52 protein-coding genes, 1 other RNA gene and 2 pseudogenes (1 of these 55 cut by a window edge) are annotated in these 53,776 nt (G+C 73.8%); 23 read left to right on the top strand and 32 right to left on the bottom strand.

Annotated elements, in window-relative coordinates; genetic code table 11:
- Positions 1-190: 190 nt before the first annotated feature.
- From ACIRPP_RS28545 to ACIRPP_RS28535, 3 genes are all read right to left on the bottom strand, one after another.
- Positions 191-1,246 carry an endonuclease/exonuclease/phosphatase family protein gene (locus ACIRPP_RS28545; protein WP_403648565.1) on the bottom strand — a complete coding sequence of 352 codons (1,056 nt, stop codon included), beginning with the start codon at positions 1,244-1,246 and terminating at the stop codon, positions 191-193.
- Between the two features lie 248 nt (positions 1,247-1,494).
- A complete protein-coding gene (locus ACIRPP_RS28540; protein WP_403648562.1) occupies positions 1,495-2,142 on the bottom strand; it encodes a TetR/AcrR family transcriptional regulator in 648 nt (215 codons plus the stop codon).
- A gap of 322 nt (positions 2,143-2,464) precedes the next feature.
- Entirely contained in the window at positions 2,465-4,057 is a 1,593-nt protein-coding gene (locus ACIRPP_RS28535; protein ID WP_403648559.1) for an MFS transporter, read from the bottom strand.
- A 304-nt stretch (positions 4,058-4,361) separates the two neighbouring features.
- Here ACIRPP_RS28535 and panB point away from each other — a divergent pair, with 304 nt between their 5' ends.
- The 3 genes from panB to ACIRPP_RS28520 all read left to right on the top strand — a co-directional run bounded on the left by panB (position 4,362) and on the right by ACIRPP_RS28520 (position 7,398).
- The gene (gene panB, locus ACIRPP_RS28530; protein WP_403648556.1) at positions 4,362-5,237 is read left to right on the top strand and encodes a 3-methyl-2-oxobutanoate hydroxymethyltransferase; all 876 of its coding nucleotides are present in this window, start codon (positions 4,362-4,364) and stop codon (positions 5,235-5,237) included.
- 311 nt (positions 5,238-5,548) lie between these two features.
- Positions 5,549-6,577 (top strand): ATP-binding cassette domain-containing protein, encoded by a 1,029-nt coding sequence (locus tag ACIRPP_RS28525; protein WP_403648553.1) that lies wholly within the window; start codon positions 5,549-5,551, stop codon positions 6,575-6,577.
- On the top strand, positions 6,574-7,398 hold the full coding sequence (locus ACIRPP_RS28520; protein WP_403648549.1) for an ABC transporter permease: 825 nt from the start codon (positions 6,574-6,576) through the stop codon (positions 7,396-7,398). The genes ACIRPP_RS28525 and ACIRPP_RS28520 overlap by 4 nt, the downstream gene beginning before the upstream one ends.
- A 77-nt stretch (positions 7,399-7,475) precedes the next feature.
- Here the strand turns inward: ACIRPP_RS28520 and ACIRPP_RS28515 are convergent, their stop codons facing one another.
- Positions 7,476-10,838 (bottom strand): AfsR/SARP family transcriptional regulator, encoded by a 3,363-nt coding sequence (locus ACIRPP_RS28515; RefSeq protein WP_403648546.1) that lies wholly within the window; start codon positions 10,836-10,838, stop codon positions 7,476-7,478.
- 517 nt (positions 10,839-11,355) lie between these two features.
- Between ACIRPP_RS28515 and ACIRPP_RS28510 the strand changes: the two genes are divergently transcribed.
- Positions 11,356-12,156 carry a site-2 protease family protein gene (locus ACIRPP_RS28510; RefSeq protein WP_403648544.1) on the top strand — a complete coding sequence of 267 codons (801 nt, stop codon included), beginning with the start codon at positions 11,356-11,358 and terminating at the stop codon, positions 12,154-12,156.
- Here the strand turns inward: ACIRPP_RS28510 and ACIRPP_RS28505 are convergent.
- Both ACIRPP_RS28505 and npdG read right to left on the bottom strand, forming a co-directional pair.
- A complete protein-coding gene (locus ACIRPP_RS28505; protein ID WP_164334390.1) occupies positions 12,146-12,337 on the bottom strand; it encodes a hypothetical protein in 192 nt (63 codons plus the stop codon). The two genes, ACIRPP_RS28510 and ACIRPP_RS28505, sit on opposite strands and share 11 nt — an antisense overlap.
- A 76-nt stretch (positions 12,338-12,413) precedes the next feature.
- Entirely contained in the window at positions 12,414-13,139 is a 726-nt protein-coding gene (npdG, locus tag ACIRPP_RS28500; RefSeq protein WP_403648537.1) for an NADPH-dependent F420 reductase, read from the bottom strand.
- Positions 13,140-13,292: 153 nt separating this feature from the next.
- Between npdG and ACIRPP_RS28495 the strand changes: the two genes are divergently transcribed.
- The gene (locus tag ACIRPP_RS28495; RefSeq protein ID WP_164438814.1) at positions 13,293-13,895 is read left to right on the top strand and encodes a hypothetical protein; all 603 of its coding nucleotides are present in this window, start codon (positions 13,293-13,295) and stop codon (positions 13,893-13,895) included.
- 156 nt (positions 13,896-14,051) lie between these two features.
- Here ACIRPP_RS28495 and ACIRPP_RS28490 read toward each other — a convergent pair whose 3' ends face one another.
- Positions 14,052-14,282, bottom strand: a complete 231-nt coding sequence (locus tag ACIRPP_RS28490) for a hypothetical protein (RefSeq protein ID WP_164349776.1) — start codon at positions 14,280-14,282, stop codon at positions 14,052-14,054.
- Positions 14,283-14,342: 60 nt separating this feature from the next.
- On the opposite strand from ACIRPP_RS28490, the gene map reads away from it, so the two are divergent.
- Positions 14,343-15,200, top strand: a complete 858-nt coding sequence (gene map / locus ACIRPP_RS28485; RefSeq protein ID WP_164349778.1) for a type I methionyl aminopeptidase — start codon at positions 14,343-14,345, stop codon at positions 15,198-15,200.
- A 156-nt stretch (positions 15,201-15,356) separates the two neighbouring features.
- Positions 15,357-16,004, top strand: a complete 648-nt coding sequence (locus tag ACIRPP_RS28480; protein WP_403648534.1) for a heme oxygenase (biliverdin-producing) — start codon at positions 15,357-15,359, stop codon at positions 16,002-16,004.
- A gap of 82 nt (positions 16,005-16,086) precedes the next feature.
- On the opposite strand, the gene ACIRPP_RS28475 is transcribed toward ACIRPP_RS28480, so the two are convergent.
- The 4 genes from ACIRPP_RS28475 to ACIRPP_RS28460 all read right to left on the bottom strand — a co-directional run bounded on the left by ACIRPP_RS28475 (position 16,087) and on the right by ACIRPP_RS28460 (position 20,304).
- A complete protein-coding gene (locus ACIRPP_RS28475) occupies positions 16,087-16,275 on the bottom strand; it encodes a hypothetical protein (RefSeq protein ID WP_403648531.1) in 189 nt (62 codons plus the stop codon).
- A gap of 122 nt (positions 16,276-16,397) precedes the next feature.
- Complete coding sequence (locus tag ACIRPP_RS28470) at positions 16,398-17,093, bottom strand: PhzF family phenazine biosynthesis protein (protein WP_403648528.1); 696 nt, start codon at positions 17,091-17,093, stop codon at positions 16,398-16,400.
- A gap of 227 nt (positions 17,094-17,320) precedes the next feature.
- Positions 17,321-18,865, bottom strand: coding sequence for an HtaA domain-containing protein (locus ACIRPP_RS28465; RefSeq protein WP_403648525.1), 1,545 nt, complete (start codon positions 18,863-18,865; stop codon positions 17,321-17,323).
- Positions 18,866-18,897: 32 nt separating this feature from the next.
- Complete coding sequence (locus ACIRPP_RS28460) at positions 18,898-20,304, bottom strand: HtaA domain-containing protein (protein ID WP_403648523.1); 1,407 nt, start codon at positions 20,302-20,304, stop codon at positions 18,898-18,900.
- Positions 20,305-20,415: 111 nt separating this feature from the next.
- Between ACIRPP_RS28460 and ACIRPP_RS28455 the strand changes: the two genes are divergently transcribed.
- The 5 genes and pseudogenes from ACIRPP_RS28455 (at position 20,416) to ACIRPP_RS28435 (ending at position 24,614) form a co-directional block, all read left to right on the top strand.
- Positions 20,416-21,426 carry a hemin ABC transporter substrate-binding protein gene (locus ACIRPP_RS28455; RefSeq protein ID WP_403648520.1) on the top strand — a complete coding sequence of 337 codons (1,011 nt, stop codon included), beginning with the start codon at positions 20,416-20,418 and terminating at the stop codon, positions 21,424-21,426.
- 5 nt (positions 21,427-21,431) lie between these two features.
- On the top strand, positions 21,432-22,520 hold the full coding sequence (locus ACIRPP_RS28450) for a FecCD family ABC transporter permease (RefSeq protein ID WP_403648591.1): 1,089 nt from the start codon (positions 21,432-21,434) through the stop codon (positions 22,518-22,520).
- Positions 22,517-23,338 carry a heme ABC transporter ATP-binding protein gene (locus ACIRPP_RS28445; RefSeq protein ID WP_403648518.1) on the top strand — a complete coding sequence of 274 codons (822 nt, stop codon included), beginning with the start codon at positions 22,517-22,519 and terminating at the stop codon, positions 23,336-23,338. The genes ACIRPP_RS28450 and ACIRPP_RS28445 overlap by 4 nt, the downstream gene beginning before the upstream one ends.
- Before the next feature lie 180 nt (positions 23,339-23,518).
- A pseudogene (locus ACIRPP_RS28440) lies at positions 23,519-23,650 on the top strand (iron transporter); the annotation flags it as partial.
- Positions 23,613-24,614, top strand: a complete 1,002-nt coding sequence (locus tag ACIRPP_RS28435; protein WP_403648515.1) for a hypothetical protein — start codon at positions 23,613-23,615, stop codon at positions 24,612-24,614. The pseudogene ACIRPP_RS28440 and the gene ACIRPP_RS28435, both read left to right, overlap by 38 nt.
- 196 nt (positions 24,615-24,810) lie before the next feature.
- On the opposite strand, the gene ACIRPP_RS28430 is transcribed toward ACIRPP_RS28435, so the two are convergent.
- On the bottom strand, positions 24,811-25,545 hold the full coding sequence (locus ACIRPP_RS28430; RefSeq protein WP_192235640.1) for a bifunctional DNA primase/polymerase: 735 nt from the start codon (positions 25,543-25,545) through the stop codon (positions 24,811-24,813).
- A 259-nt stretch (positions 25,546-25,804) separates the two neighbouring features.
- Positions 25,805-26,437, bottom strand: a complete 633-nt coding sequence (locus tag ACIRPP_RS28425) for a TetR/AcrR family transcriptional regulator (protein ID WP_403648512.1) — start codon at positions 26,435-26,437, stop codon at positions 25,805-25,807.
- A gap of 99 nt (positions 26,438-26,536) precedes the next feature.
- Here ACIRPP_RS28425 and ACIRPP_RS28420 point away from each other — a divergent pair, with 99 nt between their 5' ends.
- Positions 26,537-26,821, top strand: a complete 285-nt coding sequence (locus tag ACIRPP_RS28420) for a DUF6243 family protein (RefSeq protein WP_403648509.1) — start codon at positions 26,537-26,539, stop codon at positions 26,819-26,821.
- A gap of 136 nt (positions 26,822-26,957) precedes the next feature.
- Here the strand turns inward: ACIRPP_RS28420 and ACIRPP_RS28415 are convergent, their stop codons facing one another.
- The 3 genes from ACIRPP_RS28415 to ACIRPP_RS28405 all read right to left on the bottom strand — a co-directional run bounded on the left by ACIRPP_RS28415 (position 26,958) and on the right by ACIRPP_RS28405 (position 30,608).
- Positions 26,958-27,956 (bottom strand): small ribosomal subunit Rsm22 family protein, encoded by a 999-nt coding sequence (locus tag ACIRPP_RS28415; RefSeq protein ID WP_403648507.1) that lies wholly within the window; start codon positions 27,954-27,956, stop codon positions 26,958-26,960.
- A gap of 223 nt (positions 27,957-28,179) precedes the next feature.
- A complete protein-coding gene (locus ACIRPP_RS28410; RefSeq protein ID WP_403648588.1) occupies positions 28,180-29,313 on the bottom strand; it encodes a serine hydrolase domain-containing protein in 1,134 nt (377 codons plus the stop codon).
- Entirely contained in the window at positions 29,310-30,608 is a 1,299-nt protein-coding gene (locus ACIRPP_RS28405; RefSeq protein ID WP_403648586.1) for a multidrug effflux MFS transporter, read from the bottom strand. Before ACIRPP_RS28405 ends, ACIRPP_RS28410 begins: the two co-directional genes overlap by 4 nt.
- Before the next feature lie 508 nt (positions 30,609-31,116).
- On the opposite strand from ACIRPP_RS28405, the gene ACIRPP_RS28400 reads away from it, so the two are divergent.
- On the top strand, positions 31,117-32,118 hold the full coding sequence (locus ACIRPP_RS28400; protein ID WP_403648504.1) for a Gfo/Idh/MocA family protein: 1,002 nt from the start codon (positions 31,117-31,119) through the stop codon (positions 32,116-32,118).
- A 510-nt stretch (positions 32,119-32,628) separates the two neighbouring features.
- On the opposite strand, the gene ACIRPP_RS28395 is transcribed toward ACIRPP_RS28400, so the two are convergent.
- Entirely contained in the window at positions 32,629-32,955 is a 327-nt protein-coding gene (locus tag ACIRPP_RS28395) for a nuclear transport factor 2 family protein (RefSeq protein WP_164335527.1), read from the bottom strand.
- A gap of 138 nt (positions 32,956-33,093) precedes the next feature.
- Here ACIRPP_RS28395 and ACIRPP_RS28390 point away from each other — a divergent pair, with 138 nt between their 5' ends.
- On the top strand, positions 33,094-33,639 hold the full coding sequence (locus ACIRPP_RS28390) for a DoxX family protein (protein WP_403648501.1): 546 nt from the start codon (positions 33,094-33,096) through the stop codon (positions 33,637-33,639).
- A gap of 65 nt (positions 33,640-33,704) precedes the next feature.
- Entirely contained in the window at positions 33,705-34,076 is a 372-nt protein-coding gene (locus ACIRPP_RS28385) for a MazG-like family protein (RefSeq protein WP_403648499.1), read from the top strand.
- Positions 34,077-34,131: 55 nt separating this feature from the next.
- Here ACIRPP_RS28385 and ACIRPP_RS28380 read toward each other — a convergent pair whose 3' ends face one another.
- The 5 genes from ACIRPP_RS28380 to ACIRPP_RS28360 all read right to left on the bottom strand — a co-directional run bounded on the left by ACIRPP_RS28380 (position 34,132) and on the right by ACIRPP_RS28360 (position 38,928).
- A complete protein-coding gene (locus ACIRPP_RS28380; protein WP_403648496.1) occupies positions 34,132-34,977 on the bottom strand; it encodes an ABC transporter ATP-binding protein in 846 nt (281 codons plus the stop codon).
- A 53-nt stretch (positions 34,978-35,030) separates the two neighbouring features.
- Entirely contained in the window at positions 35,031-35,819 is a 789-nt protein-coding gene (locus ACIRPP_RS28375; RefSeq protein WP_403648583.1) for an ABC transporter permease, read from the bottom strand.
- A gap of 47 nt (positions 35,820-35,866) precedes the next feature.
- Complete coding sequence (locus ACIRPP_RS28370) at positions 35,867-36,676, bottom strand: ABC transporter permease (protein WP_403648493.1); 810 nt, start codon at positions 36,674-36,676, stop codon at positions 35,867-35,869.
- Positions 36,673-37,662 carry an ABC transporter substrate-binding protein gene (locus ACIRPP_RS28365; RefSeq protein WP_403648491.1) on the bottom strand — a complete coding sequence of 330 codons (990 nt, stop codon included), beginning with the start codon at positions 37,660-37,662 and terminating at the stop codon, positions 36,673-36,675. Before ACIRPP_RS28365 ends, ACIRPP_RS28370 begins: the two co-directional genes overlap by 4 nt.
- Before the next feature lie 534 nt (positions 37,663-38,196).
- Positions 38,197-38,928, bottom strand: coding sequence for a hypothetical protein (locus ACIRPP_RS28360; RefSeq protein ID WP_403648488.1), 732 nt, complete (start codon positions 38,926-38,928; stop codon positions 38,197-38,199).
- A 148-nt stretch (positions 38,929-39,076) separates the two neighbouring features.
- Here ACIRPP_RS28360 and ACIRPP_RS28355 point away from each other — a divergent pair, with 148 nt between their 5' ends.
- Both ACIRPP_RS28355 and ACIRPP_RS28350 read left to right on the top strand, forming a co-directional pair.
- The gene (locus tag ACIRPP_RS28355) at positions 39,077-39,475 is read left to right on the top strand and encodes a hypothetical protein (protein ID WP_403648486.1); all 399 of its coding nucleotides are present in this window, start codon (positions 39,077-39,079) and stop codon (positions 39,473-39,475) included.
- Between the two features lie 68 nt (positions 39,476-39,543).
- Positions 39,544-40,104 carry a sensor histidine kinase gene (locus ACIRPP_RS28350; RefSeq protein WP_403648484.1) on the top strand — a complete coding sequence of 187 codons (561 nt, stop codon included), beginning with the start codon at positions 39,544-39,546 and terminating at the stop codon, positions 40,102-40,104.
- 4 nt (positions 40,105-40,108) lie between these two features.
- Here the strand turns inward: ACIRPP_RS28350 and rnpB are convergent.
- The 4 genes and pseudogenes from rnpB to ACIRPP_RS28330 form a co-directional block, all read right to left on the bottom strand.
- An RNA gene (gene rnpB, locus ACIRPP_RS28345) (RNase P RNA component class A) lies at positions 40,109-40,516 on the bottom strand.
- Between the two features lie 175 nt (positions 40,517-40,691).
- Positions 40,692-41,549, bottom strand: a pseudogene (locus ACIRPP_RS28340) (DMT family transporter); the annotation flags it as partial.
- Between the two features lie 19 nt (positions 41,550-41,568).
- The gene (locus ACIRPP_RS28335; RefSeq protein ID WP_403648481.1) at positions 41,569-42,471 is read right to left on the bottom strand and encodes an AraC family transcriptional regulator; all 903 of its coding nucleotides are present in this window, start codon (positions 42,469-42,471) and stop codon (positions 41,569-41,571) included.
- 22 nt (positions 42,472-42,493) lie between these two features.
- Entirely contained in the window at positions 42,494-43,063 is a 570-nt protein-coding gene (locus ACIRPP_RS28330) for a Uma2 family endonuclease (protein ID WP_403648580.1), read from the bottom strand.
- 172 nt (positions 43,064-43,235) lie between these two features.
- On the opposite strand from ACIRPP_RS28330, the gene ACIRPP_RS28325 reads away from it, so the two are divergent.
- From ACIRPP_RS28325 to eda, 3 genes are all read left to right on the top strand, one after another.
- The gene (locus ACIRPP_RS28325; RefSeq protein WP_403648478.1) at positions 43,236-43,997 is read left to right on the top strand and encodes a MerR family transcriptional regulator; all 762 of its coding nucleotides are present in this window, start codon (positions 43,236-43,238) and stop codon (positions 43,995-43,997) included.
- 160 nt (positions 43,998-44,157) lie between these two features.
- Complete coding sequence (yaaA, locus tag ACIRPP_RS28320; protein ID WP_403648475.1) at positions 44,158-44,940, top strand: peroxide stress protein YaaA; 783 nt, start codon at positions 44,158-44,160, stop codon at positions 44,938-44,940.
- A gap of 86 nt (positions 44,941-45,026) precedes the next feature.
- Positions 45,027-45,695, top strand: a complete 669-nt coding sequence (gene eda / locus ACIRPP_RS28315; protein WP_403648472.1) for a bifunctional 4-hydroxy-2-oxoglutarate aldolase/2-dehydro-3-deoxy-phosphogluconate aldolase — start codon at positions 45,027-45,029, stop codon at positions 45,693-45,695.
- Here eda and ACIRPP_RS28310 read toward each other — a convergent pair.
- The 3 genes from ACIRPP_RS28310 to ACIRPP_RS28300 are packed head-to-tail and all read right to left on the bottom strand — an operon-like array spanning position 45,670 to position 48,821.
- Positions 45,670-47,160 carry a bifunctional RNase H/acid phosphatase gene (locus tag ACIRPP_RS28310; protein WP_403648469.1) on the bottom strand — a complete coding sequence of 497 codons (1,491 nt, stop codon included), beginning with the start codon at positions 47,158-47,160 and terminating at the stop codon, positions 45,670-45,672. The genes eda and ACIRPP_RS28310 overlap by 26 nt on opposite strands.
- A 12-nt stretch (positions 47,161-47,172) precedes the next feature.
- Positions 47,173-47,916: a zinc ribbon domain-containing protein gene (locus ACIRPP_RS28305; RefSeq protein ID WP_164345358.1), complete on the bottom strand. Its 744-nt coding sequence runs from the start codon at positions 47,914-47,916 to the stop codon at positions 47,173-47,175.
- Positions 47,913-48,821, bottom strand: a complete 909-nt coding sequence (locus ACIRPP_RS28300; protein ID WP_403648466.1) for a Nif3-like dinuclear metal center hexameric protein — start codon at positions 48,819-48,821, stop codon at positions 47,913-47,915. Before ACIRPP_RS28300 ends, ACIRPP_RS28305 begins: the two co-directional genes overlap by 4 nt.
- 457 nt (positions 48,822-49,278) lie before the next feature.
- On the opposite strand from ACIRPP_RS28300, the gene ACIRPP_RS28295 reads away from it, so the two are divergent.
- A complete protein-coding gene (locus tag ACIRPP_RS28295; RefSeq protein ID WP_403648463.1) occupies positions 49,279-50,541 on the top strand; it encodes a hypothetical protein in 1,263 nt (420 codons plus the stop codon).
- 97 nt (positions 50,542-50,638) lie between these two features.
- On the top strand, positions 50,639-50,806 hold the full coding sequence (locus tag ACIRPP_RS28290; protein WP_192235022.1) for a hypothetical protein: 168 nt from the start codon (positions 50,639-50,641) through the stop codon (positions 50,804-50,806).
- A gap of 69 nt (positions 50,807-50,875) precedes the next feature.
- On the opposite strand, the gene ACIRPP_RS28285 is transcribed toward ACIRPP_RS28290, so the two are convergent.
- The 3 genes from ACIRPP_RS28285 to ACIRPP_RS28275 form a co-directional block, all read right to left on the bottom strand.
- Positions 50,876-51,862, bottom strand: a complete 987-nt coding sequence (locus ACIRPP_RS28285; RefSeq protein ID WP_403648460.1) for a 3-oxoacyl-ACP reductase — start codon at positions 51,860-51,862, stop codon at positions 50,876-50,878.
- Positions 51,863-52,004: 142 nt separating this feature from the next.
- Entirely contained in the window at positions 52,005-53,081 is a 1,077-nt protein-coding gene (locus ACIRPP_RS28280) for a Zn-dependent alcohol dehydrogenase (protein ID WP_403648458.1), read from the bottom strand.
- 92 nt (positions 53,082-53,173) lie between these two features.
- Positions 53,174-53,776: the 3' portion of a MaoC/PaaZ C-terminal domain-containing protein gene (locus tag ACIRPP_RS28275; protein WP_403648455.1), read on the bottom strand. The gene runs 282 nt beyond the window's last position; the window shows 603 of its 885 coding nt (coding positions 283-885); the start codon falls outside the window, past its right edge — the gene reads right to left on this strand; the stop codon is at positions 53,174-53,176.

Raw genomic sequence — 53,776 nt, 5'->3', positions numbered from 1 at the left:
CATCGCCCGGGCCCGGGCCGCCTACGACTCCGCGGCCGTGGCCGGGCAGGCCGGTCCGCCCGACGCCCGGCCGTAGGTACTCGAGAGGCCCTGGGGTCTTTCGTTCGGATCAGGGCGGATCAGGGACCCCGCGAGCCCGGCATGATCCGAACGAGAGGCCCTGGGCCGGGCGGAGCTTCGACGGAGCTGCTCAGCCGCCGGAGGCGGGGGCCAGCTTCACCCGGGCGGCGATGGGCAGGTGGTCGCTGGCCGTCCGGGGGAGGGTCCAGGAGGTGGTGGGCTCGGCGCCCTTGACCATGATCTGGTCGATGCGGGCCATCGGGAAGGACGCCGGCCAGCTGAAGCCGAACCCGCTGCCCACGGCGCCCTGGGTGGAACGCATCTGCGAGGTCACGGCGTTGAGGGCGCGGTCGTTCATGGTGCCGTTCAGGTCGCCGAGCAGGACGACGTTCTCCAGCGGCTCGCGGGAGATGGCCTCGCCCAGCGCGTCGGCGCTCCGGTCGCGCTGGTGGGCGGTGAAGCCGGCCTCCATCTTCACCCGCACGGACGGCAGATGGGCGACGTAGACGGCGACGGGCCCGTCGGGCGTGGCCACCGTCGCCCGCATCGCGCGCTTCCAGCCCAGCCGGATGTCGACGGCCCGCACATCGGTGAGCGGGTACTTGCTCCACAGCCCGACGGTGCCGACGACCGCGTGGTGTTCGTACGCCGACGCCAGCGCCTTCTCGTAGGCCGGGACCGCGGACGCCTTCAGCTCCTCCAGCGCCAGGACGTCCGCGCCCGCGGCGGCCACGTCCCGGGCGGTGCCGCCGGGGTCCGGGTTCTCCGCGTTGACGTTGTGGGTGGCGACCGTGAACTCGCCGCCCGAGGTGGTCTTGTCGGTGATCAGGCCGCCGAAGAGGTTCAGCCACACCACCGACGGCACGAGTACCGCGATCAGTGCCGTCGCCGACCTGCGGACCAGGGCCAGCACGAGCAGTACCGGGATGAGCAGGCCCACCCAGGGCAGGAAGGTCTCCACCAGGCTGCCGAGGTTGCCGATCCGGTTCGGGATGTGGGCGTGGGCGACCATGACGAGGGCCAGCAGTCCGGCACAGGCGGCGAGGACGATGCCGCGGCGCCAGATGCGGGGGTCGCCCCGCCAGCCTCTGGTCAGCCGGGCGAACAGGCGCTGAAGCCGGGTTGTCCGGCGCTCGGGTCCCGAGCCGCCGTGGTCCGTCTCCGTCATGTACGCCTGCTGCGCCATACCGTCGCCTCACAACCTGCTGTGCACACCGACTCCCCCGCGTCCGTACGAACCCTAGGGGATGATCGGTTCCTTTCCCGCCGTCCTGCGACGGCCGTACGGGGGCGAGGACGTGTGGGACCGCTCCGGGAGTTCCATGAAGGTCACAAAGGGCATGCTCTGTGACCGAATGCGCACATCGGCCCCCGGACGCCGGTGCGGCCGCCGACCGCGGTTGCCCGCGGCCGGCGGGTGCCCGCAGCGGGCCGTCAGCCGGGCCGGTGCACGGGGCGCAGCCCTTCCAGCAGGGTGTCGACGACCTGTTCGGCGAGACCGTCCGGGAGGTCCGCGTCGGGGTGCAGCACGGTGCGGACCAGCAGCGGGCCGACGACGATGTCGCTGAGCAGGTCGAGGTCGACGTCGGCGCGGAGTTCGCCGTTGGCCTGGCCGCGGCGCAGCACCTCCAGGCCGAGCCGGCGGCGCGGCGCGACGACGGTGGCGTGGTAGGCGTCCCACAGGCGGGGGCTGCTCTTCATCTGGGCGCGCACGTGGTGCAGGATCGCCGACGTCCGGCCGGCCAGTCCGCGCAGCCGCAGGGCCTCCAGGAGGACGACGAGGTCGTCGCGGACGGAGACGCCGGGCAGTTCGGGGTCCGGTGGTTCGGCGGCCCGCATCACGTCGACGAACAGCTGCTCCTTGCCGCTCCAGCGGCGGTAGATGGTGGCCTTGCCGACACCCGCGGTGCGGGCGATGCGCTCGATGGACAGCTCGGCGAGGGGCACGCCGTCCTCGATGAGCTTCATCACGCCCTCGATGACGGCGCGTTCGACCGCCTCGCTGCGGGGACGTCCGCGGGCCGGGACCTCCTGGCCGAGGGCGGGGCCCTCCTGGTGGGGGCCGGTGTCGGCGAGGCTCACGTCGCTGCGTCCTTTCCGTGGGCTGGGGCGGGGGGGCCGGGGCCGGCGGCTCCGGCCATCGTCCTCGGCCGTCCGCCGGTCCGCCGGCCGGTCGGCCGGTCGGTCGGTCGGCCGGTCGGTCGGCCGGTCGGCCGGTCGGCCGGGGCGCGGGACCGCGGTCGGCGATCCGACCGCCCAGGGTCGCCGGTCCGCGGCGGACGATCAAGCGGCCCGCCGGCCGTGCGCCACCGGGCGACCAGCGGACCTCCCTGGCCGTGGCCGGTCGGCGCGGGGAGGCGACGGCCGGTCGGCGCGGGGCGTCGGCCGGTCCGACCGCCGCGGGTCATTTGTCCGTCGTGGACACCAGCTCCTCGTCGTGGGCGTCACCCCGGGCGGCGGGGGTGCGGCCGGGCAGGAACAGGGCAGTGACGACGGCACCGAGGACGGCCACGCCCGCACCGCACAGCGCGGTGACGTGCATGGCGTGCAGGAACGCGTCGCCCGCCGGGCCGACCAGGGCGTCGCCGCGCGGGCCGATCCGGGCGGCGGCGGCGAGGGTGGCCTCGATGGACTCGCCGGCGGCGTGCCGGGCGGCGGGCGGCAGGAGGTGGAGCCGGTCGTCGATGCCCGTGCGGTACGCCGCGGACAGCACCGAGCCCAGGACGGCGATGCCCAGGGCGCCGCCGACCTGGCGGAAGGTGTTGCTGAGCGCGGACGCCGAGCCCGCCTTCTCGCGCGGCAGGGTCTGCATGATGACGACGCTGACCGGCGTCATGACGTGGGCCATGCCCGTGCCCATGAGGAAGAACAGGCCCTCCAGGAGCCAGAGGGGGGTGTCGCGGTCCAGCACGGCGAAGCCGCCCAGCATGGCCGCGAGCAGCAGCAGGCCGCCGGTGGTGGTGGCCCGGACGCCGAAGCGGTCCACGAGCAGCCGGGCCCGTGGCGCGAAGATCATCTGTGCGGCGGCCAGCGGCAGCAGCAGCAGTCCGGTCTGCAGGGGCGAGTAGCCGCGCACGCTCTGGAGGTAGAAGACCGCGAAGAAGGTGACGCCCATCAGGGCGAAGAACACCAGCGCGATGGCGACGATCGACGCGGAGAACACCTTGTTGCGGAAGTACGCCATGTCGATGGAGGGGTGGTCGCTGCGCTTCTCGTACACGACGAAGGCGGCGAGGACGGCGAGCCCCGCGCCGGCGGTCGCCAGCACCGTGGCGTCCGTGAAGTCGGCGAGCCGGCCGCCCCGGATGATGCCGTAGACCAGCAGGACCAGCCCGACCACGGACAGCAGGACGCCGACGGGGTCGATGCGGCCCGGGCGCGGGTCACGGGAGTCGGGGACCAGCCACAGCATCAGGCCGAGGGCGAGGAGCACGATCGGCACGTTGACCAGGAAGACGGAGCCCCACCAGAAGTGGTCCAGGAGCACCCCGCCGGTGATCGGGCCGATGGCGATGGCCAGGCCCACGCCGCCCGCCCAGATGCCGATGGCCTTGGGCTGCTCGTCCCGCTCGAACACGTTCATCAGGACGGCCAGCGTGGCCGGCATGACGAACGCGGCGCCCAGTCCCATGACCGCCCGGAAGCCGATGAGCTCCCCGGGTGAGCCGGAGAAGGCGGCCAGCGCCGAACCGATGCCGAACACGGCGAGCCCGCCGAGCAGCACCTTCTTGCGGCCGAGCCGGTCGCCCAGCAGTCCGGCGCTGAACAGCAGGCCGGCGAAGACGAGCGTGTAGGCGTTGATCGCCCACTCCAGCTCGCTCTGCGTGGCGCCGAGGCCGGTGGGCGCGGGGGTGGAGATCGTCTTGATGGCGACGTTCAGGATCGAGTTGTCCAGGACGACGATCAGCAGGCTGAGCATCAGGACGCCGAGGATCGCCCAGCGCCGCCGGTGCACGGCGTCGGGGATGCGGCCGTCGGGGGCGGCGGGAGAGCTCATGCGGGCCAGCCTAACGATTTCCGATACGAGACCGTCTCGTATCGGAAACCTTTTGCCGGGTCATTGCCGGGTCATTGCGTCACCCGCCCGCCGGTGCGGCCCGAACCGCCGGTCCGGGCGTCCCGCTCCGCCGGACGCGCCGCCGCTCCGTACCGGCGCCGGGGAACGCCTCGTACCGGCGCCGGGGAATCGACGGAAAGCCGCCGTGCCGCCTCCCCTGGTGCCGGTCCCTTCGAAGTGCCACCATGGAAACGATCCGGGGACGCCGTAAGGGTGCCTCGAGATGACTGTTGGGAGACATGCCATGACGCAGCTTTCTGCTGCCCAGCCCCCGAAGCCGGGTGCCTCCGACGGGAGCAAGGCGCTGTACGGGGGCAAGAGCACCCGTCGTGTCACCGTCCGGGACATCGCCGCCGCCAAGGAGCGCGGCGAGAAGTGGCCCATGCTCACCGCCTACGACGCGATGACCGCCTCCGTCTTCGACGAGGCCGGCATCCCGGTCATGCTGGTCGGCGACTCGGCGGGCAACTGCCACCTCGGCTACGACACCACGGTGCCGGTCACCCTCGACCAGATGACCATGCTGTCCGCCGCCGTGGTGCGCGGCACCAGCCGCGCCCTGATCGTGGCCGACCTGCCCTTCGGCTCGTACCAGGAGGGCCCGGTGCAGGCCCTGCGGTCGGCCACCCGGCTGGTGAAGGAGGCCGGGGCGGGCGCCGTGAAGCTGGAGGGCGGCGAGCGCTCGCACCGGCAGATCGAGCTGCTGGTCGAGTCCGGCATCCCGGTCATGGCGCACATCGGCCTGACCCCGCAGTCCGTGAACGCGATGGGCTACCGCGTCCAGGGGCGGGGCGAGGAGGCGGCGCAGCAGCTGCTGCGGGACGCCAAGGCCGTGCAGGACGCCGGTGCCTTCGCGGTGGTGCTGGAGCTGGTCCCGGCCGAACTGGCCGCCGAGGTGACGCGCACGCTGCACATCCCCACCGTCGGGATCGGCGCAGGCCCTCAGACGGACGCGCAGGTCCTGGTGTGGACGGACATGCTGGGGCTGACCGGCGGCCGGGTGCCGAAGTTCGTGAAGCAGTACGCCGACCTGCGCGCGGTCATGAGCGGCGCGGCGAAGGCGTTCGCGGAGGACGTCGTCGGCGGAACGTTCCCGCAGGAGCAGCACTCCGTCCACTGACCCCTCACTCCCCCGGCCCGCCGGTCCGCCCGGCACCGGGGATCCCCGACCATCCCGGCACCACCGCGGCAGCCCGCCGATCTTCCCCCGTCGGCGGGCTGCCGCCTTTCCGTGCGGTGTGCGGTATGCGGTCCGTACGGCGCCGGCGCGCGCGTGTGTGCGGCCCGTACGGCGCCGGTGCGTGCGGTCCGGCGCGTGCGACCCCGTGCGGGAGGCCCCGCCGGCGTGGCGTGTCGGCGTTCTGTCGGTGGCGGCCCGGGCTGTCGGCCGCCTGTCGGCGGTCTGTCGGCGGCGGGTGACAGCTTCGGGGCATGAAGCGAATCGACAACGACCCGGGGGGCGCGTCCGGCGCCGTCACCGTACGGGGGCTGGTCAAGCACTACGGCGCCACGAAGGCGCTGGACGGCGTCGATCTGGACGTGCGCGAGGGCACCGTGATGGGCGTGCTCGGGCCGAACGGCGCGGGCAAGACCACGCTCGTGCGGATCCTCTCCACCCTGCTCGCCCCGACCTCCGGCCGGGCCACCGTCGCCGGGTACGACGTGGTCCGCCAGCCCCGGCAGCTGCGCCGGGTGATCGGGCTGACCGGCCAGTACGCCTCCGTGGACGAGAAGCTGTCCGGCCGGGAGAACCTGTACCTGATCGGCCGGCTGCTCGACCTGCCCCGCAAGGAGGCACGCGGCCGCGCCGACGCCCTGCTGGAGCGGTTCTCCCTGACGGAGGCGGCCCGCAGGCCGGCGAGCACCTACTCCGGCGGCATGCGGCGGCGCCTGGACCTGGCCGCCTCGATGATCGGCCGGCCGGCGGTGCTGTTCCTGGACGAGCCGACCACCGGACTGGACCCGCGCACCCGCAACGAGGTGTGGGACGAGGTGAAGCGGCTGGTCACGGACGGGGTGACGGTGCTGCTCACCACCCAGTACATGGAGGAGGCCGAGCAGCTCGCCGGTGAGCTGACCGTGGTGGACCGCGGCAAGGTCATCGCGAGCGGCGGCATCGAGCAGCTCAAGGCCAGGGTGGGCGGCCGGACGCTGCGGATCCGCCCGGCCGACCCGCGCGGGCTGCGCCCGCTGGCCACCGCCCTGGACGAGCTGGGCATCACCGGCCTGGCCGGGACGTCCGTGGACCCCGAGAGCGGCGCCGTCCTCGTCCCCGTACTCAGTGACGAGCAGCTGACCGCCGTGGTCGGCGCGGTCACCGCGCGCGGCATCACGCTCAGCTCCCTGACCACCGAACTGCCCAGCCTGGACGAGGTGTTCCTGTCCCTCACCGGCCACCGGGCCGGTGCGCCGCGGGACACCGCGCCCGCCGAGACCCCCGAGGAGGCCGTCGCCGTATGAGTGCCGCCGCCCTTGCCCCGGCCGCCGCGACCGGCGGCGACGCGCGCATCCCCCTGCGGGCCCATCTCCGGCACACCGGGGCCCTCGTGCGCCGCAACCTGCTGTGGATCCGGCAGGACCCGGAGTCGATGTTCGACGCCGTGCTGTTCCCGATCGTCTTCACCCTGCTGTTCGTGTACGTCTTCGGCGGCTCGATCGGGCAGGCGCTGGGCGGCGGGCAGGACGCCTACGTGCAGTACATCGTGCCCGGACTGATGGCCATGATGGGCATGAACATGGCCCAGGGGGTGGGCACCGGGTTCAACCAGGACTTCAACACCGGGGTCATGGACCGGTTCCGGTCCCTGCCGATCGGCCGCGGGTCCGTGCTGTTCGCCAAGATCGCGGTCGAGCTGGTGCGGATGCTGATCGCGACCTCGATCCTCCTGGTCGTCGGGGTGCTCGTCGGGTTCGACATCACCCGCTGGGCGGGGCTGTTCGCCGCCGTGGGGCTGTCCGTGGTGTTCGGCTCGGCCCTGATGTGGATCTTCCTCACGCTGGGCGTGGTGATGAAGAACGCCCAGTCGGTGCAGGCCATGGGCTTCCTGGTGCTGATGCCGCTCCAGTTCGGTTCGTCGATCTTCGCGCCCACCGGGTCGATGCCGGGCTGGCTGCAGAACTTCACCGCCTACAATCCGCTGTCCTCCCTGGCGGACGCGGCGCGCGGCCTGATGGTGGGCGGCCCGGTCGCGCACGACCTGTGGCTGACGCTGGCCTGGTCGGTGGGCATCACGGTGGTGATGGCGCCGGTCGCGATCCACAAGTTCCGCACGAAGACCTGATCACCGGGCCTGACCACCGGGCCTGACCACCGGGGCTCACCACCGGGCCTCACCACCGGGCCCGATCCCCCGCCTGGTCATCCGGCCTCGATCAGGGCGACGGCCTCCTCGGGAGTGAGGCCGTCGCCCTGCGCGTACGCCTCCTCGTAGGCCGCGTCGCCGAGCGCCGACCGGAGCCGGGACTCGGCACACCGGCGCGCCTCGCGCTCCCCGCGCACGGCGACGTGGCCGGGCGGCAGCAGGGCGTCGGCGGCGGACAGGCAGCGGGCCGCGTCACGCGCCCGGGCGCCGCCGTGCAGCCGGGCGAGGGCCGCCGCGCCCAGGGTGAGGTTCGCCGACCGCATGTGCGGTGCCATGGCGACGGCGAGCGGGTCGCCGGCCTGCCGCAACGCCCGTCTGATGGTGTCCAGGGCCCGCTCGTCGTGGCCGTCGACGATGTCCAGCCAGCCCTCGGCGCCGAGGATGAACGCGTCGAAGACGACGTAGTGCGCGATGCGGAACTCCTCGCGCAGCAGGCGCAGTTCCTCCCGCGCCTCGGCGGTGCGGCCGACGAGCCCGAGCCAGCCGGCCAGGAACAGCCGGGCGGCGGGCAGGGCCTCGTTGTGCCGGTCCCGGGTGCTGTCGATGACCTCGCGCAGCAGCCGTTCACCGCGCTGTTCGTCACCGGCGTCGAGCAGCACGCTGCCGAGGCGGGTGGCGAGCACGGCCTTCTGGGCCTGTGCGCCGAGGCGTTCGGCGAGGGCGATGGCCGTCTCGTAGTCCGCGGCGGCGGCCTCGTAGGCACCGGTGCGTTCGTGGGCCTCGCCGCGGGCGGAGAGGGCCTCGGCCGTGCTCCAGGTGTCGCCGAGCGCGCGGTGGATCTCCAGGGCCTCGTCCGCGTCCCGCCGGGCGTCGCCCGCCCAGTCACTGCGGTTCGCCAGCACGTTGGCGCGCATCTGGAGGTTGGTGGCCAGTTCCCACTCGAATCCGGGGGTCTCCCGGCAGGTGCGGATCGCGGCGTCGATGGTCTCCCGCAGCCGGTCCATGTCACCGGTCAGCATCACGGCGAACGCCCACAGGTGGCCGGGTGAGCGGCAGGTCTGCGGCAGTCCGGGTTCGTACGTGGCGGCGATGACGCGCAGTTTGTGCTGGGCCTCGGGTGTCTGCCAGTCGTCGAGTTCGGTGTCCATGCAGGCCATGTGGGCCAGGTGCACACCGCGCCGGGCCTCGGCGAGGACCTCGCCGGTCATCGGCGGCGGTGCGGCGGTGAGGGGCTGCCACACCGGCGCGGCCGGGCGCACCGGCTCGGTGAACGGGTCGGGGCCGAGGGACGCGACCTCGCTGCACCAGTTGCGGGCCTCGATGCGCAGGTCGCGCATCCGCCAGAACCGGACCAGCGACAGCACCAGACACAGGGCCTCCTGCTCGTCGCGCAGGGCGAGCGCGTGGCGCAGGGCGGTGCGCAGGTTCTCGTACTCGCGTTCCAGCCGTTCGACGGCGGCGGCCTGCTGCGGGCCGTGCAGCAACGGGTCTGTGGTGCGGGCCAGTTCGCGGTAGTGCGTCAGGTGGGCGCGTTCCGCCTCGGCGCGTCGGCCGCTCTCGTCGAGGCGTTCGCGCGCGTACTCGGCGACGGTCTCCAGCAGCCGGTAGCGCATCCCCGAGTCGCCGGACGGGGCGGCCACCACGAGCGACTTGTCGACCAGCGAGCCGAGCGCCTCCAGGGCGGCCGGCCCGCACACCGCCTCGGCGGCGGCCAGGTCACAGCCGCCCGCGAACACCGACAGCCGTCCCAGCACCTCGCGTTCGTCCGCGTCGAGCAGGTCCCAGGACCAGTCGACGACGGCCCGCAGGGTCTGCTGCCGGGGCAGCACCGTGCGGCTGCCCGAGGTGAGCAGGCGGAAGCGGTCGTCGAGCCGGTCGGCGATCTGGCGCGGGGTGAGCATCCGCAGCCGGGCGGCGGCGAGTTCGACGGCGAGGGGCATCCCGTCGAGCCGCCGGCAGATCTCCGCACAGGCCTCGGGGTCCTCCGACACCCGGAACCCGGGGCGGGCTGCCGCGCCGCGGTCGGCGAACAGCCGCAGCGCGACCGGCTCCGGCAGCGGTTCGACGGGGCGGACCAACTCCCCGGGCACGCCGAGCGGTTCGCGGCTGGTGGCGAGCACGGTGAGCGCCGGGCAGCGTTCCAGCAGGGTCTCGGTGAGGCGGGCCGCGGCCTCGACGACGTGCTCGCAGTTGTCCAGGATCAACAGCATGCGGCGCCGCCCGCAGTGCTCGGTGAGGCGCTCCACCGGGTCGTCGTGCCGGTCGGAGACCGCCCGCATCCCCTCGGCCCCGGCGCCGTACAGGACGGTCTCGCGGGCGCCGACGGCGGTGAGCACGGCCTCGGGGACGGCGTCGGGGTCGTCCACGGGTGCGAGTTCGGCCAGCCACACCCCGTCCGCGGCGGTCCGCGGCAGCGTGTCGGCGGCCTCCTGCGACAGCCGGGTCTTGCCCGCTCCGCCCGGTCCGGTCAGAGTGACCAGCCGGGCGGACTCCAGGTCCCGGCGGATGGCCCCGATGTCGGCCTCCCGGCCGACGAAGGAGGTCAGCCGGGCGCGCAGGTTGCCGGGGCGGGGCGGCCGCGGCGGACCGGGCGGCGCCTGTCCCGGGCGGGCCGGAGCCGACGCGGAGGGCGCGCCCGGCCCGGGATCGCGGTCCGCTCCCGCCGGTGCCCGCCCGGGCGGGGGCTCATGGTCCGGGGCCAGTAGGCCGGCGTGCAACGCCCGCAGTTCCGCGCCCGGGTCGGAGCCGAGGCGGTCCGCGAGCAGGCGTCGTACGTCCTCGTAGCCCGCCAGGGCCTCCGCGGCGCGGCCGGTGTCGCGCAGGGCGCGAAGCCGCAGCGCCTGCAGCGGCTCGTCCAGGGGGTGGGCGTCGCAGAGGGCGGTCAGCTCGGGCAGGGAGCGCCCGGCGTCGCCGAGGGCGAGGGCGGCGGTGTGCCGGGCCCGCAGCGCGTCCAGGCGCCGGGTCTCGGCCCGGGCCGCCTCCGCGGTGCGGTCGGGCAGACCGGCGAGGGCGGGGCCGCGCCACAGGGCCAGGGCGTCGTCGAGGAGCGTCCCCGCCTTGGCCGGGTCGCCGTGGGCGAGGGCGGCCGCGCCCTCGGCTGCCAGCCGCTCGAAGCGGTGCAGGTCGACGTCGTCGGGGGCGGCGGTGAGCCGGTAGCCGCCGTCGGCGGACACCACGGTGTCCGCGCCGAGGGTCCGGCGCAGCCGCCCGACCAGCGCCTGGAGCGCGCCGGTGGCGTCGGCGGGCGGGTCGCCGTCCCACACCTCGTCGACGAGTGTGCCCACGGGGACGGTGCGGCCGGCCCGCAGGGCCAGGACGGTCAGCAGGGCGCGCAGCCGGGCCCCGCCGACCGGGACGGCGGTGCCGTCGGCGTGGACTGCCTGGGTGGTGCCGAGGATGCGGTAGCGCACGGGGTTCATTGTCTCCGGTGGACCGGGGCGCCGGCGCGGAGCCCCCGCCCCCACCCTTCACGGAACCGGCGGCCGGCGCGAGGCGTTTTCCGGATGCGGGGTACGGTCGGGCGTCGTGCGCCCGCGCCGGGCGGTGCGGCGTGTGCGGCCCGTGCGGGGCGGCGCGGCGTGTGCGGCCCGTGCGGGGCGGTGCGGCGTGTGCGGCCCGCGCGGGGCGGCGCGGCGTGTGCGGCCCGCGCGGGGCGGTGCGGCGTGTGCGGCCCGCGCGGGGCGGCGCGGCGTGTGCGGCCCGCGCGGGGCGGCGCGGCGTGTGCGGCCCGTGCGGCGTGCATGGGTGGCGCGCGGCGCGTGTGTGCGTCTGCGGCGCCGGGGGCAGCCTGGCAGGCGGTGCCGCCGCCCGTCGTCCGCCGCCCGTCGTCCGCCGCCCGTCGTCCGTCGCCCGTCGTCCGTCGCCCGTCGTTCCTTCGCCCGCCGTCGATCCGCCCGCCCCCGTCCGTCCACCGGCCCGGCCAGTCCAGGGAGATCCATGACCGTCACCAGCATCCGCCCCCGTGACCGGCGGGTCAGCCCCGTGTTCCTGGGGATCCTGGCCGTGACCGCGGTGACGGGCTGGGCCACCTGGACCGGGTTCGCCGAGCAGCCGGGCATCGCCGTGTTCCTGTTCGTGACGGCCGCCTGGATCGTCTCGCTGTGCCTGCACGAGTACGCGCATGCCCGCACCGCCCTGCACAGCGGCGACATCTCGATCGCCGCGAAGGGCTACCTCACGCTGAACCCCGTGAAGTACACGCACGCCCTGCTGAGCATCGTGCTCCCGGTGGTGTTCGTGATCATGGGCGGTATCGGTCTGCCCGGCGGGGCGGTCTTCATCGAGCGCGGGCGGATCCGGGGGCGCTGGCGGCACAGTCTGATCTCGGCGGTCGGCCCGCTGACGAACGTGCTGTTCGCGCTGGCCTGCACGGCGCCGTTCTGGCTGGACGCGCTGGACGGTGTCCCGGCCGACTTCCGGTTCGCGCTCGCGTTCCTGGCGTTGTTGCAGGTCACGGCGGCGATCCTGAACTTCCTGCCGGTGCCGGGCCTGGACGGCTACGGCGTGATCGAGCCCTGGCTGTCGCACGGCGTGCGCCGGCAGGTGGAGCCGTTCGCGCCGTTCGGTCTGCTGTTCGTGTTCGCGCTGCTGTGGCTGCCCGCGCTGAACGGCGTGTTCTTCGACGCCGTCGACGCGATCCTGTCAGCGCTGGGCGTCGGTGACCTGGAAACGTACTGCGGGCAGAACCTCTACCGCTTCTGGCAGGAGACGAACACGTTCTGTTCCGTCAGCCGGTGACGGGGCCGTCCTTCCGGGCGGCACGGCCGCGCTTCAGGTAGTACCAGGCCATGTTGGACGACAGGCCCATGAGCAGCACCCACACGACGCCCACGAAGACGCCGCCGCGCACGAAGGAGACGACGGCCGCGACGGTGGCGAGCACACAGACGGCGAGGGCGTAGAGGGCGAGACGGGGCATGGGGGTGGGCTCCTGTCGGGGGACACTGCGGTTCGTTCACAGGCGCTGCCTGCACCGTCCAGTGTCCCCCATCGGGTCACACGTCGGTGACGCGGAGCCCGGCGTGTGCCTTGTAGCGCCGGTTGACGGAGATCAGGTTGGCGACCAGGGACTCGACCTGGTGGGCGTTGCGCAGCCGTCCGGCGTAGATGCCCCGCATGCCGGGGATGCGGCCGGCCAGCGCCTGGACGATCTCTACGTCGGCGCGGACCTCGCCGAGCACCATCACGTCGGTGTCGATGGAGTCGATCTCCGGGTCCTGGAGCAGCACGGCCGACAGGTGGTGGAAGGCGGCGGTGACGCGGGCGTCGGGGAGCAGTGCGGCGGCCTGCTCGGCGGCGCTGCCCTCCTCCGGCTTCAGCGCGTAGGCGCCCTTCTTGTCGAAGCCGAGCGGGTTGACGCAGTCGACGACCAGCTTCCCGGCGAGTTCCTCGCGGAGGGACTCCAGCGTCTTGCCGTGGCCGTCCCAGGGCACGGCGACGATCACGATGTCGCTGCGGCGGGCCGTCTCGGCGTTGTCGGCGCCCTCGACGCCGTGCCCGAGCTCCTCGGCGGCGGCGCGGGCGCGCTCGGCGGCCCGGGAGCCGATGATCACCTTCTGGCCGGCCTTGGCGAGGCGGAAGGCGAGGCCCTTGCCCTGCGGCCCGGTGCCGCCGAGCACGCCGACGACGAGCCCGGAGACGTCGGGCAGGTCCCAGGGGTCCTTGGCGGGGGCCTTCGCGGCGCCCCCGGCGGGCTGCTGTGCGCTGTCGGTAGAGGTCATGGGGCCGACTCTACGTCCGTCGCGGTGCCGTATCCGGTGCACGTGAGCGCCGTCACGGGCGGGGCGGACGGAACCGGCGAGGCATGCCCGGGTCGGGTGAACCGGGGCCGAACGCCGCGCGGGGGCGGCCGGGTTGGAGCAGGATGCGGTCGCATGGATGCGGTACGGGTCGCGCTGCTGCGGGAAGTGCTCGCCGGGACCGAGTGGCTGGGCGCCACCCGGCGGTTCGCGGGGGTGCTGCGGGGGGCGGTGGTGTCCCACGGGGGCGGGCTGCTGCTGGTGGGCACGCGGGCCTACGAGCCGTGGCACCTGGCGGCGCACCTGGTGGACGAGGCGGCCTGGTCGGGCACCCCGGAGCTGGCGCCGACGCTGGTGCGGCACGGGGCGCGGCCCTCGGATCCGGCGCATCTGGCGGTGGGTCCGGGCCGGCTGTCGGCGGCGCGGCGGGGCGAGACGGTGCTGGTGGTGGCGCCGGGCGAGCCGGGCGCGGTGCTGCTGGAGCGGGTGTCGGACGCCCGGCGGGCCGGGGCGACGGTGCTGGCGCTGGGGCCGGGTGACGGCGAGCTGCCGGGCACCGCGCACGAGACGCTGGCCGTGCCCGACGGTTCCGAGCTGGACCTGGACACCGTGCAGCACCTGGTGAGCGCCGCGGCCGGGGAGAACGCCCTGCCCGCACCGCGCGGGCGGCACCGGTTCCGCGACCGGCTGTCGCGGCTGGCGGACCTGCTGACGGCTCCCCCGCCGTCACGCTGGTGACGTGACGGCGGGGAGCCCGTCACGGGCGCACGGACCGCCCGCGTCCCGGACGGCGCTCCCCGGAGAGCCCGCGCCCAGGACGGCCCTGGCCGGACCGCCCGCGCCCAGGACCGCGCACCCAGGACCGCCCCGCCAGCACCGCTCGTCCCACTCGCTTCACTCGTCGTCGCGCTCGCGCTCCGGGTCGTCGTGCCACCGCGGGTCGTTCTCCCACTGGAGGTTGCGCTCGCGGGCGGTCTCCATCGCCCGCTCGGCCTCCGCCGGGCTTGCGTACGGACCGAAGCGGTTCTTGCCGGGGCAGTCGGGGCCCTCCTCGACCTTCATGTGCTCCAGGCAGTAGTACCACTCGCCCGGCTTTCCGGCGGTCCGCTTCTTGAACAGGGGCATGACCGGCTCCTTTCGCCTCGGAAGATGGTCCCCCGTCGGGGCTGAATTAGACTCGCCGGCATGTCTGGCCAGTCGCTGCTCGTCCCGGGGGAGCTGTCCCCCACCCGTTCCGTACCCGGAAACATCCGTCGTCCCGAGTACGTCGGCAAGCCCGCCCCCACTCCGTACACCGGGCCGGAGGTGCAGACGCCCGAGACGGTCGAGGCGATGCGGACCGCCGGGCGGATCGCCGCGCAGGCCATGGCGGAGGCGGCCCGGCACATCGCGCCGGGCGTCACCACGGACGAGCTGGACCGGGTGGCGCACGAGTTCCTGTGCGACCACGGCGCCTACCCGTCCACGCTGGGCTACCGCGGTTTCCCCAAGTCGCTGTGCACGTCGGTCAACGAGGTGATCTGCCACGGCATCCCCGACTCGACGGTGCTGCGCGACGGCGACATCGTGAACCTGGACGTGACCGCGTACATCGGCGGGGTGCACGGCGACAACAACGCCACGTACCTGGTGGGCGACGTCGACGAGGAGAGCCGGCTGCTGGTGGAGCGCACCCGGGAGGCGCTGAACCGGGCGATCAAGGCGGTGAAGCCGGGCCGGCAGATCAACATCATCGGCCGGGTGATCGAGTCCTACGCCAAGCGGTTCGGCTACGGCGTGGTGCGGGACTTCACCGGGCACGGCATCAACACCGCGTTCCACTCGGGCCTGATCGTCCCGCACTACGACAGCCCGCACGCGACCACGGTCATGCAGCCGGGGATGACGTTCACGATCGAGCCGATGCTGACGCTGGGCACCCACGAGTACGACCTGTGGGACGACGGCTGGACGGTCGTGACCAAGGACCGCAAGCGCACCGCGCAGTTCGAGCACACGCTGGTGGTGACGGACTCGGGCGCGGACATCCTCACGCTGCCGTAGCCGCCGCGTCGTCTCCCTTTCCCCCGTGGCCCGCCCTCTCCGGAGGGCGGGCTTCTTTCGTGCGCGGGCGGGGTAGGAGGTCATCGCCGGAAGATGCCGACAGCTTGTCGGCAAGGTATTGACTTAGGTAAGCCTAACCATAGAAGATCGGGACTCATGGACTCCTTCTCGACCCTGATCCGCACCGCGTCGCACGAGCAGCACGTGGAGGCGGAGAACTCGACGTTCATGAGCGACCTGCTGGGCGGCCGCCTGGGCGTGGACGCGTACGCGCGCTACACGGAACAGCTCTGGTTCGTCTACGAGGCTCTGGAGTCCGGCGCCCCCCGGCTGGCGTCGGACCCGGTGGCCGGACCCTTCATCCGTCCCGAGCTGCTGCGCCTGCCGTCGCTGGAGCGGGACCTGGCCCACCTGCGCGGCCCCGACTGGCGTTCCGGGCTCCGGGCGCTGCCCGCCACCCGGGCCTACGCGGAGCGTGTCGCCGGCTGCGTACGGGACTGGCCGGCGGGATACGTCGCCCACCACTACACCCGCTACCTGGGCGACCTGTCCGGCGGCCAGATCATCCGCGACAAGGCCGAGAAGACCTGGGGCTTCGCGAAGAAGGGCGACGGGGTCCGGTTCTACGTCTTCGAGGAGATCGGCAACCCGGCCGCCTTCAAGCGGTCCTACCGCGAGCTGCTGGACGCGGTGCCGGTGGACGACCTGGAGAAGCAGCGCATCGTCAGCGAGTGCAAGCGCGCCTTCGCGCTGAACACGGACGTGTTCCGGGCCCTGGGCGAGGAGTTCCCGCTGTCGGCCTGAGCCAGGGCCGGACAGCGGCGCCGGACGCGTCCGGGCCCCGGCGCACGGGGGCGCGGGGGGCCCGGACGGGTGGGGCGCGGGACTAGCCGTGGCAGTTCGCGCCGCCCCACTCGATCTCGGCGGTGTCCGTCTCGATCTCGCCGAAGTACGGGCTGCACGTGGCGTGGTCGTCGCCGGACCCATGGTGGTCGGACGCCTGCGCCGTGGCCACGCCACCGGTGGTCAGCGCGGCGGCCAGGACGGCCACGGCCAGGGCGGATCGGATGCGCATGGGATTCCTCTCGGGAGGGTGAGTGATCACGCCCAGAGGTCCCCCTTCACCGGCCCCCACACACACGGTTCCACCCGGACGGACGCGCGCGGATGCGCTGGTCAGCGCTGCGCGTACACCCGTCAGCGTTCCAGGTACACCCGTCCGCCGATCTCGGTCCACCCGTGCGGCTGCGGAGCCGTCAGGATCTGCGAGCCCGCCCCCTGGGTGATGTTCAGGGCGCGGCCCAGGTGCTCGGTGAGCAGCAGCGCCGCCGCGCCCGTCGCCTCGTCCTCCCGGGTCTCCCCGGCCTGCCCGGCGTGGCCGTCGCCGCCGTCACCGCCGTCGCCGTCCCGGCGGGTGAAGGCGCGGGCCCGGACCCGGCCGCCCGGCTCGTCCTCCCAGGCCCAGGCGTACAGCGGCGGCTCGCCCTCGCGCATCGACGGCACCGCCAGGCCGTCCACCTCGGCCGCGGACGCGTACTGGTGCAGGGTGTGCCGCGGCACCCAGTCCGCCCGCGCCTCGATCCAGCAGAACTCGCCGTCCTGCCGCGCGCCCATCACGCCCACGTCGGTGGTGAGTTCGGGCACGTCGAGCAGCCAGGCCGCGCCGACGCAGGGGTGGCCGGCGAACGCCGGGTGCCGGGCCGGTGTGCGGATGTCGATCGCCCCGCGCTCGGGGTCGTCGACGAACACGGTCGCGCCGAAGCCGAGTTTCGCGGCCAGCGCCTGCCGCTCACCGTCCTCCGGCAGCACCGATCCGTCGCGCACCACCCCGAGTTCGTTGCCGTACCCACCACGGGGCCCGCAGAAGACACGCAGCACGTCGTAGTCAGTCACGCGACGCATTCAAGCACCGCCCTCCGCCCGCCCCGGCCCCGGTCCCGGGGGCCCGTGCGGCCGTCGGCCTCGGGGTGGCGTCCGGGGGGATGCCTTTCGTCGCCCGCTTCGCGCTGCCGGCGTTCAACCGCTGACCCCCCGCCGCCCGGCGGGGCACGGGCGGGGACGGCGGAAGGGGTGCCCCGGGACGGAACCGGGGCACCCCTTTCCCTTCGTACCCGCGCGGGCTACTCGGCCGCGGGGCGGCGCCTGCGCACCGCGAGGACCACGCCCGCGCCCGCCGCGACGGCCACGGCCGCCGCCGTGCCCAGCGCGGCGGCCGGGACGTCGGAGCCGGTGCTGGCGAGGCCGCCGGTCAGGTCGCCCGTCGCACCCAGGCCGCCGGTCGTGGAACCGCTGGGGCCGGGACCGCCCGCGGAGCCCGACCCGGAGCCGGCAGTACCGGAGCCTCCCGTGCCGCCGCCCGAACCGCTGCCGCCGGGCAGGGCCGCGCCGTCGGTCAGGGCGACGGACAGGCCGACCGGGTCGAGCGCGGTGCCGGCGGTGTAGAAGTCGCCGAAGGCGGTCGCACCGGACTTGGTGAGGGTGGCCGCGATGTCGTTGACCGTGATGACGTCGCTCTTGGCGGTCAGCCGGGGCGACTTGGCCTTCAGCTCGGCGAGGACCACGTCCTGGGACGTCTTGCCGAGGCTGGTGACGTCGGCGGTGAGCGTGCCGGAGCCGCCCTTCAGGGTGGCCCTGAGGTCGGTCAGGGTGAGGTCGAGGGCGTGGCTGCCGTTGGACTCGTGGCCCTTGAAGTTGACCGCGCCCTTGAAGGCGGCCTTGAGGCTGCCCGCCTCGGTGTCGTAGGTGCCGGAGGCGTCGGGGAAGGTGAAGGCGCCGTTGCCGGCGGCCTGCTTGGCGCCGGCGGAGACGGTGACCTTGCCCTTGGCCACCGGGCCCACCACGTAGGCGCGGAAGGAGTCCTTCACGCCCCAGCCGAGGGTGCCGTCGGCTATCTGGCCGCGGGTGACGGGCGCGGCCGGCTCACCGGGAGTCGTGGGCTTGCCGGTCGGCTTGTCGGTCGGCTTGTCCGTGGGCTTCTCGGTCGGCTTCTCCGACGGCTTGTCGGTGGGCTTGTCCGTCGGCTTGTCGGTCGGCTTGTCCGTGGGCTCGCCGGGCTCGCCGGACGGCTCGTCCGTCGGCTCCGGGTCGGGCGAGGGGGACGGCTCCGTCTTCTGCAGCACCGTCAGCGGGTCACCCGCCGCGCCCTCGTAGCTCGCACTGCCGAGGACCTCGCCGGCCTCCTTGGTCAGCTCGGTCGCCATGTCCTTCATGCCGCGGGTCACGGTGACCTTGGCGAGCGGGACGTCGTCGAGGGTCGTGCCGTCGCGGGTCACGTCCGCGGTGATCTCGGCGTCCCCGCTGTCGAACCTGATGTCGGACAGGGTGAGGTCGAAGCGGTGGGCCTCGGAGACGATCCGGAGGCTCCCCCGGAAGCCGAGGGAGACCGTGTGGCCGGTGGAGTCGTAGCTGCCGGTGCCCTCCTTGAAGGTGAAGGCGCCGTTGCCGTCGGCCTGGACGGCGCCACCGGTGGGCGTGAAGGTGCCCTTCGCCATGCCGGTGACGTAGGCGCGGTAGCTGTCCTTGATGCCCCAGGTCAACTCGTAACCGGTGAGCGGGACTTCGGCGGCCGAGGCGGCGGGTGCGCCGATCAGGGCGGTGGCGCCGAGGGCGGTGGCCGTGGCCACGGCGGCGGCGAGGGCGGTGGAGCGGCGGCGTCTGGCGGGCATGGTCGGGTGTCTCCTCATCGGGGTTCGGGGTGTCAGTCGGCCTGCGGGGTGTCCGCGGCCGGGCGGGCGCGGCGCCTGCGGACGGCGACCGCGGCTCCCGCGGCCAGCACCAGCAGGGATCCGGCGGCAAGGGTCAGGGGCAGGACGGGGAGGCCGTCGTCGTTCCGGGCCACGCCGGCCACGGGTTCGGCGGACGGGCCGTCCGTGACGGAGGGGGACGGGGACGGTGAGGGGGCGGTGCTGCCGAGGTCGGGCAGCGCGGGCAGTTCGGCGTCGTCGGTGAGGGCGACGGCCAGGGACACCGGGTCCATCGCGGTGCCCTTCGGGTACATCCCGCCGAGTGCCTCGGCGCCCTCGGCGGTGAGCTTCGCGGGTGCCTCGGTCACCGTGACCAGGCCCTTGCGGGGCTTGAGCTGCTTGGCGGCGAAGGTGACCAGCGGGACCTTCTTCCCGGTGCGCTCCGGGCTCACGACGTCGGCGTAGAGGGTGCCGCGGCCGTCCTCGACGGTGACGCGGACGCCGCTGAGGGCGAGGTCGAGGCCCTGCTCGCCGGTGAACCGGACGGTGCCGTCGAAGGCGGCGGTCAGGTCGCCGTCGCGGTAGGTGCCGGAGCCGCCGGGGAAGCGGTAGAGGGCGCCGCCGTCGAGGGCGCCGGAGGACAGGGTCCACCTGCCGCGGGCGATGTCGCCGGTGACGTACTCGCGGAAGGTGCGGCGCACGCCCCAGTCGACGGCGCCGTCGCGCAGCCTGCCCTCCGGGGCGTCGGCCCTGGCGCGGGGCGACTTCGAGGCGGGCGGGGTGGACGGCTGCTTCGCCGCGGGCCGTCGCACGTCGGCCGCGAGGCTGACCGGGTCCAGTGCGGTGCCGACGGTGTAGTACCCGGCGAAGGAGTGGGCGCCCTGGGCGGTGAGGGTGGCGGGGAGGTTGTTCAGGACGACGGAGGTGCCGCCGCCCCGCATGTCGATGCCGCCCAGGGAGAGGGAGGCGAAGGGCACCTGACGGGACGTCGTGACCGCCCCGGTGCCCCTCGCCTTGCTGACGACGTCCACGTAGAGCGTGCCGGAGGAGCCGGAGATGCTCACGGTGGGACGGCTGAGGGTGAGGTCGAGCTGGTGGGCGCCGCCCGCCGTGCGGTGGCCGACGAAGCGCACCCCGCCGGAGAAGGCGGCGCGGAAGGAGCCGGTGTCGGCGTCGTAAGTACCGGTCGCCGAGTGGAAGCGGAAGCCGCTGCCGCCCACCGTGGCCGCACCGCCGGTCAGGGAGTAACCGCCCTTGGCGACGGGCCCGGTGACGTAGTTCTGGAAGGACGACTTGATGCCCCAGTCCAGGCGTCCGCCCTGCACGGTGCGGCTCTCGGCGTGCGCGCCGGCAGCCGGCAGGAGCGCTCCGAGGACGGCGGCGCACAGCACGGTCACGAGAGCGCGTGGGCGGGTGGGCATGGCAGGTCCTCCGGAGACGACGACCGGTAGCGAACGAAGGTAAGGCTAACCTAAGCTACGACCTGACAACATCAACAGTGGACGGAAGGAACGGACGGAACCGTGCGACGCTTGCGCACCCGACTGGCGGGAGCACTGCTGTCCGTGCTCGCCCTCACCCTCACCACCGCCGCCTGCGGCGGACCCTCGGGGGCCGCCACGCCCTCCTCCGACGGCCGTTCCGCGAGCCCGGCGGCCGACCGCGTCGAACCGCTCGCGGACACCCCGGCGCCCGACCTCCCGGTCACCGTCCGCTCCGCGGACGGCCGGAAGGTGACGGTCGGCAAGGCGGAGCGGCTGGTGCCGCTCTCGGGCAGCCTCAGCGAGATCGTGTTCACCCTGGGCCTCGGCGAGCGGGTCGTCGCCCGCGACGTCACCGCCACCTTCGCCCAGGCGGAGAAGCTGCCCGTGGTCACCCGCGGCCACGACGTCTCCGCCGAGAGCGCGCTGTCGCTGCGGCCCGACCTGGTGCTCGCCGAGACCACCAGCGGCCCCGCCGAGGCCATGGACCAGATCCGCGCGGCCGGCATACCCGTCCTCGTCGTCGGCCCGGCCGCCGGACTCGACGACGTGGGCCCGCGCATCGAAGCCGTCGCGAAGGCGCTCGGCGTACCGGCCGCCGGACAGAAGCTCACCCGCCGCACGGAGCAGCGCATCGCCGCCGTCACCGGCACCGTCCCGGACGAACGGCCCCGCCCCCGCGTGGCGTTCCTCTACCTGCGCGGCTCCGCCTCCGTCTACCTCATCGGCGGCAGGGGCTCCGGCGCCACCTCGCTGATCGAGGCGGCCGGGGCCGTCGACGCGGGGGCCGCGTCCGGGCTGGAGAAGGACTTCACCGCCATCACCAGCGAGGCCCTCGTCAAGGCGGCCCCGGACGCGATCCTCGTGATGGAGAAGGGTCTGGAGTCCGTCGGCGGCGTCGACGGGCTGGTCGAGATCCCCGGGGTCGCGCAGACCCCCGCCGGGATGGACCGGCGCGTCGTCTCCGTCCCGGACGGGATCCTGCTCAACTACGGTCCGCGCACCGACCAGGTGCTCACCTCGGTCGTGGAGCAGCTGTACGCCGACGGCGGTGCCGAGTGAGCGTCCTGGAGAAGACCGTCCCGAAGCCGGGTCCTGCCCCCTCCCCCACGACCACGGGCCGCCGACGCCGCACCACGGCCTGGCTGTTGAGCGCCGGACTCGTCGTCGCGCTCCTCGTCCTGGTGCCGGTCGCCGCCGGTACGGGCGCCTACCCCGTGCCCGTCGGCGACGTCCTCGCCTCGGTACAGCACCGCATGGGCCTCGGCGGCGGCGCACTGGACCGGGTCGCCGAGTCCGTGCTGTGGAACGTCCGCTTCCCGCGCATCGTGCTCGCGCTGCTCGTCGGCGCCTCGCTGGGCTGCGCCGGCGCCCTGATGCAGGGCGTGTTCGGCAACCCGCTCGCCGAACCCGGCGTCATCGGGGTGTCCTCCGGGGCGGCCGTCGGCGCGGTCGCCGCGATCGCGCTGGGGCTGAACTTCCTCGGCACCTGGACGGTGTCGGTGCTCGCCTTCGTCGCGGGCCTGGTCACCGTCCTGCTGGTGTACGTGATGTCCCGCGCGGGCGGCCGGACCGAGGTGGTCACCCTCATCCTCACCGGCATCGCGGTGAACGCCTTCGCGGGCGCCCTCATCGGCCTGTTCCTGTTCTTCGCGGACACCGCGGCCGTCAACCAGATCACCTTCTGGCAGCTCGGCTCGCTGTCCCAGGCAACCTGGCCGAAGGTGCTCGCCGTCCTGCCGTGCGCACTCCTCGGCCTGGCCGTGGCCCCCCTGTACGCGCGCCGGCTGGACCTGCTGGCGCTGGGCGAACGGCCCGCCCGGCACCTCGGCGTGGACGTGGAGCGGCTGCGCATCGTGCTCGTCCTGGTCATCGCGCTGCTCACGGCGGCCGCGGTGAGCGTCTCCGGCATCATCGGCTTCGTCGGCCTGGTCGTCCCGCACCTGCTGCGGATGGCCGCCGGACCCGGGCACCGCTTCCTGCTGCCGGGCAGTGCGCTCCTCGGCGCGCTGGTGCTCCTGGCCGCCGACCTGACCGCCCGTACCGTCGCCGAACCCGCCGAGCTGCCGCTCGGTGTGCTCACGGCGCTGATCGGCAGCCCGTTCTTCTTCTGGCTGCTGCGCCGCACCCGTCGCAAGCAGGGAGGCTGGGCATGATCCGGCTGCGTCACCGTCCCGTACCGCCGCCGCCCGCGGAGCCGGGCGACGTCCTCGTCCAGGCCGAGCGGGTGGCCGTCCGGCTCGGCGGCCGGGACGTCCTCGCGGGCGTCGACGTCACCGTCCGGGCCGGTGAGGTGCTCGCCCTCGTCGGCCCCAACGGGGCAGGCAAGTCCACCCTGTTGAGCGTCCTCGCCGCCGACCTCGCGCCCACGGCGGGGACCGTACGGATCCACGGCCGCCCGGCGTCCGGCTGGTCGGCGCCCGACCTCGCGCTGCGCCGGGCCGTGCTCCCCCAATCCGCTTCTCTGTCCTTCCCGTTCACGGTGGAGGAGGTGGTCCGGATGGGCCGGGCGCCCTGGACCGGCGCCGGCCCCGGCGAGGACGACACGGCCGTCGCCGACGCCATGGCCGCGACCGAGGTGACCGCCTTCGCCGCCCGCCCGTTCTCCGCGCTCAGCGGCGGCGAACGGGCCCGGGTCGCGCTGGCCCGGGTGCTGGCGCAGCACGCCCCGGTGCTGCTGCTCGACGAGCCGACCGCCGCGCTGGACATCCGGCACCAGGAACTGGTGCTGCGGCTGTGCCGGGAACGGGCCCTGGCCGGTGACGCGGTCGTCGTGGTGCTGCACGACCTCGGCCTCGCCGCGGCCTACGCGCACCGGGTGGCGGTGCTGTGCGACGGCCGGGTGGCTGCGGACGGCCCGCCGTCCGACGTCCTCAACGGGCCACTTCTGTCACGGGTGTACGACCAGCGGGTCGAGGTGTTCCCGCACCCGCGCACCGGCGCGGTCCTGGTCCTCCCGGCCCGCGACGGGTGACGCCCGCCGCGGCCCGGCCGGGGCTCGCAGCGGCGGGACGGAGGCTCCCAGGCCGTGGTGACGGGGGCTCCCCGGCAGCGGGACGGCGGCTCCCAGGCCGTGGGACGGAGGCTCCCAGGCAGTGGGACGGGGCTCCCCGGCGGTGGGCGGGGGCTCCATCGGGGCGGCCGGGCGCGGGATGTCACGGTGTGGCCGCTGTCCCCGGTCCCGGCGTTCGCGCACCCGGCCGCCCCGGTAGGGTTCGCCTCCGGGAAGGGGAAGGTGAAGGAACCGGATGAGCAGGGATCTCGGCCTTCGAAGGCTCCGCGGGCTGGACCGGAGCGCGTTGCTGGCGGCCTCGGTGACCGTGTTGTCGCTGACGGCGAGCGGGTGCGTCGTCGTGCACGGCGAGCGGGAGGTGCGCCCGGCCACCACCCAGGACGAGGCCGCGAAGGCCCTCCAGGATTTCACCACCGCCTACAACAAGGCGGACAAGGCGTTCGACGGCTCCCTGGACGCCGAGTACACCACCGGCGCGCTCGCCGACATCGACGCGGCACGGCTGAAGGCGGGGCGGGCCAACAACCCGGACGGCAACCCGCAGCACACGCCGCTGCGGCTGTCGGACGCGCGCTTCACCATCCCCAAGAAGGCGGGCTGGCCCCGCTGGTTCGTCGCCGACGCGGCCGGCAACAAGGGCGGGGACAACCGCTGGCTGCTGGTGTTCACCCGGGACGGCGTGGACGACACCTGGGAGGCCGCCTACCTCACGCTGGTCGCCCCGGACGCCGTACCCGAGTTCAAGACCGACGCCGACGGCTGGGCCGAGGCCGTCCCCGCCAACTCCACCGATCTGGCCGTACCGCCAAGCGAATTGGGCCGGCAGTACGCCACCTATCTGAAGGACGGCGGTGACGCTTTCGCCGAGGGCCCGCACACCAGCGGGTGGCGGTCGGTGCGCACCAAGCAGTCCGCGCGCCCGGGACTGGCCACCCAGTACATCGACGAGCCGGTCACGAACGGCGACTACGCGCCGCTGGCGCTGCGCACCCGGGACGGCGGGGCGCTGGTCTTCTTCACCACGCGGCACTTCGAAAAGCAGACGGCGGCGGCCGGGACGTCCGTACCGACCCCGAACAAGAACGTCCTCGCGCTGACCACGGGAGACATCGGGCAGTCCCTCACGATGGAGTTCCTCTCCAACGGGGCGGCCCTCGACCCGGCCGGCGACGCGGCCGAGGACACGGTGCGCATCCTGGGGCGGACCCATGGGCTGACCTCGGCCAAGGGCGAGTAGCGGGGCAAGCGGCGGGGGCGGCGGTTGTGCGTGCCGTGCGGCGGCTGCGGTCGGTCGTGCGGCGGGGCGCGGTGGGCGCCGGCCAGGCCCTGCTGTGGTGCTGTGATGCGGGTCGTGTGGTGGGGCTCGGGCCAGGCCCTGAGGTGGTGCGGGTGATACGGGTCGCGTGGTGGGGCTCGGGCAGGTGGCCGGTGGGTCAGCGGCGCAGGGGCCAGGCGGTGTGGGCCTGGTCCGACTGGGCGCCGACGTGCCGGGCGCACGCGTCGGTGAGGGCTTCCAGCAGGCTGAGCGGCTCCGGCAGCGGATGCTCGGGGCCGCGTACCCAGTGCACGGACCGGCCGTCGTCACCGGGCAGCCGGGCGGGCGGTACCAGGACGTAGGACCCGCGGCAGTGCCAGCGCAGACCCGGATGCTCGTCCATGGTCTCGGGATGGCAGTCCAGCTCGCACGGCCACCACTCGTCCTCGTCCTCGGGCGTGCCGCGGGTGAGGGTGAAGAACAGCATCCGGCCGTCGTCGCTCTCGGCGACGGGACCCACCTCGACCCCGGCGGCGAGCAGCCGCTCCAACGCCTCGCGACCGGCATCGAGGGGCACGTCGAGGACGTCGTGCACCATGCCGGTCGCGGTGATGAAGTTGGCCTGCGGCTGATGTCGGGCCCAGCGCTCGATCTGGGCGCGGTCCGTCGTGGACTGCGTCTGCCAGGCGAAGGACACCGGGTGCCGGGCCGGGGTGGGACAGCCGACGCGGTCGCAGGAACAGCGGTATCCGGCCGGATGGGCGGCGGGCGCGAGGGGCAGTCCCGCACCGGCCGCGGCGAGCAGCAGGGCCTCACGGCCGCCTTCGTCAGCGGCCGGTTTCGGTCGGCGTCCGCGCAGCCACTGGGTGAGTTTGCCCTGCCTGCCGGTCCGACCGCCGAACTCCGCGCTCATCTATCCCCTCGCCTCGCCGTCCTGTTCCACAGCATGCCCTATGGTCGCACCATCCTGCGCATCGGGGGGCCGGAGCCCACAATCTGCGCAGGTGGGACGAGGGGACCCGTACCGGACCCGTAGCGTCCGGTCCCGGCCACGCACGCCTGCCGATCTTGGCGCGCGCCCGCCGGCCGACGGCCCGACACCCGGGCACCCCGGCACCCGGGGTACGGGCCGGGGTGGCGAGCCCCGGCCCGGTGTCGGCCGGGGGGCGGAGTCAGCGCGGGGCGAGGCCGTGGAGCGCGTAGTCGACGAGGGTGTCGGTGTACTCGTGGCTGATCGGGCCGCTGTACTGGAGCCAGCGCTGGGCGAGCGGGGCGACGAACAGCTCCAGGGCGATGCGCGGGTCGACGTCGGGGCGGACCTGTCCGGCCTCCTGCGCGGAGCGCAGCCGCTCGACGTAGAGCTGGAGCTGGGGTTCGAGCAGCTGGGAGACGAACCTGCGGCCCAGCTCCTCGTTCACGACCCCCTCGGCGGCCAGCGCACGGGACGGTGCCTCGAAGGTGGGGTCGTGCAGCTCGTCGACGGTGGCGCGCAGGACCGCCTTCAGATCGGCGGCGACGTCGCCGGTGTCCGGGATGCCCTGCGGCTGCGGGTCCTCGGAGGCGGCGCGGGCGGCCTGCTCGCTCAGGTCCAGGAAGGCTTCCAGGAGCACGTCCGCCTTCGACGGCCACCAGCGGTAGATCGTCTGCTTCCCGACGCCGGCGCGGGCGGCGATGCCCTCGATGGTGGTGCGGGGGTAGCCGACCTCGGAGACCAGGGCGAGGGCGGCGTCGTAGATGGCCCGCCGGGAGCGCTGGCTGCGGCGGGTGGAGTCGGGTGCGGTGCGCGGGGTCTGGTTCGAGGACATGTCTCGAATTTAGCAGGTTGACAAGACGCTCCGTCTCGCCTGACACTGGGTGAGCCGAATCGAGACGAGACGTCTCGTCAATGAGAGGGAGGAAACACCATGACCCGTGGTGGAGGAAACATGCTGGGCGTCGGAGGCACTCGCCGGAACCTCGGCCGCAGGGCCCTGCGCGGCGGCGCGAACGGAGAACGCGTCGGCGGCGGCGTCGACCCGCAGACCCAGAAGCGCGAACTGCTGCGCAAGCTGCAGGAGAAGCGGCAGGGGCAGGGGAAGGGCCAGTGGACGGCGACGGCGCCTGCGACGGCGAGGCAGCAGGAGGGAAGGATGGAACAGCACAGCGGGAAAGGGCAGCTGAGCGGGAAAGGCCGGGAAGGGGGCCGGTGAACCGAGGGGCGGGGGCGCCTGCGCCTGGGGTGGGCGCCTGCGCCGGGCGGGGGCGCCTGCGCTGGGAGGTGGCCGCCCCCGCCGGGAGGTGGCCGCCTGCGCCGGGAGGTGGCCGCCTACGCCGGGAGGTGGCCGCCTACGCCGGGGCCGGGGGCGGCCAGGGGTCGCCCCAGTCGGTGTCCCGGGCCGCCCGGTACTGATCGCCGTGGCGCTTGGTGACCGTGGCACGCCGCAGCGACGGGGGCGTCTCGCACAGGTCGAGGAGGACCTGGCCCTTGCGGATCTGCGGTTTGCGCACCACCCGGGAGGCGGCCGGGACGGCCGGCAGGCGGGTCACGGCGACGTAGCTGAACTTCTCGTCCTCGTAGGCGAGAGAGCCGCCCTTGACCTGGCGGTGCAGCGAGGAGCGGCTGACCCGGGCCGAGAAGTGGCACCAGTCCGTACCGGGCACGATGGGGCAGCCCTCGCTGTGCGGGCAGGGGGCGGCGACCCGGAAGCCGGCGGAGATCAGCCGGTCGCGGGCCTCGATCACCCGCGTGTATCCGTCGGGGGTGCCGGGCTCGACGATCACGACGGTGCGGGCGGCTCCGGCGGCCGCGTCGACGAGGGCCGCGCGGTCCGCCTCCGTCAGTTCGTTGAGGACGTAGGAGACCGTCACGAGATCGGTGCTCTCCAATGTGAGCGCCGATCCGATCCGCGAGCGCTGCCAGCTGACGTCCTTCAGCGCGGGGTGGGACGCGGCGAGCTCCCGCCCGACGGCGAGGGCGGGTTCGGCCCAGTCCAGGACCGTCACCGGCCGCTCCCCGCCCCAGGTCGCGTTCACCGCCCAGGCGGCGGCACCGGTGCCGCCGCCGACGTCCAGGTGGTCGCCGGGCGCCCAGTCGGGAACGGTGTCCGCGAACGCCTCCAGCGCCGACCGCACCGCCTCGAACGTCGCGGGCATGCGGTACGCGGCGTAGGCCGCCACGTCGGCCCGGTCGCGCAGGATGGGCGCTCCGGTGGGGGTCGCCCCCCGGTAGGTGGAGATCAGCCGCTCGACGGCCTGCGCGGCCTGCCGGGGCGGCAGCCCGTCCAGCAGCCCGGCGAGGGCGGAGCGCAGGGTGTCGGCGGGGGTCAGGGGGGCGGGCGCGTTCACCCGGTGAGTCTATGCGGCGGGGCGGGCCGGTCCGGGAGGCCGGGGCTGCGCGGACGAGCTCTCGACGGGCTCGCGACTCGCTCTCGCCCCCCTCCCCCGCACGTCCCGCGGCCGCTCCCCCGCGCCGCGATGCACCCGTTCACGGCACCACCGTCACCGACCCGCCGTCACGGCACCACCGTCACCGGCCCGCCGTCACGTCACCACCGCCAGGTCACCGCCGTCACCGGCCCCGCACCGCCCGCGCCAGGCGCGAGGCCGCGCGTGCCCGGGGCCCGTTGTCCGGGGTGGGGCGGCGGCGCGGGTGGACGGTGTTGGCGAGCAGGACCAGGAAGGTGTCCGTCGCCCGGTCCAGGACGAGGGACGTGCCGGTGAAGCCGGTGTGGCCCGCCGCGCCCCGGCCCGCGAGGTCCCCCATGAACCACCGCTGGTCCAGGGCGAATCCCAGGCCCGGCGGCGTGAACAGCAGGTCCACGAAGTCGGGGCCGAGGATGCGGGCCGGCCCGTAGGAGCCGCCGGCCAGCAGGGCCCGACAGAAGACGGCCAGGTCGTGGCCGGTGGAGAACAGCCCGGCGTGGCCGGCGACCCCGCCCAGCGCCCAGGCGTTCTCGTCGTGCACCTCGCCCCGCACCGGGCCGCGGTCAGCCTTCCCCCACGGCCGCCGCTGGTCCTCGGTGGCCGCCGCGCCGGGGCAGGGCCCGAAGTCCGTGGCCGTCATCCCCAGGGGCCGGGTGATGCCGTCGTGGACGAGGGTGTCGAGAGGGCGGCCGGTGAGGCGTTCCAGGAGGTGCTGGAGCAGCAGCATGTTCAGGTCGGAGTAGCAGTACGTGCCGGGCACCCCGACGGGCTGCTCGGCGCGGAGCAGCGCCAGCCGTTCCGCGTCGTCGGCGCAGTCGTACAGCGGAAGTTCGGGCCGCAGCCCGGAGGTGTGGGTGAGCAGCTGGCGGACGGTGACGCCGTGCCGGGCGGCACCGGTGAAGTCCGGGAGGTAGGCGCCCACCCGGGCGTCGATGCCGAGGGTGCCGCGCTCGATCTGCTGCACGGCGGCCACCGAGGTGAACAGCTTGGTGAGGGACGCGAGGTCGAACGGGGTGTCCACGGTCATCGGGACGCGTTCGGCCGGGGGCAGTTCCACCCCGGCGTCCGTCTCCTCGTCGTAGGCGGCGAACCGCACGGCCCAGCCCGCGGCCTCCCGCACCACGAGCACCGGGCCGCGCCCGGCGAACACGACGGCGCCCGCCGCCCAGGGGCGTTCACCGGTGGTGGCCTCGTGGATCTCCCGGACCAGGTGCCCGAGTTCGTCCGCGTCGAGCCCGGCCCGCTCCGCTGTGCCGTGGCGCAGTCTCGGTGCGCTCAGTGCTCCTCCCCCGCCCTCTGGCCCTCGCTCGCGCGCAGCGTACCGGGCTGCTCCGCGCCGCCCGCGCCGCCGTCCGCTTCGGCGCGTACCCGCGCCCGTCCCGGTCGGCACAGTGTCACGAAGCAGGCCATCGCGACCAGCGCGGCGCCCAGTTGGACGACGGCCATGGGGACGGCACTGTCCTCGCCGGCGATGCCGACCAGCGGGGAGGCGATCGCGCCGATGAGGAAGGAGGACGTGCCGAGCAGCGCGGACGCGGAGCCGGCGGCGTACCGGGTGCGCATCAGCGCGAGCGCCTGGGTGTTGGGCAGCGTGATGCCCATCGCGGACATCAGCACGAACAGCGCCACCGCGACCGGCCCGAGCCCGACTTCGCCGAACACACCGACCGACATCAGCAGCAGCGCCGTCGCCGCGAGGATGACGATCGACAGGCCGAGGGCGAGCACCTTGTCGAGGCTCACCCGGCCGACGAGCACCTTGCCGTTGATCTGGCCGACGAGCACCAGGCCCACCGAGTTCAGCCCGAACAGCAGGCTGAACGTCTGCGGGGAGGCGCCGTGGATCTCCTGCACGACGAACGGGGAGGCGGCGATGTAGGCGAACAGGGCGGCGAACGCGAACCCGCCGGCGAGGAGGTAGCCGGTGAACGGGCGGTCGGCGAGCAGTCGGCGCATCGCGCCGAACGTCTCCCGGACGCCGCCGGTGTGCCGCTCCGCGGGCGGCAGCGTCTCCGGCAGCTTCGCCCAGACCACCACCGCCAGCACGGCGCCCAGCACGGCGAGGACGAGGAACACGCCGCGCCAGTCGGTCACCCGCAGCACCTGCCCGCCGACCAGCGGCGCCACGACCGGCGCCACCCCGGAGATCAGCATCAGGGTGGAGAAGAAGCGGGCCACGGCCACGCCCTCGTACAGGTCACGGACCACCGCCCGCGCGATGACGATGCCGGCGGCCCCCGCGAGCCCCTGGACCAGCCGGAAGGCGATGAGGAGTTCCACCGTGGGCGCGAACGCGCACACCGCCGTGGCCACCACGTAGGCGGCAAGGCCCACCAGCAGCGGGCGCCGGCGCCCCAGCCGGTCGCTCAACGGCCCCACGAGCAACTGGCCCAGAGCCATGCCGGCCAGGCAGGCGGTGAGCGTGAGCTGCACGGTGGAGGCGGGCGCGTGCAGGGACCGGGTGACCTCGGGCAGCGCCGGGAGGTACATGTCCATCGCCAGCGGGGCGGTGGCGGTCAGGCTGCCGAGGATGAAGGTCACCAGGAGCCGGGCCCGGCCCGCCGGCCCCCGCAGGGCCGAGGCACGCCGGTCGACGGCGGCCCGCGCGCGGACGTCTTCGGTACGGGCGTCTTCGGTACGGGCGTCCTTGACGCGGAGGTCACCGGTGCGGGCGTCGTCGGTGAGGGTGTCGCCGGTGCGGACGCCTCCGCCCTTCGCGACCGTCACCGTCGGGTGCGTCGCCGCCGGCCCCCCGGTGCTCGTCGTACCCGCCGTGCCCGCCGTGCCCGCCGTACCCGCCGTACCCGCCGTGCCCGTCGCACCCGTCCTGCCCGTCGCTCCGCCGCCCGCTCTGCTGCCCGCCGCGGCTTCCGCCGTCGTGCCGACTGCGGCCTCCGCCGCCGTCTCCCCCGTCGCGCGCGCTGTCGAGTTCGCCCCGGACGCCCCACCCTCGGGCATGCGACCCCCTCCCATTTCGAGTCATCCGCTCCCTATGCTCTCAGCTCGTACGGAGTGCTCGGCGTCGACGGTGACGCTGTGGGAGCGCTTCCATGGTGCGGGATCGTGAACGAGGGTGGGACGGATGACAGGGCAGAACGTGCGGTGGGGCATCCTGGCGACGGGCGGGATGGCCGCGACGTTCACGGCGGATCTGGTCGATCTGCCGGACGCTGAGGTCGTGGCGGTGGCGTCGCGGTCGCAGGAGTCGGCGAAGGCGTTTGCCGAGCGGTTCGGGATCCCGCGGGCCTACGGCGACTGGGAGTCGCTCGCCCGGGACGAGGACGTCGACGTCGTCTACGTGGCCACTCCGCACACGGCGCACCGCGCGGCGGCCGGGCTGTGCCTGGAGGCCGGACGGAACGTGCTGTGCGAGAAGCCGTTCACGCTCAACGTGCGGGAGGCCGGGGAACTGGTCGGACTGGCACGGGAGAACGGGCGCTTCCTGATGGAGGCGATGTGGATGTACTGCCACCCGATGGTGCGGCGCCTGAAGGCGCTGGTGGACGACGGCGCGATCGGTGAGGTCCGCAGCGTGCAGGCGGACTTCGGGCTCGCCGGCCCGTTCCCGCCCTCGCACCGGCTGCGGGACCCGGCGCTGGGAGGGGGCGCCCTGCTGGATCTCGGCGTGTACCCGGTGTCGTTCGCCCAGCTGCTGCTCGGGGAGCCGTCGGAGATCGCGGCGCGAGCGGTGCTCTCGGAGGAGAGCGTCGATCTCCAGACGGGTGCGCTGCTCTCCTGGGAGAGCGGTGCTCTCGCTTCGGTGCACTGCTCCATCGTCGGCGGAACGGCAACCTCCGCCTCGGTCACCGGCTCCGAGGGCCGCATCGACATCCCGTACGGCTTCTTCCATCCCGATCGGTTCGTGCTGCACCGGGCCGGGCGGGACCCGGAGGAGTTCGGGGCGGACCCGGCCGACGGACCGCGCGACAGCCTCAAGCACGAGGCCACCGAGGTGATGCGCGCCCTGACGGCCGGCGAGAAGGAGTCCCCGCTCGTGCCGCTCGACGGTACGCTCGCGGTCATGCGGACGCTCGACACCATCCGGGACCGGGTCGGCGTTTACTACCCGGGCGAGACCCGCTGAGCCGCGGAGGCGGGAGCCTCACCGTCGACGCCCGCCGGGCTCGGCGCCGGCCCGCCGACGGCCCACCACCCCTCCCCGCCCCCCACGCCCCGTCAGATGGTCCAACGCTCAACCCTTACAAACGGACTGGATAAGTCCGCCCCATTGCGGCAGGCGACAGACCTATGCTCAACTCTCCTACACACATGCTTCACATGTGGAGCAGAGGTCTTCCGCAGGCCATTTCCTGGGGGGAGACGGCAGCCGCTCCACGCCACCGGGTGGGGGTGGATCCGCGCGGGACCGCGGATACGCACCGGTGCGTGGAACGGCTGCCGTCCTGTGTGCCACGGGCGGGGCAGCGGCGGACGAGTCCCGGGCTGCCGGCGGGGCCCCGGGAAGCGAGCGAGGCCCCGGCGGCGGCAAGGCGGCGGGCGACGCCCCACGTCGCGGGTGAGGCCCCACGGGCCCCACGTCGCGGGTGAGGCCCCACGTCGCGGGCCGGGCCAGGGTGGCCGGCAGGCTCCGAGATCAGGCCTGCCCCGTCTCGAAGCGGGAGATCCGGCCGTCGTCGTCGACGGTGAAGCTCCAGCGGGTGCGCATCTCGCCCCAGGTGTCGTTGCGGTAGCTGACGACGAGACCACGACCGCCGTTGATCTCCTTCTCGACGTCCATGTGGCCGTTGGAGGAGAAGATCTCGCGGTCGGTCCAGTCGGCGAGGTCCCGCTCGGTACCGTCGTCGGCCATCGTCGCGCCCTCGGCGAGCACGGCCGTGAAGGCCTCGCGGTCGTGGTTGTTGACAGCCGTGACGAAGGCGCGGACGGCCGGGTCGCTGAGTCGCGTGGTCTGAATCGCCATGCCAGTCAGCGTGGTCCCGAACCGGACGCCCCGCCACCCACGCCACCCGAACGGCGCCCGCCGCGGTTCGGACCGGCGGCCCGGGTGCGACGGTGGACCGGGGGACGAGCCATAGCCGCGGGACCGACGGGAGACGACGTGACCTGCTACGACCGACGTGATCTGGGCCTGCTGCTGCTCCGGCTGGGAACGGGCGGTGTGCTGGCCGCGCACGGCACGCAGAAACTGTTCGGCTGGTTCGGCGGGGGCGGCATCGAGGGCACCGGCCACTTCATGGAGAGCATCGGCTACGTCCCGGGCAAGGCCAGCGCCACGGCCGCCGGGGTGGCCGAGACGGGCGGGGGCACACTGCTCGCCCTGGGCCTGGCCACCCCCGCCGCGGGCGCCGCGGCCGCCGGGGCGATGGCGGGCGCGGCGGCCGTGCACACGCCCAGCGGCTTCTTCAACCAGGCGGGCGGCTACGAGTACGCCGCGACGCTCGGCCTGATGGCCGCCGGGCTCGCCGTGACGGGCCCCGGCCGACTCTCCCTCGACGAGGCACTCGGCCACACCGTCAACCGGGGGTGGATGCTGCCGGTGGCCTTCGCGGTGACCACGGCGGCCACAGTGGTGGTCGTGGGAGCGCGGGGCCGACGGCTGCGGAAGGCCAAGGAGGGCGAGCAGGAAGCCCTGTTCGAGGAGTGACGCCCGGGCGAGGGGCATCCGGCGGTGCTGCCCCCACTGTCGGTACCTTGTGCCACGCTCGCCGTATGAGCGATCACCCGACGTCTCCCGTGCCGTCGCCGCCCGGCCTGTGGGAGTCCATCGACGAGTTGTGCGTCTGGCTCGACACCCACCGGCCGGTCGACGGCCCCGACGGGCTGCTGCTGCGCATCCTGAAGCTGTCGGAGGAGGTCGGCGAGGTCGCCCAGGCGGTGGTCGGCGCCACCGGCCAGAACCCGCGCAAGGGCACCACGCACACCTGGGACGATGTGCGGTCGGAGTTGTGCGATGTCGCCGTCACGGCCCTGGTGGCGCTGCGCACGCTCACCCCGGCCGCCCCCGAGGTGTTCGCCCGGCACCTGGAGGAGGTCACCCGCCGTTCGCTCGCCGCCCGCCGGCCGGACGCCTCCGAGGTCTGAGCGGTCCGAGCGGTCCGAGTGGAAACAGACCCGGCCGACGCGGGGCGCCGCGCCGTCAGGGCCTCTTGTCCAGTGGCCGTGGCCGCACGCCGCCGTCGTCCTCCGCCCGGAGCGGTACAGCAGCCGCCGGGCCGCCCCGTTTCGCCGCCTGGATCTGCTCGTGGACCCGGGTGCGCAGTACCGTGAAGCGCGGGTCCGCGCGGGTGTGGAGCTGGTCACGCCGGGCGGGGAGGTCGACGGTCAGCTGTTCCTGGACCACGGTCGGGGACGACGACAGGATGACGACCCGTTCCCCCAGGTAGACGGCCTCGTCGATGTCGTGGGTGATGAACAGGACGGTCACGCCGAGTTCCTGCCACAGCCGGCGGACCAGGTCCTCCAGGTCCGCGCGGGTCTGGGCGTCGACGGCCGCGAACGGCTCGTCCATCAGGAGCACTTCCGGCTCGTGGGCCACGGCCCGCGCGATGGCGACACGTTGCTGCATGCCGCCGGACAGCTGCCAGGGGTAGGCGCCCACGGTGTCGTCGAGGCCGACGGCGTGCAGGGCGTGTTCGACCAGCTCCCGGCGGCGGGCCCTGGTCAGGTGTTTCTTCTGGCGCAGCGGCAGTTCGACGTTGTCGCGCACCCGCATCCAGGGGAAGAGGCTGCGGCCGTACTCCTGGAACACCACCGCCGTCCCGGGCGGCGGCCCGGTGACCCGGCGCCCCCGCAGCAGGACCTCGCCGGAGGTGGGGGCGAGCAGACCGGCGACGCACTTCAGCAGCGTCGTCTTGCCGCACCCGGACGGGCCGACGACGCAGACCAGTTCGCCCGCCTCCAGGGAGAAGGTGAGGTCGCGCACCGCCTCGACGTGCCGGCCGTGTCCCTCGTAGACCTTCCGCAGCGCCCTCACGTCGAGCATGTGCCGTCCTTTCGCGGGTGGGCGCGGCCTGTTGCTGTCGGTCCGGTCGCCGGTCATGACGCCCTCCTGGACCGGCGCAGGCCGTGGTACCAGGCCAGGGCACGGCGTTCGACGACCCGGAACGCCAGGGCGAGGAGCACGCCGAGCAGTCCGAGCAGCAGGATGCCGCTCCACATCTCGGGGATGGCGAAACCGCGCTGGAACTGGACGACGGCGAAGCCCAGGCCGTTGCTGGCCGCGAACATCTCGCTGATGACCATCAGGATGACGCCGATCGACAGCGCCTGCCGCAGCCCCGCGAAGATCTGCGGGGACGCGGACGGCAGGACCAGGTGGCGCAGGCGTGCGGGGCCCTCGACGCCGTAGGAGCGGGCGGTCTCGGCCAGCACACCGTCGACGGCCCGTACTCCCTCGACCGTGTTCAGCAGTACCGGCCAGACGCAGCCGGAGACGATGACGACGACCTTCATGGTGTCGCCGATCCCGGCGAAGAGCATGATGACGGGCACCAGGACGGGCGGCGGTACGGCGCGCAGGAACTCCAGGACCGGTTCCGTGACGGCCCGCACGCGCGGGAAGGAGCCGATGACGAGGCCGAGTGCGACGCCGAGGACGGCCGCCGCGAGGTAGCCGAGGAGCAGGCGGGTGAGGCTGGGCACCACGTCGGCGGTGATCCGCTCGGCGGTCCACACCTCGCGTCCGGTCTCCAGGACGGTGCGCAGCGGCGGCCAGTAGACGTCGGTGCTGCCGGCGGAGGCGAACCACCAGCCGGTCGCGAGGAGGACGGGCAGACCGAGGGCGAGCAGCAGCCGCAGCAGGACGGTGCGGAGGGCGGTACGCAGGGCCAGGACCGCCGGACGACGGGCCGGCGGGCTTTTCACACGGTCTTTCACGGGGTCACCTCGCCCCGGACGGACTGGTGCCAGGCCAGCGAGCGGCGCTCCACGGCACGCGCGCCCGCATTGATGAGGACGCCGATCAGTCCCGTGACGGCGACCAGCGCGTACATGTCGGGGACGGCGTGGGAGGTCTGCGCGACGGCGATTCGGGCGCCCAGTCCGGGCGTACCGATGACGAGTTCGGCGGTGATCGCGAGGACGAGGGAGACGGCTGCTGCGAGCCGTACGCCGGTCATTACGTAGGGCAGGGCGGTCGGCCACAGCACATGGCGGATCCGGGCCCAGGTCCCGAGGCCGTAGGAGCGGGCGGTCTCCTCGGCGACGGGGTCGGTGTCCTGGACTCCGTACAGGACCTGGACGAGGACCTGCCAGAAGGCGGCGTAGACGACGAGCAGCAGGGTGGAGCGCAGATCGGTGCCGAACAGCAGGACGGCGAGGGGGATCAGCGCCACCGAGGGGATGGGCCGCAGGAACTCGACGGTACTGGCCGTCGCCTCCCGCAGATACGGGACGACGCTGATCACCAGGCCCGCGGTGATGCCGGCGGTGGTGGCGATGAACAGCCCGAGGGCCCAGCCGGTCAGGGTGTCGCCGAGGGCGGTCCAGAAGGCGGCGTCGGACATCTCCCCGACCAGGGCGGCGGCGATGGCGCTGGTGGGCGGAAGGTGGTCGGGGGAGACGAACCCAAGCCGGGGCACCGCCTCGACCAGGGCGAGGAAGCCGCAGAGCCCGGCGAGGCCGAGCAGGGCGTTGCCCGGCCCGGCCCCCCGTCGGCGGACGTCCGGGGGCCCGGACCTCACGGGTGTCCGGGCCACGGCAGCAGCGCGTCCAGGTCGGGGGCTTCGTCGAACAGGCCGTCCTGGCGGCCGAGTTCGCCCAGTCGCTCCAGGGACGCACGGTCCGGCTCCTCGGGCCAGTCGGGGAGCGTCATGGCCTGCAGCGTCTTCTCGGGGATCTTGGTGTAGGTGGAGAGGATCTCCCGCACCTCGTCCGGGTGGCTGCGGGCGTAGGCGAGGGACTCCCGGGTGGCCGCGGCGAACTTCTCCACCAGTTCGGGGTCCTGCCGGGCCAGCTTGTCGGAGGTGAAGTAGAGGGCGATCGTGAGGTCGGGCGAGACGTCGACGAAGTTGGAGGCGACGACCCGGCCGCCCTGCTCCTTGACGACCGCGAGGGAGGGTTCGACGACCCAGGCGGCGTCGACCTGCCCGGCGTCCAGGGCGGCGGGCATCTGGTCGAAGGCCAGTTCCACGAACTGCACGCTGTGAGGGTCGCCGCCGGCCTTGCGCACGGATTCCCGCACGGAGGTGTCGCCGATGTTCTTCAGCGTGTTGACCGCGACCTTCTTCCCGGCCAGGTCCTTCGGCGACTTGACCGGGCTGTCGCCCTTGACGACGACACCGCCGAAGTCGGCGCCGGCCTTCCCGGTGGAGGCGACACCGTTGGCGACGGCCCGCACGGGCACGTCGCGGCTCCGGGCGACCATCAGCGAGGTCGTGTTGCTGAACCCGAAGGCGAACTGGCCGCTGACCACGCCCGGCACGATCGCGGCGCCGCCCTGGCCGGTCTCCAGCGTGAGGTCGAGGCCGCGCTTGCGGTAGAACCCCTGCTTCTCGCCGAGGTAGACGGGAGCCACGTCGACGATGGGGATCACGCCGACCTTCACGGTGGTGAGGCCGTCCGAGGGCGTGTCGGAGGAGCCGGAGGACCCGGACGAGGACGAACCGCAGGCCGTCGCCGTGACGGCGAGCAACGCGACGGCGGCAAGTCCGGCTGGCAGACGACGCACAGGGCCTCCTGTTGAGTCACGGTATGGGTGTGCGCAGGCCGTACGAACGTTGATGCGGGGGAACCTAGGGGCGGCCCGGCGGAGGGTCAACCCATCGGTAGGACAGTATTCAACAACAGCCCGGCCACATGGCCGGAGACGTGGCGGAGCCCGGGAGTCGTATCCAGCTCCCGGGCCCCTGGGGATGCCACCCACATGCGCACGCCGGCGCGTTGAAGAGGACGGATCAGTCGTCAAGCCGTCGTGTTCTTCCTTTGAACTACCGCGCCGTGGAAGAGGCGCAGACGAGATTCGAACTCGCATCCGATGGCGTTGTCCGTCCCCGGTCGGTCCGGCGATCGGTGGCAATGCTGAGACTGGAGCGAGAGTCTGAGATTGACCGCGGCCGCCGTTTCGGCGATCCGCGCCTTCAGGCTGAACTTCAGTGTCAGCTTGCGCTCCTGACGCGAACCGGTCCTCAGTCCGGCCCGCGCCCCGTAGCGCACCCCCGCGCTCGCACGCGGGGGCGATCATGGTGCCGACGCGTGGTCCGCGTCAGCCGAAAAGGTACCCGAACACCGCGTCCCCCACCCGCCGGTCGGTGACCTCGCTGCCGTTGGCCTCCTCGCGGGCGAACTTCACCGCCTGCTGCAGCTTCTCCACCCGCTCGGCGAGCTCGTTGACCCGCCGCGCGGGGAGCGCCCCGGAGAACTTCACCGTCGTCCAGTACCCGATGGGCACGTCCTCGTAGTACACCTCGACCTGCGCCGGGTGCTTCTCGGTGGCCTCCGCCTTCACGTGGTTGCGGGGCACCTTCTTCGTGCGGATGGTGCGCACCGGGTCCGTCTTCCACCAGTCCGTGGACGGGTCGTGGGACCAGGACTCGGCCGCGTCGAGGGTCGGCAGCTTCTTGACGAAGCTGTGCAGTTCGGCGAGCTGCTTCTCCAGGAAGAGCAGGTAGCTGACGGGCACGTCGGCGACGACGGTCCGCCCTTCGACGGTGACGTCCGCGCGGGCCGTGCAGTTCGCCCAGTCCTTGGTCGCCGTCACGTCGAACAGCCGCGTCAGCGACGCCCCCATCTCCCGCAGCACGTCCTCGGCCTGCACCTGCACCCGCGTCGACTCGGGCGGCAGCTGCTCACCCTCCTCGTCCTTCGGCTGGTACGTCCGCGAGATGCCGGCCAGCAGCGCGGGCTTCTGCACCTTGGCGTGGGCGGCGTTGATGTCCTGGAGCGCCTTGCTCTTGACGCCCTTCTCGACGGCGATGATCTGATTGAGCTTGGTCACGGCGTTGTTCCCCCTCTTCGAACAGGGAGAACGTACCGACGGTGTACGGGCGTTGTCGCCCCAATTTCCGCGGGGTGCGGTCGGAGCGCGGCGGCGGCAGACCGCAGGGGCACCTTCCCCCTCCTGACATCGTCCCCGTCCTGGCAACATGAAGGCTTCCAACTCCGGACAGGGGGTCCCAGTGCGGTTGAGGCTTTCAACAGGGGAAGTTGCGGCAGCCGAGGAGGAACTCCGCTCACTCCATACCTGGCTGTCGGCCGACCCCCATGCGCGACGCCACGCCGACCTGCGGTGGGACACGGCCGGTCGCATGCCCGACGGCGGGATGGGCGGGTTGCTCGACGTCCTCTCCCTCGTCATCGGATCCGGCTTCAGCGCTGCGTCACTGGCCGTGTCGGTCACCCAGTGGCGCGCTACGCGTGGCGGGAATGCCCCAGCAGTGTCCGTGGAAGGTCCCGACGGTGCACGCGTGACCATCAGCGATGTGTCGGCGGATGAGGCCGAGCGCCTGCTGCGCATCGTCCTCAGCGAGCAGCCGGACCGGTGAGCTGTATCTGGCCCTTCACGACAGCCAGGTACAGGAGGTCTACGACTCGGCGGTGCCGAGCAGTAGAGATGGCCACCGCAGAGACCCGGCGGCTGGGCGACTTGGTCGACGCTCTGCTCGAACTATCCAGATACGATGCCGGAGTTGCGGAGCTACTCACCGAAGAGGTGGACGTCACCAAGGAGGTTGTTTCCTTCCTGGACGCCCACGAGTGGACGGACCTGGTGGTCCTGGATGCACCGAACCCCATCCGAGCCCAGGTTGATACCAAGCGTCTGAACGCTGTCCTTGCCGAACTGATCGGGAATGCGCTGCGGCACGGCGACCGACCCATAACGGTCAGTCTCGCCTCCCGGCCGACAGAGTTCCTCATTGAGGTGTCAGACAGCGGCAATGGCATCCCTGAGAGCACGCTGCCCTATATTTTCGACCGCTTCGTCAAAGGGGACAGCCGCCGCCCCCGTTCAGAAGGCAGCGGTCTGGGACTGTCGATCGCCCGGGAGGCTGCGCATTTGATGGGCGGTGACATCCGTGCCGCCAATCGCGTTGGGGGAGGAGCCAGGTTCACTCTGCGTCTGCCTCTTCAGCGGCATGACCGCCGAGCCCGGGGTCCCAGTTCGGGGTCCTGAGCGGCAGACGAGTCGGGCTGTACGCCGGGTTCTGTTCCCGGGGTTCCTCGCGGAGCCCCGGGTGACGGCCATCCATCTAGGGCCGGTGTTGCCACCGGCCTCGTGCGGTCTACCCGCGGACTCGGGCGGGCAGCCCTCGAACGTCCGCGCAGAGACGCTTCCTAAGAGGCGTCTCCTCTTGACCTTGCTCCGGGTGGGGTTTACCTAGCCGCCTGAGTCACCTCAGGCGCTGGTGGTCTCTTACACCACCGTTTCACCCTTACCGGGGACCGAGGTCCCCGGCGGTCTGCTTTCTGTGGCACTGTCCCGCGGGTCACCCCGGGTGGCCGTTAGCCACCACCCTGCCCTGTGGAGCCCGGACGTTCCTCGGGGAGTCCCGTGAGGGATTCCACGCGGCCGTCCGCCCGGCTCGTCTGCCGTGTGGACCATGGTACCGGGCGCCGGCGGGGTCCCGGTGCCGTCGGCCGCGGGGGCGGGGGCTGCGGGGGCGTGGCCGACGGGGGCGCGGCGGCTTCCGGGGCCGTGATCTCCGGCGGCGTGGTGTCCGGGGCCCCGGCTTCCGGGGGCGTGGGCCGCGAGGTCGTCGTCTTCGGGGAGGCGGCCGTCGCCAGGACCGAGCCGGTGAGGATGAGGGCGAAGGCGGCCAGGACGGTGGCGGTGAGGGCCTCGTCCAGGAAGACGGTGCCGGCGGCGACCGCGATCGCCGGGTGGACGTAGGTGATCACCGAGGCGCGGATCGGGCCGGCCTCCTTGATCAGTTCCAGGAAGGCGACGAAGGCCACCGCCGTGCAGACCACGCCGAGGGCGGCGAGGGCGGCCAGGGTCTCGGCGGAGGGCAGGGCGGCCGGGCGGGTGAGGTAGGCGGCGGGGGCGTACACGAGGGCGGCCAGGGCCAGGCAGGGGGCGATGAGGTGGAGGGTGGGGACGTCCTTGAGGTGGCGGTTGGCGATGAGGGGGGCCGTGGCATAGCCGACGACGGTGACCAGGACCTCCGCCAGGGACAGGGCGTCGCCGCCGGTGAGGTGGGGCGCGGTGAGGACGGCGACGCCGCCGATGCCCAGTCCGAGGCCGGCGAGGCGGCGGGCGCCCAGTGTCTCCGCGGCGCCGAAGAAGCGCGACAGCAGGACGCCGACGATCGGCACACCCGCGATCAGCAGGCCGGCCGTGGAGCTGGACAGGTGCCGTTCGGCGTCGGTCAGGGTGTACCAGGGCGCGATGATCTCGATGACGGCGAAGGCCAGCATCGGCTTCCAGCGGGCCCGCAGGTTCCGGGTCAGGCCCGGCTGGCGCAGGGCGAAGGGCAGCAGGAGGGCGGCGCCGAGGGCGCAGCGGGCGAAGACGACCATGGACGGGGACACCTCGTCCACGGCCACTTTGATCAGCAGGTAGGGGATGCCCCAGACCAGGCCCATCAGGGAGAACAGGAGCCAGCCGCGTGCAGTCATGCGGTGAGTGTGGCGGCGGTCAGCAGGGGGCGTCTTGAACGCTGTTGCGGTACGCGGCAGCCCCTTGAACGCTCTTGCGGTACCCGGCAGCCCCTTGAACGCTGTTGCGGTACGCGGCCGGGGTCACCCCGAGGACGCGGCGGAACCAGCGGGTGAGGTGGGCCTGGTCGGCGAAGCCGACGAGGGCGGCGGCCTCGGCGGGGCGCAGTCCGGCGTCGAGGAGGGCGCGGGCCCTGGTCACCCGGTACTGGGCGAGCCACGCGTACGGGGGCACCCCCATCGTCGTGCGGAAGGCGCGCAGGAGCTGGTAGCGGGACAGGCCGAGGCCGGCGGCCAGTTCGGCGAGGGAGGGCGGGGCGAGCAGTTCGTCGGCGAGGCGGTCCCGGACGGCGCGGGCGACGGGGCCGGCGTCGGGGACGGTGTCGTCGCCCGGGCGGGCCGTGGAGTGGCGCCGGGCGAGGGCGGTGAGCAGCCAGGGCAGCCGGGACTCGGCCTCCAAAGGGTCGGGGTGGGCGCTGAGGTCGGCGTGGGTGCGGCGCAGGGCGGCGGCGAGTTCGGGGTCGTCGAGGACGGGTTCGCGGAAGTGCGGCAGGCCGGTGCCGAGGGTGCCGTCGGCGAGGAGGGCGGGTGTGGCATAGAGGGCGCGGTAGGCGTAGCCGTCGGGGGCGGCGGGGCCGCCGGTGTGCATCTCGCCGGGTTCGAGGACGACGATCGATCCGGGGCCGGAGACGATGCGTCCGCCGCGGTAGGCGATGACCTCCAGGCCGCCGACGGTGACGCCGACCGTGTACTCGTCGTGGGCGTGCGGGGCGTATTCGTGCCGGTCGAAGCGGGCGGTGAGCAGGTCGAGTGACGGCCCGCACCGGCCGAGCCGCGCCCTGGTCCAGCGTGCCTGTTCCCGTACGTTCCCCGTGTTCCCCACCGCGCACCCCCCGATCAGGGGATCAGACGAAGTCGGCGGTGTCCAGGTCGAAGGCGAAGGGTTCGGGCAGGGCGATCGGTTTGCCGAAGGGGCGCGTGCACTGCTCCCGGTACTCGTCCTTCTCCGGATCGCTGAACAGCGTGACCGAGGAGATGCCGCGGTCGACGAGCAGGTAGAGGGGGATGGCTCCGCGCGCGTAGCAGTGGCGCTCGGCTTCGCGGTCCGTCCGGGGTTTGCCGGAGGTCACCTCCATGACCAGCGCGACGCCGTCGCACGGCATCCAGGGGTCCGCTCCCCGGTACAGGCGCGACGCCGCGGGCGCGAAGACGCCGTCCGGGATGATGTGGTTCTTCGGGCACGCCCCGCCGCTGCTCAGCTTCAGGCCCTTGTTCCCGGAGAACTGCATGGCGGTCCGGGATTCTCTGATCACCTGCGTCACGATCAGCCCGATGCAGTCCTCGTGGTCCCCGTCCGGCGGCGGCGTCACCACGATCTCCCCCTCGATCAGCTCCGCCCGGAAACCCTCCGGGGTGTCCAGGGCGAGGAAGCCCTCGAGCAGGACATCCGCCTGCGAGAGCGGCTCGTGGGCCATGGCAGTCACGTCACGCCCCTCCTTCGGTCGCTCACCGGAGTGGGGCATCGGGTGATCACCTGGTCGTGGATCGGGAGTCGTTGCCTCGATCGTGGCACACGGAGCGGCCCGGCGGGCGGTGCGACGGCGGCCGGTTGACCCTGCCGCAGCGTCAACGTTTCTACTGGGAGGCATGCGGATCGGCGAACTCGCCGCCACCGTCGGCGTCACCACGCGGGCCGTGCGGCACTACCACCATCTCGGGCTGTTGCCGGAGCCGGAGCGGCTGAGCAACGGCTACCGGAACTACACGCTGCGGCACGCGGTCGTGCTGGCGCGGATCCGGCGGCTGACGGAGCTGGGGCTGGGGCTGGCCGAGGTGCGGGACGTGCTCGCGGACGACGCCGGGAAGGACCTGATGGAGGTGCTGACGGAACTGGACGAGGACCTGGCCCGGCAGGAGGCGGCGCTCCGGGAGCGGCGGGGGCGGCTGCGGGCGCTGCTGGAGACGGAGGGCGGGCTGACTGCCGACGGGCCGGTGTCCCCGGAGCTGGCCGCCCTGTTCGAGGAGCTGGCCGGCCTCGCCGACTCGCCCTCGGCGGCCAAGGACCGGGAGGTGCTCGCGCTGATCGAGACCACGGCGCCGCCCGAGGAGCGGGACGCGTTCATGGCCATGTTCGGCAGTGCGCTGTCCGCGCCGGGCGGGGTGGAGCGGGCGCAGCGCGCGTACGCCCTGCTCGACGCGCTCGCCGACGCCGGTACGGACGATCCGCGGATCGACGAGGCCGTGGACCTCTTCGTCGCCTGCCTGCCCGAGGGGCTGGTGCCGCCGGGGGCGGGCTTCGTCGACCAGGAGCACAGTTTCCTGCGCGCCCTGTACGCCGATTTCGCTCCGGCCCAGGCGGAGGTGATCCGGCGGCTGCTGAGGAGGCTCGGGGAGGGGCGGGGCGCGTGAGCGGGGGACGGTGTGGGGGTGTCCCGGCGCGTGGGGGCGGGGAGCGGGCGCCGTACTCTTGCGGCGGGGTTCCGCCCGCCGGGCCGCCGGGGCCCGCACCCCGGGGACACGACCGGGCACGCGAGCCCCGATGCCGTGAGCCGAAGTCGAAGGAGTACGTGTGCTTGTCCTGCTGCCGCCGTCCGAGGGCAAGGCCGCTTCCGGCCGCGGGGCCCCGCTGCGTACGGAGTCGTTGTCGCTGCCGGGGCTGACCGCCGCCCGGAACGCCGTGCTCGACGAGCTGGTCGACCTGTGCACCGGGGACGAGGACAAGGCGCGCGAGGTGCTGGGGCTGAGCGAGGGGCTGCGGGGTGAGGTCGCCAAGAACGCGGAGCTGCGCACGGCCGGGGCCCGGCCCGCCGGGGAGATCTACACCGGGGTGCTGTACGACGCGCTGGGCCTGGCCACGCTCGACACGGCGGCGAAGCGGCGGGCCGCGCGCTCGTTGCTGGTGTTCTCCGGCCTGTGGGGCGCGGTCCGGGTCACCGACCGGATCCCGTCCTACCGGTGTTCGATGGGCGTCAGGCTGCCGGGCCTCGGGGCGCTGGGCGCGCACTGGCGGGCGCCGATGGCGGAGGTGCTGCCGGAGGCGGCCGGGAGCGGGCTGGTCCTGGACCTGAGGTCGGCTGCGTACGCGACGGCCTGGAAGCCCAAGGGCGAGGTGGCGGGGCGGACGGCGACCGTGCGGGTGCTGCACGCGCCGACCCGGAAGGTGGTCAGCCACTTCAACAAGGCGACCAAGGGCCGGATCGTCCGGAGTCTGCTGTCGACCGGGTCCGCGCCGGGCGACCCGGCCGAGCTGGTCGACGCGCTGCGGGAGCTCGGGTACGAGGTGGAGTGCGAGGCGCCCGCCAGGGCGGGGACGGCGTGGTCGCTGGACGTGCTGGTGGCGGAGGTTCACTGAGTCCCGGAGGCGCGCAGTACGGCATTCCGTTGCGCAGTATGCAATGGGCTTTGCGCAGCGTGCCTTCGCCCGGCAGCATGACCGTCATGAGTTCACCCCTGCCCTCTTCCGGCCCCTCCCCCGCCGTCTCCCTGCTGGACCTGGCTCCCGTCGTGCCCGTCGTGGTGGTCGAGGACGCCGCCGACGCCGTGCCGCTGGCGCGTGCGCTGGTGGCCGGGGGGCTGCCGGCGGTCGAGGTGACGCTGCGGACGCCCGCCGCGCTCGACGCGATCCGGGCGGTCGCCGCCGAAGTGCCCGGAGCCGTGGTCGGGGCGGGCACGGTGCTCACGCCAGGGCAGGTGGACGACGCGGTGGGCGCCGGTGCCCGCTTCCTGGTGAGCCCCGGGTGGACGGAGCGGCTGCTGGAGGCGATGCGGGCGTCGGGGGTGCCGTTCCTGGCCGGGGTGTCGACGGCCTCGGAGGTGGTGGCGCTGCTGGAGCGCGGGGTGCGGGAGATGAAGTTCTTCCCGGCGGAGCCGTCCGGCGGCGCGGCGTACCTCCGGGCGCTCGCCGGGCCGTTGCCGCAGGCCCGCTTCTGCCCGACGGGCGGTGTGGACCCGGACAACGCGCCGGACTATCTGGCGCTGCCCAACGTGGGCTGCGTCGGCGGCAGTTGGATGGTCCCGGCGGATGCCGTGGCCGCCGGGGACTGGGCGCGTGTCGAGCGGCTGGCCCGGGCGGCGGCCGGGCTCAGCGCAGGTGCGACGTCTCGTTGAACAGGCGGACGCTGGCGTTGCCGTCGGCGTAGTAGGCGACCGCCGACAGGGACGCGGCCGACAGTTCCATGCGGAACAGGGCCTCCGGCGGGGCGCCGAGGGCGAGCCGGACGAGCGTCTTGATCGGCGTGACGTGGGTGACGAGCAGGACCGTGCGGCCCGCGTGGGCGGCGATCAGCTTGTCCCGCGCCGCGGCGACCCGGGCCGCGGTGGCCGCGAAGCTCTCGCCGCCGCCGGTGGGTTCGGCGTCGGGTGCGGACAGCCAGGCGTTCAGGTCCTCCGGGTGGCGTTCGCGGACTTCGCCGAAGGTGAGGCCCTCCCAGGCGCCGAAGTCCGTCTCGCGCAGCCCTTCTTCGATCTGCACGTCCAGCCCGAGGCGAGCGGCGACGATCTGTGCGGTCTCGCGGGTCCGGGCGAGCGGGGAGGCGACGATCGCCTGCACGGTGCCGCGCCGGGCCAGGGCCGCGGCGACCCGCTCGGCCTGCTCGCGGCCGATGCCGGAGAGGGAGGGGTCGCTGCCGCCGCTGCCCGAGAAACGCTTCTGCGGGGTCAGTGGCGTCTCGCCGTGCCGGAGCAGGACGAAGGTGGCCGGCGGGCCCATGTCGGCGGGCCCCCAGCCGGAGCGGGGAGTGGCGACGGCCTCGGCGGCACGGACGTCCGCGCCGGACTTCCCGGCCTCGGACGCGGGGTCAGTGCCGCCCTTCCCAGCCTCGGACGCGGGGTCAGTGCCGCCCTTCCCAGCCTCGGACGCGGGATCGGGGCCGGCCTTCCCGGCCTCGGACGCGGGATCGGGGCCGGAGGCGGGTTCGGCCGCGCCGGCGGGGCTGTCGTTGCCGGCGGGGCTGTCGTTGCCGGCGTCGGGGGCCGCCGGAGTCTGTGCCCGGGCGGCGGTCGTGCGGTTGCGGGCGGCGCCCTCGGCGAGTGCCGCGCGGGCCCGGGCCGCTCCGGCAGCGGCGTCCCCGGGCGGGCCCTGCGGCTCGGGGGGCGCCGGGCGCACGGGGCGGGCCGGCGGGGTGTCCAGGTCGGCGGTGGACGCCGACGCGGACCACTGCTCCCCGCGAGCGCCCGCGTCCATCGCCTCGTTGGCCAGCCGGTCGGCGTGCTTGTTGCGTTCCCGCGGGATCCACTCGTAGGTGACCCGCTCCCGAGGGAAGATCCGCGCCGCCTCGGCTGCCAGCGGCTTCATGTCGGGGTGCTTGATCTTCCAGCGGCCGGACATCTGCTCGACGACCAGCTTGGAGTCCATCCGGACGCGGACCACGGCCTCCGGGTCGAGGTCGCGGGCGGCCCGCAGGCCGGCCAGCAGGCCCCGGTACTCGGCGACGTTGTTGGTGGCGACGCCGATGTACTCGGCGGCCTCCGCCAGGGTCTCCCCCGTCGCCGCGTCGCTCACCACGGCCCCGTACCCGGCGGGCCCGGGGTTGCCCCGCGACCCGCCGTCCGCCTCGACGATGAACTCCCGCACCGGTGAAGCCCCTTACAGACCCGACTCGGCGGTGCGCACCAGGATGCGGCGGCAGTTCTCGCAGCGCACGACGGTGTCGGGGGCGGCCGCGCGGATCTCGTTCAGCTCGGTGATGGCGAGCTCCTGGCGGCAGCCCTGGCAGGAGCGGGCGTACAGCTTCGCCGCACCGATACCGCCCTGCTGCTCGCGCAGCTTGTCGTACAGCTTGAGCAGGTCGGCGGGCACGGCCGCGGCGATGACCTCGCGCTCCTTGGTGGCCGTGGCGACCTCGCCGTCGATCTGCTCGAACGCCGCGTCCCGGCGGGCGGTGGCGTCGTCGATCTTCGCCTGGACGGAGGCGACCCGCTCGGTCAGTTCGCCGGCCCGCTCCTGCGCGGACTCGCGGCGCTCCATGACCTCCAGGACGACGTCCTCGAGGTCGCCCTGCCGCTTGGCGAGGGAGGCGATCTCGCGCTGGAGGTTCTCCAGGTCCTTGGGCGAGGAGACGGCACCGGAGTCGAGGCGCTTCTGGTCACGGGCGGCGCGCTGGCGCACCTGGTCCACGTCCTGCTCGGCCTTGGTCTGCTCGCGGGCGCAGTCGCTCTCCTCGGTCTGCGCGGCCACCAGCAGGTCGCGCAGCTGGGTGAGGTCCTTGGTCAGCGACTCGATCTCGGCGTGTTCGGGGAGCGACTTCCGCTTGTGCGCCAGCTGCTGGAGGCGGACGTCGAGGTCTTGGACGTCGAGGAGTCGGATCTGGTCGGCGGGCGCGGCGTTCAGTTGGGGGCTCCAGATGTATCGGGCTCGGAGGGGGCGCTCGGGGCGTTCCCGGGAGGGGCGGTGGTGGACGACGACGGGCGGGCGGACGCCGCGTGGGCGGTCCAGGGGTCCGTGACCGTCCTGGAGACGTGGACCCTGAGGCCCCAGCCGTGGCGGTCGGAGATCTCGTCGAGCTGGGCGGCCGCCAGCTCGCACCAGGGCCACTCGGTGGCCCAGTGGGCCGCGTCGAGCAGCGCGAGCGGGTGCTGTGCGCGGGCCTCGGACGCCGGGTGGTGGCGCAGGTCCGCGGTGAGGAAGGCGTCCACGCCGGCGGCGCGTACGTGGTCGAAGAGGCTGTCGCCGGAGCCGCCGCTGACGGCGACCCTGCGCACCGGCGCCTCGGGGTCCCCGGCGACCCGGATGCCCTGGGCGGTGGCGGGCAGCCGCGAGGCGGCGCGGTCGGCGAGTTCGCGGACGGTGAGCGGCTGGTCGGCCTCGCACACGCGGCCCAGGCCGCGGCGGCCCTCGGGATCGGTGGGGTCCGGGACGAGCGGGCCGACGACCCGCAGGTCCAGCGCGCCGGCCAGGGCGTCGCTGACGCCGGGGTCGGCCGTGTCGGCATTGGTGTGGGCGACGTGCAGCGCGATGTCGTTCTTGATCAGCGTGTGCACCACGCGGCCCTTGAAGGTGGATGCCGCGACCGTGGTCGTCCCGCGCAGGTAGAGCGGGTGGTGGGTGACCAGCAGGTCGGCGCCCAGCTTCACCGCCTCGTCGACGATCTCCTGGACGGGGTCGACGGCGAACAGGACCCGGGAGACCTCCTGGCCGGGGTCGCCCACGACGGTGCCGACCGCGTCCCAGGACTCGGCCCGTTCGGCGGGCCACAGGTTCTCCAGCGCGGTGATGACTTCAGACAGACGGGGCACGCAGCACAGGCTACCTGGCTGTTCGGCGCCACCGTAACGGGACGTTCGACGCCGCCCGGGGCCGGTGTTCCGCTCCGCGGTGGCGGGGCGACGCGCTCCGCGGTGGCGGGGCGGCGCGCTCCGCCGTGACCGGCCCTTCCGGTCCGCCCGGCTCACCCCGTCGCCCCGGCTCGCCCGGTCGCCCGGTCGCCCGGCTCAGCCCATCACCCCCACGCATCCGGTCACCCCGTCACCCGGGCCGCACCGGCTCCCCGCGCGCACCCGCTCGCACCCGCTCCCCACCCGCTCGCTCCGGCTCACGCACGCCCCCCACCGGCCGGCCCGGCACCGGGAGCACATACACGCCCGCTTCCTCAGACGAATCGTTCCTGGAACACCCTTATGTGTGAAGGGGAGCCCCGCCTCTCCCCCGACCGTCCGTACGAAAACTACGTTCGTCGCCGGAGGTGACCGAACCATGACGGCGTGTGCAACCGAACCTTCGACCGGTCACGACGACGAACCAGGGCCGACGGGCTGGGCGATCGCGGCGGACGGTTCCTACGCCGCGCGTCTGATGCCCGCCGACGGCTGCCCGGTTCCGGAGCGGTGGACCCTGGACGGGCCCGAGCCCTACGCGGTGCCGCTGCCGGGCGGTCGGCCCGAGGAGCCTGGCACCGAGGTGCAGCCGATGGGCGACGGACGGGTGCTGATCCACCGGCCCATGGCCGGACAGCACGCCTTCTTCCTGCTCTACCCCACCGACCCCGGGACCGGCGAGCTGCCGCTCGGCGCGGTCGAATGTCCCGACGCCGACACAGTGCTGCGGCTGCTGCCGCCCACACCAGGTGGTGAACGGGCGTACGCGCTGGCGGTGGGGCGGCGCACCACGACGGTGTGGCTGGTGGCGGGCGGCGTCTTCGGGCCGGAACGCGTGGCCGAGTTCCCCGGACGCTGCTCGGGCGGGGCATGGCTGGACCGTGCGGGCCGGATGCTGGCACTGGACCGGGAGACCGGCGGGCGCACCAAGTCCGTCGTGGTGGACCTGGAGCGCGACGGCGAGGTGTCGCCGCTGTTGCAGATCGCGGCCGAGAGCGACGACCGGGTCCTGCTCGCCGCCCCGGACAGCGGGCTGTTGCTGATCCGCTCGGACGCGCCCTCGCCGGGCAGCCCCCGTCTGGGCTGGGGCGTGCTGGGCAGCACACTGCCGGTGCGTTTTCCGGAGTGCCTGCGGCTGCCGGACTGCGTGGTCACGCCGTTCGCCATCCAGCCGGGGCAGGTGCTCACCCCGGAGGGCTGTGCGGTGGCGCTGCGCCTCGACGGCCCGTTCGGCAGCTGGGTGGGCCTGTGGCGGCCGGCCGAGCGGAAGGTGCGTCACCTTCCGGCGCCGGAGGGGTGGCTGACCGGCGCCGGCTGGTGGACCGAGGACGGGGTACTGGGCCTGCCGTACGCCACGCGGGACGTGCCGTGCGGGGTCGCCCGGATGCATGCCCCGGCGCCGAAGGACAGCGTCGGACGGGTGGGCGTCGATGTCCCAAGCGGCGCCTCGGACACCGCCGGGGGCACGGACACCGCCGGCGGCACGGACACCGCCGGCGGCACGGACACCGCCGGGGGCACGGACGCCGAAGCGGACTCCGCGGCCGGTTCGGGCAGCCCCGCGCCGCCCGCCGAGGCGTCTTCCGTGCCGAGGCCCGTTCCGCTGCAACAGGCGCCCCTGGAAGGGCTTGTAACGAAGTAGTGGCGGTCCGCGTGGCCGCCTGGATCCGGGGGGCCCGGTGCCGGTTAAACTCGCCCGGCTGTAGGAAAGTTCAGTTTTACGGGGTGAATTCTTCTCGATGAACGACGCCATGACGCACCAGGCGCCGACCGCCGACGGCGGGCAGGTCGCCCCCGGCCGGGGCAAGCACCGCGGACCGGTTTCCACCCAGGACGGCGAGACCGCTCCGCGCGGACGTCACCGCAGGCCGGTGGAGGAGCAGGAGCACGCCGAGTCGGCCGCCTGAGGCACCGCACCGGCACGCAGTACCGGGGACCGGCCCCGTCCGTCGCGCGACGGGCGGGGCCGGTCCGTGTCAGGCGCCGCGTCGCAGGCCCAGCACCTCGACCGCGGCGAACGTCTCACCCGGCGGGCGTCCGGCGTAGTGCGGGGTGAGCAGGGCGTCCAGTTCGTCGTACGTGAAGGTGTCCTGTCCGCTGTCGAACCGGGCGGCGACGCGGGGCCGTTCGACGAGGGCGACCATGCCGCCGTGCACCACGAGGAGCCGGCCGTTCACGCGTCCGGCGGCCGGTGACGCCAAGTAGCCGACGAGCGGGGCGACATGCTCGGGTGCCAGCGGGTCGGGTCCGCCGTCGTCGGGGCGGAGTCCGGCGAAGACGTCCTCCGTCATCCGGGTGCGGGCGCGCGGGCAGATCGCGTTGGCGGTCACCCCGTACTTGGCGAGGGCGTGCGCCGTGGACGTGGTGAGGCCGACGATCCCCCCTTTGGCCGCCGCGTAGTTGGGCTGTCCGGCGGACCCGGCGAGGAAGGCCTCCGAGGAGGTGTTCACGATCCGCCCGTACACCGGCGCCCCGTCCCGCTTGGACCGCTCGCGCCAGTGGGCGGCGGCGTGCCGGATGGTGTTGAAGTGGCCCTTGAGGTGGACGCGGATCACGGCGTCCCAGTCGTCCTCGGTCATCGAGAAGACCATCCGGTCGCGCAGGATGCCCGCGTTGTTGACGAGGATGTCGAGCCGGCCGAACTCCTTGACCGCCGCCTCGACGAGTTCGCCCGCCTGCCGGAAGTCGGCGACGTCACCCGTGTGGGCGAGGGCGGTGCCGCCCCCCGCGCGGATCTCGTCGGCCACGTCCTCGGCGGGCGCGGCGGAGGCGTCGCCGGTGCCGTCGCGGCCCGGCTGCCCGTAGTCGTTGACGACGACGGCCGCACCGAGCCGGGAGAGTTCGAGGGCCTCGGCCCGGCCCAGGCCGCGCCCGGCGCCCGTGACGACCGCGGTGAGTCCGGCCAGCGGCCGTGACCGTGGCCGTGCCTGCTGCCGGGCGGAGGGACGCGTGTTCTCGGACATCGGCGGCCTCTCGGATTTCGACGTATCGGACATCGGCGGGTCCTCATGTCCCCACACACCGGACATCGGCAGGCCCTCAGGCCTCGACGCATCGGACATCAGCGGGTCCTCATGTCCCCACGCACCGGACATCGGCAGGCCCTCAGATCTCGACGCAGGTGCGCAGCGCGGTCCCGGTGCGCATCTGGTCGAGCGCGTCGTTGATGCCGGTGAGCGGGACGCGGTGGGTGATCAGGCCGGCCAGGTCGACCCGGCCGGCCCGCCACAGGGCGATGGTCCGCTCGTAGGAGCGGACGACGTCCCCGCCGCCGTACATCGAGGGCAGGATGCGCTTCTCGTCGAAGAACAGCTCGAACATGTTGAGGTGCAGGTGGTCGTCCATGGCGCCCGCCCCGACGACGACCAGGGTGCCGCCGCGCCGGGTGTTCTCGTAGGCGGTGCGGGCGGTGGCGGAGCGTCCGACGACCTCGAAGACGTGGTCGAACCCCTCACCGCCGGTGAGCTGTTGACGGGCGTCGGCGAGTTCCTCCGGCGCCACGGCGCGGGTGGCGCCGAAGCGCAGCGCGGCCTCCCGGCGCGCGGGCACCGGGTCGACGGCGACGATCTCGGCGGCGCCCCGCAGCCGTGCCCCCTGTACGGCGGAGATCCCGACCCCGCCGCAGCCGATGACGGCGACCGACGAACCCGCCTCCAGGTCTGCGGTGTTGAGGGCGGCGCCCAGTCCGGTGGTGACGCCGCAGCCGATGAGGGCGGCGATGTCGAAGGGGACGTCGTCGGGGATCGGCACCGCGCACCCGGCGTCGACCACGACCTCCTCGGCGAAGGTGCCGGTGCCCGCGAAGCCGAAGACGTCGCCTCCGGGGCGACGGAAGTTGGCGGTGCCGGCGTTCATGAACCCGGCCAGGCACAGCTGCCTCTGCCCGCGCCGGCAGCTGGGGCAGGCACCGCAGGCGGGCAGCCAGCAGACGACGACCCGGTCGCCGGCGGCCAGGCCGGTGACGCCCTCCCCGACTTCGGTGATCTCGCCCGCGCCCTCGTGGCCCGGCACGAACGGGGCGGGCTGCGGCAGCACGCCGCTCATCGCGGACAGGTCGGAGTGGCACAGGCCCGCGGCCCGCACCCGGATCCGCACCTTCCCGGGGCCGAAGCCCACCGCGTCGACGTCGTCGAGGACCTCCAGTTTCTCCTGGCCCGTCTCCTGCAGTACGGCTGCGCGCATGGCACGGCTCCCCTCGGCGGTGGATCGGTCGGGTGGGGGTGTGGGTGGCGGTGGGGCTACGGGCGGGCGGGTCGGCCGGCCGTACCCCTGCTTCAGCTGTGGTCGACGACGGTGTCGGCGAGCACGGGTGCGTCGTCCCGTTCCACCGCGCTCACGGCCACGTGGACCTCACCGGCCGTCGCCCCGCCGCCCCCGCCGCCCCTGCCGCGCCACATGCGGATCCGCAGGGTCTCGCCCGGGTACACGACTCCGGCGAACCGGGTGGCGTAGGCGCGGACGCGGGTGACGTCGCCGTCCAGCAGCGTGTCGACGACGGCCTTGAGGGTCATGCCGTAGGTGCACAGGCCGTGCAGGATGGGCCGCTCGAATCCGGCCCGCTCGGCGAAACCCGGGTCGGCGTGCAGGGGGTTCCAGTCGCCGGACAGGCGGTAGAGCAGGGCCTGGTCCTCCCGCAGGGGGCGTTCCACTACCAGGTCCGGTTCCGCGGCAGGGGGTTCGCGCCGGGTGGAGGGGCCCCGGTCGCCGCCCCAGCCGCCCTCCCCGCGTACGTAGATCTGCGCGTCGTTGGTCCACAACGGGCCGTCGGCGTCCGCCACTTCGGTGCGCATGACCAGGACGGCCGCCTTGCCCTTGTCGTACACGGCGGCGATCCTGCCGGTCGAGGTGGCGGTGCCCTCGACGGGCAGCGGCCGGTG

It is taken from the genome of Streptomyces sp. NPDC101219 (assembly GCF_044767675.1).
GTDB lineage: Bacteria > Actinomycetota > Actinomycetes > Streptomycetales > Streptomycetaceae > Streptomyces.
This window is presented reverse-complemented; position numbering and strand designations above follow the sequence as displayed.

What these genes read in the sequence shown, in the direction of transcription:
- ACIRPP_RS28545 (WP_403648565.1), bottom strand. Translation starts at nt 1,246, where the DNA reads ATGGCGCAGCAGGCGTACATGACGGAGACGGACCACGGCGGCTCGGGA.
- ACIRPP_RS28535 (WP_403648559.1), bottom strand. Translation starts at nt 4,057, where the DNA reads ATGAGCTCTCCCGCCGCCCCCGACGGCCGCATCCCCGACGCCGTGCAC.
- panB (WP_403648556.1), top strand. Translation starts at nt 4,362, where the DNA reads ATGACGCAGCTTTCTGCTGCCCAGCCCCCGAAGCCGGGTGCCTCCGAC.
- ACIRPP_RS28525 (WP_403648553.1), top strand. Translation starts at nt 5,549, where the DNA reads ATGAAGCGAATCGACAACGACCCGGGGGGCGCGTCCGGCGCCGTCACC.
- ACIRPP_RS28520 (WP_403648549.1), top strand. Translation starts at nt 6,574, where the DNA reads ATGAGTGCCGCCGCCCTTGCCCCGGCCGCCGCGACCGGCGGCGACGCG.
- ACIRPP_RS28515 (WP_403648546.1), bottom strand. Translation starts at nt 10,838, where the DNA reads ATGAACCCCGTGCGCTACCGCATCCTCGGCACCACCCAGGCAGTCCAC.
- ACIRPP_RS28510 (WP_403648544.1), top strand. Translation starts at nt 11,356, where the DNA reads ATGACCGTCACCAGCATCCGCCCCCGTGACCGGCGGGTCAGCCCCGTG.
- ACIRPP_RS28505 (WP_164334390.1), bottom strand. Translation starts at nt 12,337, where the DNA reads ATGCCCCGTCTCGCCCTCTACGCCCTCGCCGTCTGTGTGCTCGCCACC.
- npdG (WP_403648537.1), bottom strand. Translation starts at nt 13,139, where the DNA reads ATGACCTCTACCGACAGCGCACAGCAGCCCGCCGGGGGCGCCGCGAAG.
- ACIRPP_RS28495 (WP_164438814.1), top strand. Translation starts at nt 13,293, where the DNA reads ATGGATGCGGTACGGGTCGCGCTGCTGCGGGAAGTGCTCGCCGGGACC.
- ACIRPP_RS28490 (WP_164349776.1), bottom strand. Translation starts at nt 14,282, where the DNA reads ATGCCCCTGTTCAAGAAGCGGACCGCCGGAAAGCCGGGCGAGTGGTAC.
- map (WP_164349778.1), top strand. Translation starts at nt 14,343, where the DNA reads ATGTCTGGCCAGTCGCTGCTCGTCCCGGGGGAGCTGTCCCCCACCCGT.
- ACIRPP_RS28480 (WP_403648534.1), top strand. Translation starts at nt 15,357, where the DNA reads ATGGACTCCTTCTCGACCCTGATCCGCACCGCGTCGCACGAGCAGCAC.
- ACIRPP_RS28475 (WP_403648531.1), bottom strand. Translation starts at nt 16,275, where the DNA reads ATGCGCATCCGATCCGCCCTGGCCGTGGCCGTCCTGGCCGCCGCGCTG.
- ACIRPP_RS28465 (WP_403648525.1), bottom strand. Translation starts at nt 18,865, where the DNA reads ATGCCCGCCAGACGCCGCCGCTCCACCGCCCTCGCCGCCGCCGTGGCC.
- ACIRPP_RS28460 (WP_403648523.1), bottom strand. Translation starts at nt 20,304, where the DNA reads ATGCCCACCCGCCCACGCGCTCTCGTGACCGTGCTGTGCGCCGCCGTC.
- ACIRPP_RS28445 (WP_403648518.1), top strand. Translation starts at nt 22,517, where the DNA reads ATGATCCGGCTGCGTCACCGTCCCGTACCGCCGCCGCCCGCGGAGCCG.
- ACIRPP_RS28435 (WP_403648515.1), top strand. Translation starts at nt 23,613, where the DNA reads ATGAGCAGGGATCTCGGCCTTCGAAGGCTCCGCGGGCTGGACCGGAGC.
- ACIRPP_RS28430 (WP_192235640.1), bottom strand. Translation starts at nt 25,545, where the DNA reads ATGAGCGCGGAGTTCGGCGGTCGGACCGGCAGGCAGGGCAAACTCACC.
- ACIRPP_RS28425 (WP_403648512.1), bottom strand. Translation starts at nt 26,437, where the DNA reads ATGTCCTCGAACCAGACCCCGCGCACCGCACCCGACTCCACCCGCCGC.
- ACIRPP_RS28420 (WP_403648509.1), top strand. Translation starts at nt 26,537, where the DNA reads ATGACCCGTGGTGGAGGAAACATGCTGGGCGTCGGAGGCACTCGCCGG.
- ACIRPP_RS28400 (WP_403648504.1), top strand. Translation starts at nt 31,117, where the DNA reads ATGACAGGGCAGAACGTGCGGTGGGGCATCCTGGCGACGGGCGGGATG.
- ACIRPP_RS28395 (WP_164335527.1), bottom strand. Translation starts at nt 32,955, where the DNA reads ATGGCGATTCAGACCACGCGACTCAGCGACCCGGCCGTCCGCGCCTTC.
- ACIRPP_RS28385 (WP_403648499.1), top strand. Translation starts at nt 33,705, where the DNA reads ATGAGCGATCACCCGACGTCTCCCGTGCCGTCGCCGCCCGGCCTGTGG.
- ACIRPP_RS28380 (WP_403648496.1), bottom strand. Translation starts at nt 34,977, where the DNA reads ATGCTCGACGTGAGGGCGCTGCGGAAGGTCTACGAGGGACACGGCCGG.
- ACIRPP_RS28355 (WP_403648486.1), top strand. Translation starts at nt 39,077, where the DNA reads ATGAAGGCTTCCAACTCCGGACAGGGGGTCCCAGTGCGGTTGAGGCTT.
- ACIRPP_RS28350 (WP_403648484.1), top strand. Translation starts at nt 39,544, where the DNA reads ATGGCCACCGCAGAGACCCGGCGGCTGGGCGACTTGGTCGACGCTCTG.
- ACIRPP_RS28330 (WP_403648580.1), bottom strand. Translation starts at nt 43,063, where the DNA reads ATGGCCCACGAGCCGCTCTCGCAGGCGGATGTCCTGCTCGAGGGCTTC.
- ACIRPP_RS28325 (WP_403648478.1), top strand. Translation starts at nt 43,236, where the DNA reads ATGCGGATCGGCGAACTCGCCGCCACCGTCGGCGTCACCACGCGGGCC.
- eda (WP_403648472.1), top strand. Translation starts at nt 45,027, where the DNA reads ATGAGTTCACCCCTGCCCTCTTCCGGCCCCTCCCCCGCCGTCTCCCTG.
- ACIRPP_RS28295 (WP_403648463.1), top strand. Translation starts at nt 49,279, where the DNA reads ATGACGGCGTGTGCAACCGAACCTTCGACCGGTCACGACGACGAACCA.
- ACIRPP_RS28290 (WP_192235022.1), top strand. Translation starts at nt 50,639, where the DNA reads ATGAACGACGCCATGACGCACCAGGCGCCGACCGCCGACGGCGGGCAG.
- ACIRPP_RS28285 (WP_403648460.1), bottom strand. Translation starts at nt 51,862, where the DNA reads ATGTCCGAGAACACGCGTCCCTCCGCCCGGCAGCAGGCACGGCCACGG.
- ACIRPP_RS28280 (WP_403648458.1), bottom strand. Translation starts at nt 53,081, where the DNA reads ATGCGCGCAGCCGTACTGCAGGAGACGGGCCAGGAGAAACTGGAGGTC.